Here is a 56,183-nt window from a genome sequence, read left to right as displayed (position 1 = left end):
GCCACCCTACGACGCGAGCCTGTCACCCGTTGGTGGCCCCACTATGTGGAAAAGGACTGGGGTGAAAGCGAGCAGGAAGCGATCTCCGGCGCACGGGGTGCCGGAGATCGCCGTCACACAGCTCGTTTCTTCAGTTTCCGACGCTCGCGTTCGGAGAGCCCGCCCCAAATACCGAACCGCTCGTCATGCGCGAGGGCGTACTCGAGGCACTCGTCCTTGACCTCGCAACCGAGGCAGATCCGCTTGGCTTCGCGGGTGGAGCCGCCCTTCTCCGGGAAGAACGCCTCCGGGTCCGTCTGCGCGCAGAGGGCCCGTTCCTGCCAGTCCTGCTCTTCCGCGGAGGCATCGTCGAAAAGCTCGGTGAGATCGCCCAGTTGCTGCTCCGGGACCTCACCCCAACCCACGACTTGCCCCCATTCCCTTCCATCTGCTTCCAACCGCACGTCCGCCTCCTCGCTGTCCACGCACTCCCCAGGCTGGCGGTGTTGAAACACCATCCGCCGCCCCCTTCCAGCGACGAATGACATCACTGTGATTACACCCGTGTAGTGCGGTCAGGTCAAGCGGAGTAGCGAGTTCGGGGGATACTTCGGCGCGGCCGCGCAAGGGGACACGCCGAGAACTTCACATCGGGCATACGGAAGACTGGTGGGGTGCAGAGATCAGCAGTGCGGCCAAGCCCGATCTTCCTCGGCATCCTCGCGGTCACCGTCCTGGGCGGTGCACTGGCGGCTTTCGGTGATGCGACCACGATTTCCAGCCAGAAGTACGACCCGCTGATCATCACCGGCGTGGTCCTGCTCGTGGCAGGCGGCTGGGTCGCGTCACTGTCGCTGCACGAGTTCGGGCACGCGATCGTGGCGTTCCGCGGCGGCGACCACAGCGTCGCCCACAAGGGTTACCTCTCCATGGACGTCCGGAAATACACGGATCCGGTGCTCTCCATCGTCCTGCCGTTGGTATTCCTCATCATCGGCGGCATCCCGCTGCCGGGTGGCGCGGTCTGGATCGAACACGGACGCCTGCGATCACGCGGGGTCCAGTCCTGGGTCTCCCTCGCCGGGCCGCTCAGCAACCTCGCCGTCGGCGTGCTGCTGACCCTCGTCGTCGCGCTCGTGCCGATGACGAACGGGCTCGTGATCGGACTCTCGTTCCTGGCGCTGCTTCAGATCGTCACGTTCATCCTGAACATCTTGCCGATTCCCGGCCTCGACGGCTGGGGCGCGATCGAGCCCTATCTCTCGCCCGGCGCGCGTGAGTTCGGTGCCAAGGCCCGGCCGTGGGCGCCGCTCGCGTTGTTCGCCGTGCTGTTCGCCGTCCCCGGAGCCAGCGGGGTGCTCTGGGATGTTTCTTACGCGCTCTTCGACACGGTCGGTGGCTTCTCGCTCGCGGCTCAATACGGGCAGGACGCGTTCATGTTCTGGAGGTGAGCGTCACTGGCCTTCGGGATGCTCGGTGAACCACGTGTGCGCCCGCTTCCAGACGCGTTTCAGTCCGGAGCGCTCGCCGAGGTAGTCGCCCGCCATGCCCACCACCGGCAGCTTGCCGAGCGCCCGGTGGATGAGACGGCCACGCGGCCGCTTCTCCAGTTCGTCGACGATGCCCAGCAGTCCCCGGCCGAGGCGCCACAGCGTGCCCGCGGCCGCCTTCAGGGTGACCTTGCCGTGCTTCTTCTTGGCATCGTCGAGTTCTTCGGTGAGCTTCGCCGCTTCGTCGTCTTCGGCGACCTTGTCGTGGTCGGCGTGCTTGCCCGCCGCGATCACCGGATCGATGTCGCGTTCGAAGAGCACCCACGCGATCAACCGGACCCGGGCGCCGACGTCGGTCACGCCGTACTCCCCCGCGATCGCGCACAGCAGGATCCCTTGGGACGCGGAGCCGAGCGCGTCCTGCACCGGCAGCCGGTCGGCGAGCGCGCCGCCGATCCCGGGGATCGCGGTGATCAGCGCGGTGACCCGGCCGACCCGGTTCACCCACCACTGGGTCCGCTGGTAGTTCGACATCTCCGCCCAGGCCGCGGTGCCGGGCACCTTGACCGACGTGATCCCGTCGAGGAGTTTGTCCTTCAGCTTGGGTTCGACGCCTTCCAGCGCGTCCTCACGACGGTCCCTGGCCTGCAGGCCGAACGGATCAGCGACCCGCAACGCGTCGACCATCGGACCGCAGGCGCGGACGAACGGCCGCAGCACCGCCACGACCTGGCGATCCGAAATCGCTTCACCCATCGTTACCTCCCTTGCCCGCCTTCGTCACCGTGCCAAGGCCTCCGCCCAGCGCCAGCGCGCCCGGCAGCGCGCCGCCGCCGATCAGCAGCAACGCCCGCCAGTCCTGTACCAGCACCAGATCACCTCCCGGGCCCGTCACGCCCATCCCGAGTACGACTAGTACCCAGACGAGCAGCGGAATCACCGAAAAGGACGGGCGGATCACTTTCGCGGTCGTCATGACGAGCAAGGGTGTGGTGAGCACGGCGAGCACCACGGTCAGCGGAATCGGCGCGTCCCCGAGTTTCGGGAGCACGATGCCGTCGAGCCGCAGCGGCAGGAAGAACAACTCGAGCAGCCCCAGCAGGAACGCGTCGAAGGACAACAGGACCAGCAGTCCACGCTGACTCGGCGTGAGCGGCTGGGGCGTGACCGTCACTTCGCGAGTCCTCCGAACAGATCGGCCGCGGCACCCTCGGCCGGCCCGTGCGCGAGCACGAAGTACTCGTTCGGCGTGATCGGCTGCGCGACGTCGTTGCTCAGCGCGAAGTGGTCCTCGGAGGCGGGCACGCTGACCTGGGTCTCGTGCGCCCGCAACGCGGCGGCCTTCGCCGGCAGGTGGGCGCGGACGTCGAGGACGGTCGTGATCGTCTCGTCCGGCGTCACCGGCAGTTCGCCGTCTTCGGGAACCTGGAACGGTGAGTGCCCGCGCAACGCCGCGAGCCCGGCCGCGACCGCGTCACGCGAAGAAACCGTATGGAACACCCGCTCGACCGACGCGGCCTTCGGCGCGGCGGCCATCGTGATCTCGTGCGCGCGAATGTGGTCGGGGTGCCCATAACCCCCGAAAGCGTCATAAGTGACCACGACCTGAGGACGGACGTCGTCGAGGATCTCGGCGAGCTGAGCCACCTGCTCCTCGACGTCGCCACCGGAGAAGGCGCGCGGATGGGCCGCGGACGGCGTGCCGGCCATCCCCGAGTCGCGCCAGCGGCCGATGCCGCCGAGATACCGGTGCCGGGTGACGCCGAGCGCGGCGCACGCCGACGCCAGTTCGCCCGCGCGATACCCGCCGAGCTGGTCGGAAGCCCACGAACCGAGCCCGGCGAGAGACGGCGGGATGATCTCGCCTTCCTCACCGAGGGTGCACGTGACCACGGTCACGTCGGCGCCTTCGGCCGCGTAACGGGCGATGGTGCCGCCGGTGGTGATGCTTTCGTCGTCCGGATGGGCGTGCACCAGTAGCAATTTGGCCTGAGCGGAGATCACGGCTTGAAGACTAATTCGAACACGGCGGGCATTCCTTTATAGGGTGTCGGGAACGGAAGCCACGAGCACCGACCTTAGTCGGGCGACTCTCGGTTATCCTCGCGCACGTCCGAGGCACTCTTTACCGCCGAGGACGCGTTGACACCGTCGCGGCCGATGCGCCGCGACCATATGTACCCCCACGAAGGGCATCTTGGTGAGCACTGAAGCAGCATCGTCGGACCTCGGCGGCGTGTCGGGTTCGGTTCTGTCCATCTCCGACCTGAGCGTCTCGTTCCCGACCGACGAAGGCGTTGTCGACGCCGTCAAGGGCATCGGGTTCGACGTCAAACCGGGTGAGATCGTCGCGGTGGTCGGCGAGTCCGGTTCCGGCAAGTCCGTGACCTCGATGTCGGTGCTCGGGTTGCTCCCGAAGACGAGCCGGATCGCGGGCGAGCTTCGCCTCGGCGACCGCAACCTGGCCGACCTCAAGGAGAAGGACCTCCAGAAGATCCGCGGGAACCAGATCGCGATGATCTTCCAGGAGCCGATGACCGCGCTCAACCCGGTCTACACCGTCGGCTGGCAGCTGCGTGAGGCGCTGCGCTCGCACCAGGACATCTCGAAGGAAGCCGCCGACAAGCGCGCCATCGAGCTGCTGGAGATGGTCGGCATCCCGAACCCGCCGCTGCGCTTCAAGCAGTACCCGCACCAGCTCTCCGGTGGTCTGCGTCAGCGCGTCGTCATCGCGATGGCGATCTCGTGCGACCCGAAGGTGATCATCGCCGACGAGCCGACCACGGCGCTCGACGTCACCGTGCAGGCGGAGATCCTCGGCCTGCTGCGCAAGCTGCGTGACACCCTCAACACCGCGATCGTGCTGATCACGCACGACATGGGTGTCGTCGCCGACCTCGCCGACCGCGTGGTCGTGATGTACCAGGGCAACATCGTCGAGCAGGCGCCGGTGCGCGACCTGTTCGCGTCGCCGCAGGTGGAGTACACCCGCAAGCTGCTCGCCGCCGTGCCCGTGCTGGGCCAGCGCCCCGAAGGCCGCCGTCTGCTCGACGACTCCGGCATCGACGCCGACAGCGACGAGGCTTCGAAGATCGCCGAGGACATCCGTCTCGAGGACAGTGAGCTCGAGGCCGTGATCGAAGCGGACGCCCCGGCGCTCGAAATCAAGAACCTCGTGCTGGAGTACCCGGGCCGCCGCGGCCAGGCGAAGAACCGCGCGGTGGACGACGTCTCGCTGAGCATCGCCAAGGGCGAGATCGTCGGCCTGGTCGGCGAATCCGGCTCCGGCAAGTCGACCGTCGGCCGCTGCGCGATCCGCCTGCTGACCCCGACCGAGGGCACCGTGTCGATCGCGGGCAAGGACATCACGAACATGTCCAACAAGGACCTGCGCCCGCTGCGCCGCTACTTCTCCATCGTGTTCCAGGACCCGGCATCCACGCTCGACCCGAAGATGACCATCGGCGAGTCGATCGCCGAGCCGATGGTGCTGCACAAGTTCCTGCAGGGCAAGGCACTGAACGAGCGCGTGACGTCCCTTTTGGACAAGGTCGAGCTCGGCGGCCACTACCGCAACCGGTACCCGCACGAGCTGTCCGGCGGCCAGCGCCAGCGCGTCGCCATCGCGCGGGCGCTCTCGCTCGACCCGGCGCTGCTGATCGCGGACGAGCCGACCTCGGCGCTGGACGTGTCGGTGCAGGCGCGCGTGCTGGACCTGTTCCTGGACCTGCAGCGCTCGCTGCAGTTCGCCTGCCTGTTCATCAGCCACGACCTCGCCGTCGTCGACCTGCTGGCCGACCGGGTCGCGGTGATGCAGCACGGCAAGCTGGTCGAGGTCGGCACGCGTGACCAGGTGCTGCACTCGCCGCGCGAGGACTACACGCGCCGTCTGCTCTCGGCCGCTCCGGTCGCGGACCCGGTGCTGCAGGCCGAGCGCCGCGCGGCCTGGCAGGCGGGCAAGCTCGCCCCGGTCGCCGACTAGCCTCTGGAAGTACGTGAAGGCCCCCTTCACTGCGTCTAGCGCAGTGAAGGGGGCCTTCACGTACTTGGGGCGATGTGTCACCCCAGCGCCCGACCGGAGACTTCACCCCGCGCGCCCTCTTTTGGGCCGGAGGCCCACGGAAACGCGATGAAGGGGCGCCTCCCCGCCCAACCTGAGGTTGAAGCGGGTCGGCGCCCCTTCGGCGCGTTCGCGTCAGCGCGCGGAGAAGATCAGGCCTTCATCCGGCGCTGCCGCGGGTCGAAAGCGTCCCGCAGACCGTCACCGATGAAGTTGATCGTCAGCGAGATCAGCACCAGCACGATGAACGGGCCGAAGAACAACGCCGGCCGGTTCTGCAGCTGCGAGTAGTTCTCGAGGATGACTCGGCCGAGCGAGGTGTCCGGCAGCTGCACCCCCAGCCCGATGAAGGACAGCGCCGCCTCGATCAGCACGGCCTGCGCGATCGCGAGGGTCGCGTTGACCGTGATGAGACCGACCATGTTCGGCACCAGGTGCTTGAACACGATGTGCATCGTCCCGGCGCCGGACGCGCGAGCGGCGTCCACGAATTCACGCTGGGACAGCGACATCGACTCGGCCCTGGCGATCCGCGCGATCGGCATCCAGCCGAAGGCGGCCAGCACGATCGCGACGATGTACCAGGTACCGCCGCCGAACACCTTCGCCAGGATCGCCGCGGCGGCGATCTGCGGCACGATCAGGAACAGGTCCGTCACGCGTGAGATCGCCGAATCGGTGAAGCCACGCAGGTATCCCGCCATGGCCCCGAAAATGGTGCCGATGGTGGTGGCGACGATTGACACGATGAGCGCGATCAGGAGCGAGTACTGGGTGCCGCGCAGGATCTGCGACACCATCTCCTTGCCGACCTGCGTCGTACCGAGCGGGTAATCCCCGCTGGGCTTGGCGAAGGACGGGAACGAGCTGTCCTCGTAGTCGTACGGCCAGAAGATCGGCATGATGATCACGGTCAGCACGAGCAACAGCAGGATCGCCGTGCAGACCATCGCCAGCTTGTGCCGCAGGAACTTGCGCAGGACCAGCTTGCCCTGGCTCCGGGGTTCGGGCAGGGCCTCTTCCGGAAGCTTGCCGTCGGCGGACGTCGAGCCTTCCGCCGCGATGAGGGAGTTCAAGTCAGCCAACGCGAATCCTCGGGTCCAGGATGCCGTACATCAGGTCGGCGATCAGGTTGGCGACGATGATGCTGCTGGCGATGAGCACCAGCCAGCCCATCATCACCTGTGTGTCGTTTTTGACGACGGCTTCGACGAGCAGCTTGCCCATGCCATTCCAGTTGAACACCGACTCGGTGATGATCGCGCCCGAGAGCACCGCACCGAAGTTGACGGAGAACAGGGTGGTCACCGGGATGAGCGCGTTCCGGAAGGCGTGCCGGAAGATGACCCGGCCGTTGGCGAGGCCCTTGGCACGCGCGGTCCGCACGTAGTCCGCGTTCAGCGTCTCCAGCATCGAAGCGCGCTGGAACCGGCTGTACGCGGCGAAGCTGATCGCCATGATGGACAGGGTCGGCAGCAGATACGCGCCGACGTAACTGGCGAGGAAACCGCCTGGCCCGTCGAAATTCAGTGATTCCGGACTCGTGGTGCGAATCCAGGGATTACCGAGCACATCGGACAGTCCCAGGTCCCGGACCCAGCCGTTGAACTGGATCGCGTAGCCCTTCAGCACGATGGCGACACAGAAGATCGGCATCGAGAACAGCAGGAAGGCCAGCGTGGTGGCGACGTAGTCGAGGATCGAGTACTGCTTGACCGCCGCGACCACACCGACGAGAACGCCGAGGATGAGCGCGAGGATCTCGGCTCCGACCACGAGCTTCAAGGTGACCTCGAACGCGGCCATCACCTTCGGGAACACCGGGGCCTGCGCGTTGCCCTGGGCGATGGAAACGCCCCAGTCGCCGGTGACGAAGTTGCCGAGCCACGAGAAGTACCGCGGAATGATGCCCTGGTCGAGCCCGAGCCGCGCGGCAGTCTCCGCGAGTACCTGCGGGTTCATGGCCGGGTTGCTCTTCAGCTCGGCGAGCGGGTCGCCGGTGCCGGCGACCATGATGAAACACAGAAAAGTCCCGACCAGCAGGACGGGAATCGATATCGCCAGACGGCGAAGAATGTAGATCACCAGGTTCAACGAACTGCTCCTCATCCGGGCCTGGTCGCCGAAGTGCTGGACCGTCGCCCGGTTGTCCACCGTAGTGGCGGTAACCCTACGGTCAACAGCTACTTCCGGCGGGTAGGGGGGCCCGGCTTGTGGCCGGGCCCCCGTACCACCAGGATCGCGTAAGCGAGTGGTGAAAAAGCGGGGCGGAGGCCCTACTTCTTCTGCTCCCACTCACCGGCGTTCCACAGGACACCGTTGTACGACTGCATGTACGTGCGGTCGATGCCCTTGAACGCCCACATGGACGGGGTCTGGAACAGCGGCAGGGTCGCGTACTCGTCCGCGATCGCCTGGTCCGCCTTCTGGTAGCTCTCCAGCTGAACGGCCTCGTCGGTGGCCTTCACGGCCGCCTCGAAGGACGAGTCGATCGTCGGGTTGGACAGCCCCTGGTAGTTCTGGCTGCTGTCGTCGACCCGGGTGATGTAGATCGACTTCTGCTCGGCCTTGAACGGAGCGGCGGACCAGCCGAAGAGCGCGGCGTCGTAGTCGCTGGCCGCGAGACGGCCACCCTTCAGGAAGTTCGCGTCCTGGTCGTCCGTGATCTCGATACCGGCGAGCTTGGCCTGCGAGATGATGATCTCGACGGTCTGCTGACGGCGGGCGTTCTGGTTGTGCGAGATCTTGAACGACGCGCGCTGGCCGTCCTTGGCGAAGATGCCGTCGGCACCCTTGGCCCAGCCGGCGTCGGTCAGCGTCTTGGCCGCGGCCTCGGCGCCCAGACCGGCCTTGCTGCTGTACAGGTCCTTGAAGCCCTGCTCGCCCGGCATGAACACGATGCTGTTCAGCGGGGTCGCGTCGGCCTGGACCTCCTTGAGCAGCTTGTCGGTGATCTCCTGGCGGTTGACCACCTCGAAGAACGCCTTGCGCAGGTTCTTGTCCTTGAACATGCGCTTGTAGTTGAGGTCGATGTGCTCGAAGGTCAGCTGCGAGGCCGAACCGTAGGTGACGCCCTGAGCGGAAAGGCTCTTCAGGGTGCCGGCGGCGGTGGCGTCGGGCTGGGTCGAAGCGGCGACGTCGATCTCACCGTTCTGCAGCGCGGTCGCCATGGCCTTGGTGTCCTCCATCGCCTTCACGACGATCTTGGAGGGGCCACCCTTGCCACCGATCCAGTTCGGGTTCTTCTCGAGCGTGACGGCCTTCTGGTTGGCGTCGAACGCGGTGATCTTGTACGGCCCCGAAGCCGGCATGTCCTCGGCCTTGAACTGCTTGAAGCCGTTGGTCCAGAAGTCACCCGCCGCCTTGAGCTGGGCCGAGTCGCTGGTCGGCGTCAGCTTGGTGATGTCGGGGACGTTCGCCTTCTTCTCGACGATGTGCGCGGGCATGATCGCGGTCGAGTTGAACAGACCCTTGTAGTCCAGGTACGGCTCGGTGTACTTGGTCTCGAAGGTCAGGTCGTCCTTGCAGGTCGCCTGGTTGATCAGCTGGTAGCCGGTCGTCGAAGCGGCGAGGAAGGCCTGCTTGCCGTCAGAGGTCTTGGCGGCACCGGAGTGCGACAGCCACGACAGGTACATGTCGTCGCAGTCGAACGCCTCGCCATCGGACCACTTCACGTTCGGCTTGATCTTGTAGACGACGGTCTGCGGCTCCTTGGAGGTGACCTCCCAGGAGTCGAACACGTCGTTGTTCAGCAGCACCTTGTTGTTGCCGTCGAGCACATCGGCACCGGCGAGCACGGCCGTCAGGATGTAGGTGTTGTACGACGTGTTGGTGTCGGGGGTGTCGTTGTTGTAGCCCGAGTACCCGTCGTCGATACCCACGGTGACGGTGCCCTCGTACCCCTTGAGGTCCGCGAGCTTGAAGTTTTCGCCGTTCTGCGCCTTGCCGATCGCCATGCTCTTGATGTCGGTCGACGACCCGTTCTGGTCGGAACTACCGCTGTCGCCACCGCTGCATGCGCTCAGCACAAGCGCGGAGGCCGCGACCAGCGACCAGGCGGAGACTGCCTTGGACTTCCTCATGAAGTGTGCCCTCCTAGCACTGGGTTCCTGAGATCGGAACAGGACCCCACACCGCTCCGGTGAGATGGCCCGGAGCCTATGACACGCCAAGCAACCTCATTTGGCGCACTGCGGGTGCACGCTAGAAAGGAAATGCACTAACAGTCACCAGTTACGGGGCGATCGTGACCAAAGGGTAACTTCCGGCCGACTTCGGGAAATATATTGGTTACCAGGAGGAATCAGTCCGCCACTCGAACGTGCCGGGAAAGGTCACCCTCCGGCGCGAACACGATCGCGAATCGGCTACTTCGGACCGCGGGTCCAGTTCACCGCCGACCCGAAAGGGCCCACCATAGGAGGACCAGCGGTTACTCCGGAAATACCAGAGCCGATGGCGAGTGTATCGGCCAGCTGGAACAACGGAATGGCCACATTCCGCCGCCACAATTCCGGTTCGAGGGTCGAAAGCGCGTCGGCGGCGGGTGTGGCGCCGGTCAGCGCGGCGTCGATCGTCGGCTGCAGGGCCGGGTCGCAGAAGCCGAGCGGGTTCCCCGGCACGACGGCCTTGGTCTTGTCGGCGAGCTGATCAGGCCTGCAGCCGAAGGTGGACGCCAGCACCGAAGCGACGTCCGCGCCGCCGGTGGCCTGGCCGATCACGGCGATGTCGATGCCGACGTTGCCCGCGCCCTCCGACGTCGTCTGCTGGACGCCGTTGAGCACCGGCATCGCCAGCAGCGTCGAGAACAGCTCCCTCGGCTGCGGCGCGATCGAGTTGACCTCGATCCCCGCGGCCACCAGTTGCGCCGTCAGCTCCTTGGCGATCGTCGCGTACGGCTCCTGCTTGGCGGGCGAGGCGACGACCAGCGAAAGGTTCTTCCCGTTCTTGCGCCAGGTCCCGGCTTCCTTGGCGTACCCGGCGGATTTGAGCAGTTCCTCGCCCTTGGCCGGATCGGGCGCCGACGGCGGGCCCGGCGCCGGGATCGTCGGCTGGAAACCGGTTCCCGACGGCACCCGGACCTGGGCGTCGGCACGGAGCTTGTCCGACGGGCCGCCGTCCGCGGTCTCGGTGATCAGCTTGCCGCGGTCGATCAGCGCGGTGACGCCTTCGCGCACCTTGGGATCCGACAGCGTCGAACTCACCGGCCGCAGGAGGATCTGCGCGACCGTCGGCCGGGCGACCGTGTGCAGCTGGACGGCGGAACCCAGCTCGCCGAGCCGTTTGAGGCCGGTGGCGCCGGTCCTGGTCATCACGAACTGGTCGTTGCCGCTGCGCAGCGCGGCCAGGGTGCCGTCCTGATCGGCCGCACGCAGCACGATCCGGTCCAGTGCGGAGGGTTTCTCCCAATAGCGCTCGTTGCGCTCCAGGATCACCTCTCCGCGCGCGGTGTCGAGGCTCTTGATCGAGTAGGGGCCGGCGACGGCCGGGAAGGTGGTCGCCAGCGCGCCCTGCCAGCCGTTCGGGGCGTCCTTGAGCAGATGGGCGGGCAGGAGGTTCGTGAACAGCGTCTGCCAGCCGGGGTAAGGCTTGCTGAAGGTGACCTCGACCCGCTTACCGCCTTCACGCGACTGGATGTCGGAGATCAACCGGTAGCCCGCGGCGCCGATCACGCCGGGCTGGTCGCGCATCGCCTCGCGGAGGTACGCGAAGTCCTCGGCGGCGATCGGCGCGCTGTCGGACCAGGAGGCGTCCGGCCGGATCGTGTACGCGACCGTGAACGGCTGCTGTGAGACGACCTCGGCGGACTTCATCAGGTTCTTGTCCAGCTCGACGGTGCCGTCGTCCTTCGGGCGGAACACCGACGGGAGCAGAAGCTGCGAGAGTGCCGACGTCACCTGGGAGGCGTCCGCGAGGTTATGCGGGTTGTAGCCGCCGAGAATGTCGTCGACACCCACTACGACCTGCGAGGGTGTCTTCGTGGTCGAGGAGCTCACTGGAGAGGCCGAGGAGCTGACCACGGGTGGGGGCGGGGTATTGCTGCAGGCGGCGAGGAGCACGGCCGCGCACGCCAGCATGGGCGCCGCTGTGGTCACTAACCGCACGCCTGAATCCTCCTGATTTGTCCCTCGCCATGCTGCCACGATGATCCGACCGCCGCTGCGAGATTCCCATATCGGCCCGGCCGTCGCCCGACCGGCTTGAGTACCACCCATCCGGTGGACGTGCGGGGGGCCCGCGAGGTTCCTGCTCAGGCCGTGGGAAAACGCTTAGCCGCGCGAAGGAGTCGGCCGTTAGCTTGCGGGGGTGACCAAACGCGCGCTCGTCCTCGTGATCGTGCTCATGTCCACGTTCACCTTCCCGCTGACCATCACGGGCGCCTCGGTCGCCCTGACCGACATCGCCGACGACCTCGGCGCGGGCCTCGCGGCGACCCAGTGGGTCGTCAACGGGTACAACGCCTGCTTCGCGAGCTTCCTGGTCTTCGCGGGCTCTCTGGCCGACGTACTGGGCAGACGCCGGATCTACGTGGCGGGCCTCGTGTTGTTCGTCGGCGGCGGGATCGCCTGCACCGTGGCGGGGAACATCGTCGTGCTCGACGTCGTCCGCCTGATCGCCGGGACGGGCGCGGCCGCCGCGGTGACCGGCGGGCTGGCGATCCTCACCGAAACCTTCCAGGGGGCGGCGAGGACGCGGGCGTTCGGCTTGGTCGGCACGGTGCTCGGGATCGGGCTGGCGTTCGGGCCGTCGATCGGCGGCCTGCTCGTCGATCTGCTGGGCTGGCGGGCCGTCTTCGGCGCACCGGCCGCCGTGGCCGCCCTCGTGCTGGCCCTGACGCCGTTTCTCCCGCGAGTTCCCGGAACCTCCGGGCGCCGGGTCGACTGGACGGGCGCCGCGCTCTTCACCGGCGCGATCATGCTGCTGATCTTCGGACTGGTCGAAGCAGGCGAACTCGGTTTCGGGCATCCGCTCGTCGTCGGCGCCCTCCTGCTGGCCGTCCTGCTCGCTGCGGTGTTCCCGTTCGTGGAGCGGCGGCGTGCCGATCCGCTGTTCGACCTCTCCTTGCTGGCCAACCGCGGCTTCACGTCGCTCGCCGTCGCGGCGGGCGCGCTGGTGACCATCCTGGTGCCGTTGCTGGTCTATCTGCCGTCGTACCTGATCGAGGTCGTCGGGCTCGGCGCCGGGGAGGCCGGGCTGTGGCTGCTGATGCTCACCGCGCCGACCGTGCTGTTCCCGACCGTGGGTGCCGCGCTGGCGCGACGGCTGCCGTCGTCGTGGTTCGTCGCGGGCGCGGTGGCCGTGAGCGGGGCGGGCGCCTTTCTGCTGATGACCATGAACGCCTCGTCCGGGGTGCTCTCGTTGCTCGTCCCCCTCGTTCTGGTCGGGGCAGGCACAGGATTGACGATGGGATTGCTGGACGGTTTGGCAATCGGTTCCGTCGGCCCGGAACATTCCGGAACGGCGGCCGGAATGTTCACCACCGCGCGATTGGCGACGGAAACGATCGCGATCGCGGTTGTCGGTGCCGTTCTCGCGTCGATTACCGGAGGGAAGCTCTCCGGCGAGGCCTATACCGACGCATTTCGGATCATTTGTTTCGCGCTGGGTTGTGTCGGCGTTCTCGGCACGGTGTCCGCGGCCGTCCTCTCGCCGCGACGGGAAGCCGTTCCGGTGTTGTGAACGCCGTCCTAAAAGGAGCGGAAGAAATCGGCGGGAAAAACGATTCTTCACATTAAGAGCCCGGATGACTACTTAGAGTTACGTCGTTGAGTAGCCGAACGCCGAAGGGGCGCCCCCTCACGCTGAGTGAGGAGACGCCCCTTCGGTGCGTTTACGGCGGTGCGGGTCAGCCGCGGTTCTTGTTGCGGTTGCGCTCCTTGGCGCGCTGGTTGACGTCCAGCGTGACCTTGCGGATCCGGACGACGTCCGGCGCGACCTCGACGCATTCGTCGACGGAGCAGAACTCCAGCGCCTCTTCCAGGCCCATCTTGCGCGGGCGGGCCAGCGTCTCCATCACGTCGGCGGAGGACTGACGCATGTTGGTCAGCTTCTTCTCCTTGGTGATGTTGATGTCGAGGTCCTCGGCGCGCGGGTTCTCGCCGACGACCATGCCCTCGTACACCTCGGCGCCCGGCTCGACGAAGAAGGTGCCGCGGTCGGCCAGCTGGATCATCGCGTACGCGGTGATGGGGCCGGAGCGGTCGGCGACCAAGGAACCGGAGTGACGGGTGCGGATCTCGCCCGCCCACGGGAAGTAGCCCTCGAACACGTGGTTCGCGATACCGGTGCCGCGGGTCTCGGTGAGGAAGTCGGTGCGGAAACCGATCAGGCCGCGCGCCGGGAGGACGTAGTCGAGCTTGATCCGGCCCGAGCCGTGCCCGCCCATGTGCTCCATGCGGCCCTTGCGAGCGGCCAGAAGCTGCGTGATGCCGCCGAGGTGCTCTTCCGGGGCGTCGATCGACAGGCGCTCGAACGGCTCGTGCAGCTTGCCGTCGATCATCCGGGTGACCACCTGTGGCTTGCCGACGGTCAGCTCGAAACCTTCACGGCGCATCTGCTCGACGAGGATCGCCAGCGCCAGCTCGCCACGGCCCTGGACCTCCCAGGTGTCGGGACGCTCGGTCGGCAGCACCTTGATGCTGACGTTACCGATCAGCTCCTGGTCCAGCCGGGCCTTGACCAGCCGCGCGGTGACCTTGTCGCCACCGCTGCGGCCCGCCAGCGGCGAGGTGTTGACACCGATGGTCATCGAGATCGCGGGCTCGTCGACCGCGATCCGGGGCAGCGCCTCGGGGTTCTCGACGTCGGCCAGCGTGTCGCCGATGGTGATCTCGGGGATACCGGCGATGGCGACCAGCTCGCCCGCGCTGGCCTCGGTCGCCGGGACGCGGGTGAGCGCCTCGGTGACCAGCAGCTCGGAGATGCGGACGTTCTGGATGGTGCCGTCCTCGCGCATCCAGGCCACGGTCTGGCCCTTGCGCAGGTTGCCGGAGTGGATGCGGATCAGCGCGATCCGGCCGAGGAAGTTCGACGCGTCGAGGTTGGTGACCAGTGCGCGCAGCGGGCCTTCCTTGTCCGCGAAGGGCGGCGGCACGTGGCGCATCAGGGTCTCGAACAGCGGGTCGAGGTTCTCGCTCTCGGGCACCGCGCCGTCGGCGGGCTGCTCGAGGCTCGCCTTGCCGGCCCGCGCGGAAGCGAACACGACCGGCAGGTCGAGGATCGCGTCGAGGTCGGCGTCCTCGATGTCACCGGCGAGGTCGAGGAGCAGGTCGTGGGTCTCCTCGACGACCTCGGAGATCCGGGCGTCGGGGCGGTCGGTCTTGTTGACCACGAGGATCACCGGCAGACCGGCTTCGAGGGTCTTGCGCAGCACGAATCGGGTCTGCGGAAGCGGGCCCTCGCTGGCGTCCACGAGCAGGACGACGCCGTCGACCATGGCGAGGCCGCGTTCGACCTCACCGCCGAAGTCGGCGTGGCCGGGGGTGTCGATGACGTTGATCGTCACCGGACCGCTCTCGGTCTCGCGGTGGATGGAGGTGTTCTTCGCGAGAATGGTGATGCCCTTTTCCCGCTCGAGCTCTCCGGAGTCCATCACGCGGTCGACGAGTTCGGCACGCTCCTCGAAGGCCCCGGACTGCCGGAGCATCGCGTCGACGAGGGTCGTCTTGCCATGGTCGACGTGTGCGACGATGGCGACGTTGCGCAGGTCGGGCCGTGTCTTGCCGGAAAGGCGGCCGGCATCGACTGCGGTGGCGCTGGCTGCGGGCACGCGAGGGCTCCAAAGGTTTCAAGTTCGGGTGTGGTGCCCGCGCCGCCTCGAAGGCTTACTCACGCGATCGAGTAACGTCGGCCGACTTTGGCCATACGCGGACCACACCAGGGTACCTGTAGCCGAACTGTGAGCACCCCCACGCCCCAAGATCGGTTAGCCTCACCTAACGTGAGAGGGCGTGGCGGGCGCCGCCGACGGAGTCCGACGAGGAGCGCGAGTGGGCAAGAAGCTACCTGACGACCCGCACAAGCTCGTCCGCAAGTGGATGAAGGCGGGCAAGGTCAAGAAGAAATGCTGCCGATCCAAATCGCGGTGCGGCAAATGTCCCGTTCTCGCACTGAAAAAGGCGAAGACGAAGATCGCGAAAGCGGCTTGACCGGGGCGCCGTGAAAGATCTTCAGCGCACCACCGCCTCGTTGACCGCCCGCAGTTCCGGAGCGGTACGGGTCGGCGAAAACTCGATCACCTCGTAGGCGGCCATATGCTTGATCGAGAAGGGGTCGGTCGCGAGGATCGCGTCCAGCTTTCCCCTGGTCATGGGCCTGGTGATGATGACGCCGCCGATGCGCGGATTGCGCCTGCCGGAGGCGAGGAAATTCCCGCGCTCGTACTGCTTGGTCAGCCAGTCGGCGTGATCAGGGAGCACGTAGTCGATTTCTTCGATGGGTGCGGTGTAGGTCAGCAGTACGACATACATGAGATGAAGGTAGACCCGGATCTCCAATGTGACAGCCGTACTGCCCCGGCCGATATGAAGTGTTGACGCGACGTGCCCGGAATGAGTGACTCACCCTTTATTTCACTCCGCGTGTAGTCCTCTGCTTGCGGTGGTTCGACGTCGAACCACCGCAAGCAGAGGACTACACGCGAGGGTTGCGCTAGCATCGTCGGCATGCGCGCGCAGAACGCCCAGTGGTGGCCGCCCTCCGGCGGCCCCGTAGTCCTGCGCTGAACCAGACGAGCGCACCACCAGGCCGCCCCACCGGGCGGCCTTTTTCGTGCCCGGACCCTGGGGCGGCCCGAATCCGGAAGGAAGAAGGCAGATGATCAGGTTGTCCGGGATCACCCCGTCCGGCCACGTCCACATCGGGAACCACCTGGGGGCCATCCGGCGCTGGGCGGACGAGGGCGGGCCGGACGACCTGTACTTCGTCTCCGACCTGCACGCCATGACGACATCGCACAACCCGGCGAAACTGCGCTCGATGGCGTCCGAGCAGCTCGCCGTGCTGATCGCGGCCGGGATCGAACCGGACCGGGTGTTCGTGCAATCGGATATCGCGCGCGAACTGGGCGCGCTCAACTGGGTCCTCGAATGCACCTGCAACTACGGCGAGGCCGCCAGGATGATCCAGTTCAAGGAGAAGTCGAAGGGCCGCGCCGGTGTCCGGCTGTCCCTGCTGACCTATCCGGTGCTGATGGCGGCGGACATCCTCCTGCAGGGCGCGGACGAGGTCCCGGTCGGCGAGGACCAGCGGCAGCACGTCGAACTGGCCAGAACGCTGGCGAAGCGGTTCAACTCCACCTACGGCGAGGTGTTCACCATGCCGAAGGCGGTGCTGCCGCCCACCGGGGCGCGGATCATGGACCTCTCCGTGCCGACGCGGAAGATGTCGAAATCGACGAGGGAAGAGGCCGGGGTCGTCTTCGTGCTCGACGAGGCCGACCAGGTCAGGCGGAAGGTGAAACGCGCGGTGACCGACGGCGGGTCGAAGCCGGTCTACGCGCCGGAAACCCGGCCGGGGATGGCGAACCTGCTGGACATCCTCGCGGCCTGCGTCAAGGAGAAGCCCGACGTCCTCGCCGATCAGTACGCCTCCTACGGCCAGGTGAAGGAGGCCGTCGCGGAAGCGCTGATCGAGGAACTGCGGCCGGTCCGGGAACGCGCGCTGGCACTGCTCGCCGACCCCGGTGAGCTGGAGCGGGTCCGCAAGGCGGGTGCCGTCCGGGCGGCGGAACGGGGCGAGCACCGGCTCCAGTCCGCGCTGCGGCTCATCGGCGCCGGCTGAAGAGGTCCGTGAAGGCCTCCTTGGAGGACCTGTATTTGTTTACCCACTGGTGTGGAGCTTGTGCGGGTGGCCGGTGTGGCCGGGTGGGGAAGATCGGGGACGTTGAGTGTCCCGGATCTTCCGTTGATCAAGGTGCGAGACCGGGGCGACGACCACCACCCTCGTCCAGGTCAGAAGTAAGTCCGTGAAGGCCTCCTTGAGGGACTCAGAGTCCCTCAAGGAGGCCTTCACGGACCTTCGAGCAAGGCGTGCAGCGCGGGCAACAGGATCCGGTCGGCAGGCAGCCAGTCCAGAGCGTCGAGGTCGCGCGCGGACACCCACCGGACGTCCTTGTGCTCCACCGCCCGCGGCTCGTCCCCCGCCGAGACCAGCGAAGCCGCGTAGATCCGCAGCACCTTCCCGCCCGGCAACGGGACGTCGTCGCCGACCCGGCCCCCGACCGTCACCGCGACGTCGAGCTCCTCCAGGCATTCGCGCGCCAAGGCGGCCTCGTCGCCTTCGCCGTCCTCGACCCGTCCGCCCGGCAGTTCCCACTGCCCGGCGTGGTCGGCGGGCCAAGCCCGCTGCTGTGCCAGCACCTGTCCGTTCCGCACGATGGCGGCACCCACGATCACCACGCGGCACACCCTAGTGCGGCCGCGCCGCCTGCCAGACGATCTGGAAGCGCGCTCCGCCATCGGGTGATTCGCTGACGCGCACCCGGCCGCCACGCCGCCGGACGGCCTCCGCGACCATCGCCAGCCCCAGGCCGGTGCCACCGGAGGACCGCGCCCGCGAATCGGAAACGCGATAGAACCGGTCGAAGACCCGCTCCCGGTGTTCCGGCTCGATACCCGGCCCGTCGTCGTCGACCACCACCCGCACGGTGGAGCGCGCCGCGAGCACCGACACCACGATCTCCCCGCGCGCGTACCGGCGGGCGTTGCGCAGCAGGTTGCTCAGCACCAGTTCGACCTCGGCGTGCGTGGCCAGCGCCCACGCGGTCCCGACGGTTCCGGTGACCCGGATCTCCGGCGCGTCCGGAGACGACCGCGCCAGCCGCGCGACCACCGCCCGGACCTCGCTCACCAGCTCGACCGGTTCCGCGGGCGGGACCTCCCCCGCGTCCGACCTCGCCAGCGTCAGCAATCCGTCGAGGAGCGAGGAAAGGCGTTCCGCTTCCTCGAGGATGTCCGACAGCGTCTCCTGGGCGAGGTCGGGATCGGGGTTGGTGACGGCGACCTCGGCCTGCACGCGGATCGACGCGACCGGCGACCGCAGTTCGTGCGCCGCGTCCCCGGTGAATCGCCGCAGCCGTCCGGCGCTCTCTTCCTGCCGGGCCAGCAGCGCGTTGAACTCCTCGGCCAGCGCGCGGAGTTCGTCGTGCGAATCCGGCAGCGGCAGCCGCGCACCAGGTGGGAGCGCCCGCACCGACCCCCGCATCCGGGCCACCGGCCGCAGTGCGAACCGCACCAGCAGCCACGTCGCGATCCCCGCGCCCACCGCGCCGACGGACGCGACCACGAACAGCCAGATACCGCCTGAATGCACCGCGGTCGCGAAACCGACCAGTCCCGCCCCCGCGACGACGAGCCGTTGCTGCCCGTCGGGCGCGGTGACCACGGTCCCGGCCCACCGCCAGCTGTGCTCGCCGCCGGTCGTGATCGATTCCCCCGCTTTCAGCGCGCGGACCTCGGTGGGATCCAGATTCGCGGGCGGCAGGCCGTCCACCGGTCCGCCCCCGGTGTCGAGGACGCGGACGGTGACCGCCGATCCCGACGGCGTCCTGCCCGCGGCGACGTCGGCGGTCGCGGTCGTCAGCTGGGCGCCGAGTTCGTCGTCGACCGAGCCGATGAGCAGCGGCTTGAGATTGTCACCGGCGACCGCCGCCAGCCCGAGCAGGAAACCGAGCGTGACCGCGGCCGCGAGCAGGGTGATCCGGACCTGGAGCGATCGGCGGCGCCACCATGACGGCGAGCCGATCACCCCTGGCCCGCCGGGGCGATGACCTCGTCGAGCTGCGGGTCGGAGGCCAGGTAGCCGTGCCCGCGCACGGTCCGGACCAGGGCTCCGGCGCCGACGGCGTCGAGCTTGCGGCGCACGTAACCGACGTAGACCTCGACGACGTTGCGGGTCGCGGCCTGCTCGTCACCCCAGACCGCGCGGAGCAGTTCGTCCTTGGTCACCACCGTGCCCGCCCGGCCCGCCAGCACTTCGAGCAGCGCGAACTCGCGGGGGCTGAACGCGACCTCGACACCGTCGTAGCGGACCTGCCGCAGGTTCCGGTCGACTTCGAGCGCGCCGATCCGCAGCGGCCCGCGCGTCGCGTCCGGCGACGTCCGCCGCAGCACCGCGCGCACCTGCGCGACCAGGACGACGAACGAGAACGGTTTCACGAGGTATCCGTCGGCGCCGAGGTCGAGGCCGTCGGCCTGGTCGACCTCGCCGTCCTTCGCGGAGATCATCAGCACCGGCGTGGTGACGCCGACCGCGCGCAGCCGTTCGAGCACGCGGTAGCCGGAAAGCCCCGGAAGCATGATGTCGAGCAGGACGACGTCGAAGGAGCCCGTCTGCGCGAGCCGCAGGCCACTCGGCCCGTCCCCCGCCGTGACCACGTCCATGTCCTCGGCGCGCAGTCCGCGCTGCAACGCCTTACGCACGCCGGGCTCGTCGTCGACCACCAGTACTCGAGGTTTCACGTCACTCATCATTCACGGTTTCACCAGGCCACGCGCGACCTCTCAGCGCCATCTCAGCTCCGGCGGCGGAGTCTGAGTGGTATCTCAGCGTTTCCGGGGAAGCGTTGTCGCCAAGACCCGAGCACACTCGGGGTTCGGGGAAACAGGGAGAGACAGCATGGATCCGAAGAGGAAGGCCATCACCGCGGCGGTGGTGGGGACGGCTCTGGGCGTCGGCGGGCTCGCCGTCGTCGCGATGCCGGCCACCGCGGGCGACGCGCCCGTCTTGCCGCAGATCAGTGCCGAAGAGCTGGTGCAGTCGACGCTCAACGCGAAACCGTCGGCGTTCGACGGGAAGGTCAAGGTCGATAACGACCTCGGCCTGCCGCGGGTCGGCAACACGCTGCCCGGCGCGGCGGCGCTCAGCATCGACTCGGCACAGGTCTCGACCGATGGCGCGGGCAAGAGCAAGATGTCGCTCACCGAGGGCTCCAGCCAGCAGACCATCGTCAGGAACGGTGAGACGGTCTGGGAGTACAACTCCAAGGACAACTCCGCCACCAAGATCACCATCCCGCCGGAACTGGCCAAGGAGCACAAGAACAAGACCGACGGCCAGTCGGTCGACCCGGCCACGGTGGCGTCGGAACTGCTCGGCAAGGTGCGGGAGAGCAGCACGATCGCCGTCGACGGGACGTCGTCGGTCGCCAACCGCGCCGCGTACGAACTGGTGCTGACGCCGAAGCCGACCGAGCGGACGCTCCTGCGCGAGATCCGGGTCGCGATCGACGAGCAGACGCGGATGCCGCTGCGCGTGACGGTGCTGGCCAACGGCACCTCCTCGCCGGCTTTCGAGGCTTCGTTCAGCGAGATCAACTTCGCGAACCAGCCCGCGTCGAACTTCGAGTTCACCCCGCCGAAGGGCGCGAAGGTGACCGAGAAGACCGCCGAGGTCGACCCGAAGGACCGTGAGCTGGCCGAGCAGGCGAAGAGCGACGTCAAGGTCGTCGGCGACGGCTGGGACACCGCGATCACCGGCAAGATCCCGGCCGACGCGCTGGCGAAGGCCGGAACCGCGAAGGACGGCGAAGGCAACCAGGTCGACCCGAAGGCGCTGCTTTCGCGGTTCGCCAAGCCGGTCAGCGGCGCGTGGGGCAGCGGCTGGCTGGTGACCACCAAGGTCGGCACCGGCGTGCTGACCGACGACGGCCGCTACGCCGTCGGCGCGGTGCCGGAGCAGGTCCTCTTCGAGGCATTGGCCGCGAAGTGACCACCACTTTCGAAGCCGGGGCGGACGTCTCCAAGGAGGCGTCCGCTCCGGCGGTACCCATGGCGGCCCGCACCAGGGGCCTGCGCAAGGTCTACGGCCGCACGGTGGCCGTGGACCACGTCGACCTCGACGTTCCCGAAGGCGCCGTGCTGGGGATGCTCGGCCCCAACGGTTCGGGCAAGACGACGACCATCCGGATGCTGCTCGGTCTGGTACGCCCGACCGAGGGCGAGGTCGAACTCTTCGGCAAGCGGATGCCCGACGAGGCGGCGCACGCGCTGCCCGACGTCGGCGCGCTGGTCGAAGGGCCGGGCTTCCATCCCTTTCTTTCCGGGCGGGAGAACCTGCTGCGCGTGGCCGCGGCAGAGCCGAGGCTGGCGTCGGCCGGGATCCCCGGCGCCGTCGACGCGGCGCTCGAGCGGGTCGGTCTGACCGCCGCCTCGAACCGGCGGTACAAGGGTTATTCGCTGGGCATGAAACAGCGCATGGGGCTGGCGAGCGCCCTGCTCGTGCCGCGGCGGATGGTCGTGCTCGACGAGCCGACCAACGGCCTCGACCCGGCCGGGACCAGGGAGATCCGCCGGATCATCGGCGAACTGCAGGCCGACGGCGTCACCGTCGTGGTGTCGTCGCATCTGCTGGCCGAGGTCGAAGCGACCTGCACGCATGTCGCTGTGCTCCAGACGGGGAACGTGATCGCCCAGGGCGAGCTCACCGAACTGCTGGAGTCGGGGAACGCGGCGTTGCTGGTACGGACGCCGGACGCCGAACTCGCGGTGGAAACGTTGCGGGAGAACAGGATCGGCAGCAGGCTCACCCCGGACGGCGTCCGCGTGGACCTCACCGCCGCCGAAGCCCCCGACGTACTGCGGCATCTGGTGACGGCCGGGGTGGCGGTGCACGAGGCGGCACGGGCGCGGACCGGGCTCGAGGATCTGTTCGCCAGGCTGACCCAGCCCGAGTCCACTGTGGACACTGAGGGGGAGTCGTGACCCACGCTCTGGCCGCGGCACCCGCGGCACGGACCGGCCGGGACAGTGTCGGCCTGCTCCGGTTGTATCGCGCCGAACTGCGCTGGATCTTCCGGCGGCCCCGCACACTGGCCGTACTGGGACTGCTCGCGCTGATCCCGGTGATCATCGGCGTCGCGCTGACGTTCGTCGACGCTTCGGAAACGAGCGGTGGACAGGACGGCGCGTTGCTCGCCTCCGCGGTCAGCAACGGTTTCATCCTCCCGGTCGCGGCGCTCACCATGACGCTGGCGTTGCTGCTCCCGCTCGCTTCGGCGATGGCCGGGGCGGACGCGATCGCCGGTGAAGCGGCGCACGGGACCTTGCGGGGCTGGCTGGTCGCCCCGGTCGGCCGCGGCAGGCTGCTCGCGATCAAGGCGTTCGGCGTCGCGACGGTTTCGACGATCGCCGTGCTGGCCATGACGTTCACCGGTTTCGTCACCGGGCTCGTCATCAGCGGTGCCGATTCGATGTTCACCCTCACCGGCTCGACACTGAGCGTCTGGGACGCGCTGGGCCGCATCCTGCTCGTGGCGGCGTGGGTGATCCTGCAGCTGTGGGCGGTCGGCGCGGTCGCGCTCGCGATCTCGTCGTTCACCGAACACCCGATGCTGGTCGTCGCCTCGGTGCTGGCCGGGACGATCGTGTTCACCATCCTCGGGGTGCTGGACGCGGTTTCGTGGCTGCATCCGTTCCTGCTCAACGAGAACTGGGCCCAGGCACCGGCTTCGGTGCTGATGGACCCGGTGGACACCGCGATGCTCGGTGAAGGCGCGCTGCGTGCCGCCTGCTACATCGCCATCGGGCTCTCGATCGCCTACGCGCGCCTCACGACGCGAGACGGATGACCGGAGAGCGGCTCGCACGGTCGTGAGTGGCGCTTCGGGTTCTAGTGATCCGTAAGGCAAATCGGCCGCCTGCTGCCCATGTCGCGAAAGCCCCTTTCGGGACACCACACGTCCCGAAAGGGGCTTTCGCGACATGGCAGGAACACCGCCTCCCCAGCATCGAAGCGTGATGTCCTGAAGGACACGCCACACTTGAGTTACCTCTCAATAACCCGAATCACCACTCACGACCCACCCGCGGTCAGCGACAGAAGACCGCCGTCGCCATGGCGACCACCGCTTCGGTCGGCGGGTCCTGTTCGTACGGATTGAGGGACAGGGTCAGCGACTTGCCCTTCCCGTCGGTGAACGCGACGGTGACGTAGCCGATCAGCTGTCCCGTGTGCCCCCACACCGGCTTCGGGCCGGCCGCGCAGGGAATCGCGAACTCCTGCAGTCCCAGGCCGTAGCGGAACAGCGGAACCGCTTCCCTCATCCGCAGCATCTCCGCAAGGCTCGCCTGGCTCGTCAGCCGTCCCTTGAGCAGGGCGGTGACGAACGTGGTCAGATCGCGCGTGGTGGAGACCATCTCCCCGGCGGCCCAGTCCAGTGACGGGTCCATGTCGGTGGCGTCCACGATGGACGGAGGGGTCGTGGGCAGCGTTTCGTAACCGCGGGCGTGCGGGGTGGGCAGCGAGGGACGGTGCCCCGGCACGCTGGTGTGCGTGAGGTGGAGCGGACGCAGGATCCGCCGCGCGACCTCCTCGCCGTACGGGCGCCCGGTCAGCTTCTCGACCAGCAGCCCGGCGACGACGTAGTTGGTGTTCGAGTAATGCCAGGATTCGCCAGGACGCTCGAAGTCCGGGCCTTTCGCGAACGCCACCTTCAGCAGTTGCGAAGGCGTGTAGTCGTCGAAGCGGGCATCGGCTCGCCAGCGGTTGGTCGAGTAACCCGGTTCGCTCATGTAGTCGTGCAGGCCGCTCGTGTGCTGCAGGACGTGCCGGACCGTGACGGGGCGGCCGTCGGGCACGACACCCGGCAGGTGGCGCTCGATCGGATCGTCGAGTGCCAGTCGTCCCTCGTCGGTCAGCTGCAGGAGGACCGTGGCCGCGAAGGTCTTGGTGACACTGCCGATCCGGAAATGACCGTCGGCGGCGGCCGGTGTCGCCGATGCCAGGTCACGCACGCCCACCGCGTCCGACCACTGGCCGCCGCCGTTCCGGACGTGGATCAGCCCGGCGGTGATGTCGCGGCCAGCGACGAGAGCGGTGAGCCGGTCGTGCAACTCGGCGGCCGGGATGTCCGGCGCGACCGGGGCGGCGGCCGGGCCGACGGCGAGAACGAGGGACAAGATCGTCTTCAGGAGCATGTCGTCGACGCTAGGGCGGGCGAGCCCGCCGGTCCCTGGGGAAACCCACAGGGTTCAGCCCGGATTACCGCATTCAGAGGACTGATCGCGGGAGCCGGGCGACGCCGTCCGGGTCCAGAGCGAGCCGGACGGTGTCGCCGGGACGCAGGTCCGCCGTCACCGGCGCGACGGCGTCCACAGTGGACAGATCGCCGCCGGGCGCGACCACGAGGCGGACGTGTTCCCGCCGGTGCACCACCGCCGTGACCTCGCCCTCGACCCCGCTTTCCGAAACGCGCAGGCCATGTGGCCGCAGCCCCAGCCGCACCGCGCCGTCCTCGGCGTCGGGAAGCGTGACGTCACCGAGGACCGTCCGCACCGTGCCGCCGGACGCCTCGCCGTCGACGAAGGTCGTCACGCCGAGGAACCGCGCCACCCCCTCGTCCACCGGCTGCCGCCAGACCCGGCGCACCGCGCCTTCCTGCCGGATCTCACCGTCGTCGAGGACGGCGACCCGGTCGGCGAGCGTGAACGCCTCTTCTTGATCGTGCGTGACCAGCAGCGCGGTGATCTTGCTGCGCCTCAGCAACGCCGCGAGGTCGATCGCGAGCTGCTCCCGCAGTCCGGCGTCCAAACCGGACAGGGGCTCGTCCAGCAGCAGCAACCGCGGTTCCGGCGCCAGCGCGCGGGCCAGCGCCACCCGCTGCGCCTGTCCGCCGGACAGCTCGGTCACCCGCCGTCGCTCGTATCCGCTCAGCCCGACCAGTTCCAGCAGGGCACGGACCCGCTCGGCGTGCTCGGCGCGCGGCACGTCGTGCATCCGCAGGCCGAACGCGATGTTGGAGGCCACGTCCTTGTGCGGGAACAGCTGCCCGTCCTGGAACACCAGCCCGAACTCCCGCCGGTGCACCGGCACCCCGGCGAGATCCTCGCCGTCCCAGCGCACGGTGCCCGAGGTCAGCGGTTCCAGCCCGGTGATGGCCCGCAGCAGCGTCGACTTCCCCGAACCGGACGGGCCGAGCAGGGCGAGCACCTCGCCGTCGGCGATGTCCAGCCCGGCGTCCTTCACCGCGGGGAAAGATCCATAGTGGACGGTCAGATCCCGTACCGACAGCGACACTAGAACTCCCCTACCGAATTCTGCCCGCGGACCGCGCCGAACCGGTCGATCAGCACCACCGCCGCCACGGTCACGATCATGAGCAGCGCGCAGGCCGCGTAGGCCATCTGGTTGTTCAGCTCACCCGGCCGCGAGATGAGCGTCGCGACGGCGACCGGCAACGTCGGCGCGTCCGGCCTGGCCAGGAAACTCGTCGCGCCGAATTCGCCGAGCGCGACCACGTAACCGAATCCCGCCGCCGCGACCAGCGAACGCGCGGTCAGCGGGAGGTCGATCTCGCGCCAGACCCGGCCGGGACTCGCGCCGAGCGTCGAGGCGGCCTGCCGCAGCCGGACGTCGACCGAACGCAGCACCGGCAGCACCATCCGCACGATCAGCGGGATGATCACCAAGGCCTGGGCGAGCGGGACCAGCAGCGGCGACGTCCGCAGATCGCCGGGAAGCGCGTCGAGCGTGACGAGATAGCCGAAACCGACGGTCACCGCGGACACGCCCAGCGGCAGCATCAACGCCGCGTCCATCGTCTCGCCCATCCCCCGCGCCAGCCTGCCCGGCGTGCGCCGCAGGGCCACCAGCACGACCGAGGCCAGCACCCCGACGATCATCGCGAGCATCGTCGCGTCGAACGCCGTCCGCAGCGACATCGACGCCGCGTCCCAGCCCGAAACCTGGAGCGCGCCACGGGACCCGCGGCCACCGAGCGCTTCGTACCCTGCCAGGCTCCAACCATCCGAAGTGGACACTGACTCGACGAGCAGCGCCACGATCGGCGTCATGAGCAAGGCGATCACCGCCAGTCCCGCCCCGGCGGCCCACCACTCGCCACCGCGGGGACGGCGGACGGTCTCGCTCCGGGAGCGCAGCCGCACCGCGTTCTCGCGGCGCCGCCTGGCCAGCGCGCCCACCACGAGCGCGGCGACGACCGCGGCGAACTGCACCAGCGACAGCGCGGCCGCGCCGGAAAGGTCGAGCAGTTCGACCGTGCGCAGGTAGATCTCCGTCTCCAGCGTCCGGAATTTCGACCCGCCGAGAATGAGCACGACCCCGAAACTGGTGGCGCAGAACAGGAACACGACAGCCGCGGCCGACGCGACGGCAGGCGCGAGCGCGGGCAGCGTCACCGTGCGGAACGCGCGCCACGGCGACGCTCCGAGTGCCCGCGCCGCGTCCACGGTGCGCGGGTCGAAATGGCTCCACAGTCCGGAAACCGTGCGCGCGACGACGGCGACGTTGAAGAAGGCGTTGGCCAGCACCAGCGGCAGCAGTCCGCCGTCCGGCCAGAGCGCGCGGAACGCCAGGCCGACGACGACCGTCGGCAGTACGAACGGCACCAGTACCAGCGTCCGGACCAGCGAGACCCCCGGCAGCCGCACACGGGCGAGCAGGAACGCCACCGGCAGACCCGCGAGCACCGCGACGACCGTCGAGGCGCCGGCACTGGCGAGGGTGAACCCCGCGAGCTTCCAGGTCAGCGGGTCACCGATGGCCGCGCCGACCCCGCCGGAACCGAAACCGCGGCCGACGATCGCCGCGACCGGCCAGGCGAAGAAGACCACGAGGAAGCCGAGCGGCAGCACGGCGAGTGCGACCAGCCCGGCTCCGCGGGAAGTCAGCGCAGGAGTCTTCAGCCCTCGAAGAGAGTGCGCCACTGGGCGATCCACTGCTCACGCCCGGCTTGGATCTTGGCCGGTTCGAGCGTCTTCGGCTCCTGCGGCAGCGGCGCGGCCTGCGCCCAGCCCTGCGGGAGTTCGACGCCCTGGCGTGCCGGGTAGACGTACATGTTGCTCGCCACGGTCACCTGGAACTGCTGGGACAGCAGGAAGTCCACGACCTTGCGGGCCTTCTCGGCCTGCTTGCCGCCCGCCAGCACACCCGCGTACTCGACCTGGCGGTAGCAGGTGTCCAGCAGCGCCTTCGTGCGCGGCTTGCCGTCTTCGCCGAGCTCGGCGGCGGGCGACGACGCGTAGGAGACGACGATCGGCCGCGGCCCCTTGCCGGAGGAACCGGAGAATTCCTTGGTGTAGGCCTCTTCCCAGCCACTGACCGTCTTGAGCCCGTTGGCCTTCAGCTGGGTCCAGTACCCCTGCCAGCCCTGGTCGCCGAACTGAGCGATGGTGCCGAGCAGGAACGCCAGGCCAGGCGACGACGTCGCGGGGCTCTCGGCGACCATCAGGTCCTTGTACTTGGCGTCGGCGAGATCCGCGAACGACTTCGGCTCGGGGATGCCCTTGTCCGCGAAGTAGCGGGTGTCGACGTTCACGCAGACGTCGCCGAGATCGACCGCGGAGAGCCGGTGCTCGGGGTCGATGGAGTACCGCTGCGGGCCGCGATCGGCTTCCGGGCTGGTGTACTGCTCGAAAACGCCCTCGGCGAGCGCGCGGGAGGCGAACGTCGAGTCGATGCCGTATGCGACGTCCCCGATCGGGTTCGCCTTGGTCAGCACCAATTTGTTGGTCAGCGCGCCCGCGTCACCCTGCTTGAGCACGGAGATCTTGATCCCGGACTGCCGCTCGAACGCGTCAAGGACCTCCTGCGGGGCGAGCCACGAATCATGCGTCACGAGCGTGACCGTCGTCGGTCCCTGCGGGCCTTCCCCGGAGTTCCCGGAGAGTGAGCAGCCCGCGACGAGGGCGGCCACCGTGCCAGCCGCAACGAACGTGCGGAGGGCGCGTTTCATCTAGCCTCCTGCGTTTTCATGGGGGACCCGTGGCAAACGTGCAGCGTAGCCGACGGCGTACCACCATGGAGTCATGGCGGAAATCTTGAACGACACGCAGGCCGACGAAGCCGTGACGAAGCTCTCCGGCTGGACCCGCGACGGCGTCACCATCGAGCGGACGGCGGAGCTGCCGAGCTTCCCGAAGGCCATCGAAGCGGTGGACAAGGTGGCCGAACTGGCGGAGGCGGCCGACCACCATCCCGACATCGACATCCGCTGGCGGACGGTGACCTTCCGGCTCAGCACCCACTCCGCCGGAGGACTGACGGAGAAGGACTTCTCGCTTGCGTCGCAGATCGACCGGGTACTCGACACGGTGTGACGTCCGCGACGATCACGCCACGTCGCCGCTTCTCGGACGTCCTTCCAGTAGGAACAACGAGAAAGGACGAGTGATGACGCAAGCGATCGTGGTGGGGTTCTCGGCATTCGGCACGATGGTGGCGGCCGCGGCCGGAGTGCTCTGGTACACGGCGCGAGGACGGCATCACCAGCACGACCAGTGATCTTGATCACAGCGCCCCGCCGAAGGTAACGCGGAGCCTGATCAACGCGCTGTTCACGGCGGACCTGTCGCTTCTCTCCCCCGGGGAACCGCCGTGAACAACAACGCCTCCATCACCGCCGCCCAGCGCGCTTGGGTGACCGCCTTCGCCACCGCGATCACGCTGCTGACGATCATCGTGCTGGGTCTTCTCGGCTAGCTTTTATCCCGAGTACGACTCACGGGCGGCGACAAGCTCCGGAAGGTGCTTCGCCGCCCACTCGCGGCACGCCTCGATCGGCTCGAACAACGTCCGGCCGAGCGAGGTGAGCTCGTACTCCACCCGTGGCGGCGTCTCGTCGTACGCCGTCCGCGTGATCATGCCGTCGCGCTCCAAGGCCCTCAGGGTTTCGGTGAGGACCTTCGCCGTGACCCCTTTGAGGGGCACTCGCAGTTCGGAGAACCTGCGCGGTCCTTCTTCCAGGCACAGCACGACCAGCCCCGCCCATTTGTCGCCGATCCGGAACGGGGTCAGGTTCGAGGGGCAACCGGGCGCGAACATGTCGGGACTCAACGGCTTCACCCGTCCGAAGTTACCCTCGCCCACTCCGCCAGTTCGACCGCCGCGTCCTGGTAGGTGCGCGAGCCGGTGGACATCGCGATCACCAGGTCGTACGCGTCGTCTTCCGGCGCGTCGAGATCGTGGCCGTTGAGCCCGTAGAAGACGAACGTCGCCATCCAGGAAAGCCGCTTGTTGCCGTCGATGAGCGGATGGTTGCGCACGACCGACTCCAGCAGGACCGCCGCCTTTTCGTGCAGCGTCGGATACGCGTCCCGGCCCATCAACGAAGCCTGCGGCCGGTGCGCGGCGGAGTCGAGCAGGCCGAGATCCCGGATCTTGGGCACACGGAGGTCTTCCGCGAGCGCTAGGAGGTCTTCGACGGTGAGATACTCGATCACTGGGCGAGACGGTCGAGCAGCGCGGCATAGCGCTCTCGGCCGTCCCTGGAGAGCGCGCGAACGCGGTCGTCACGGACCCGGCGCGAGGCGGCCTCGGTGATGGCGCGAACGGTCGCCTCGTGCTTGCTCACGCCGTCGGCCTCGGCCAGCAAGGCGAGAGCGCGCTCCTGCTCGTCGTTCAACCTCAGGGTCATGGCCATGAGGTCGATGATACCACTCTGGTAGCACGCCTCGGCGCGTATTTTGCTTGGGTGAGCGTCGAGACCCTCGGATACTCCGAACACCGACAGGTGTGGCACCGCTTCTACACGGACTTCGCCTTCCGGCCCAGCACGGACCGGTTCCAGTGGCCCGGGATCAGCGAGCCGTCGGGTTCGGTGACCTGGAGCCTGACCGCCCTCGACGACGACCCGGAGTACCTGCGGCTGGACCGGCTGGTTTCCGTGGTCCGGCGGGGCCTGACCGCCTGCGCCGACGAGCTGTACGCGCTCGATTGGCACCACGACGCGTACCGGTTCCCGACCGCCGCGCGAGACTGGCCGCTCAGCCCGTTCCCGGACGGCGACTACTACATCTACCTCACGCCGGACTTCCGGCTCGGCACGTTCGGACATCCGTGGGAGTACACGCTCTGCGTGTTCGGAGAAGCTCTGGTGACGGCGATTTCGGCGGAACTCACCGAGGTCCTCGGCGAACCTCTACGCAGGGCCGCGTAGGCCCGATCGCCGCTTCCGGGCCGACGCCCTTCGCCGGGCACTCGCGTGCGGCGTCGTCGCCGTCTCGCGGGCATACCGCCGGGAAGCCGTGAGCTAATCGGAAAAAGGGGACGATCGGAGGTTGCTCTCCGGGCCGCGCGTCTCTTAGCTACTCGAACGAAGGTTTTCCGAGAAGTGAGGGGTGTTCCATGGCAGGTCTGCGCAGGCGTGAGGTGCTCGCGGGCGCGGTGGCACTGGCGGGCGCGGCGACGATCGGGCTGAACCCCGGCACCGCCGCAGCGGCCACGCAGCAGCGTCCGGGCGCGCAGTTCCCGCCGTCGCTGGACTTCGGCGACTATCCCGTGGTCGCGCGGGTCCGGTCGCGGCGGGCGCTGGAGCATCTGCGGGTGCTCAGCGACCGGATCGGCCCCCGTATCGCCGGCACCGAAGGCGAACTGCGTGCCAAGGACTACATCGCGAAGGTGCTGCGCGATCTGCGCTACCAGGTCACGGTGCAGCCGTTCCCGATCGCCGACAAGTTCCTCGGTGCCCTGTCGGTCGGAGGTGACAGCTGGCAGACCGGCTCGTCGCCGCAGGGCGCGCAGGACGTCACGCGCGAAGCGGTCGTCGTCGACGCCGGAGACGGGAACACCCTGCCCGACGACCTGACCGGCAAGATCGTGCTGATCGCGGCGGTGGCGAACAAGGCGGACGCCTACCTGACGGCCGCGCAGCGCGGTGCGGTCGCCGTCCTGCTCGGCCGGGTCGGCGCCGACCCGGCACGCAAGCTGTCCGCGTTCTCCCCGACGCTCGCCACCCCGGTCACCATCCCGGTGCTCGGACTGGCCCAGGTCCAGGTGGAGCGCCTGCGTGAACGGCTCGCCAAGGGGTCGGTGACGGTGAAGGCGTCGGCCGTCCATCACAAGAACCTGACTTCGCACAACATCATCGCCGAGCGCCCGGCCACGTTCCCCGGCAAGGACGACGGCGTGGTCATGGTGACCGCGCACTACGACAGCGTTCCCGGCTCCCCCGGCGCGAACGACGACGGCAGCGGCACCGTGCTGTGCCTCGAACTCGCGCGCGTGCTGCGGTATCTGCCGACGAACAAGACACTGCGGTTCGCGCTGTGGGGCTCGGAGGAGTACGGGCTGATCGGTTCGCGGCACTACGTCTCGCAGCTGTCCGACCCGGAGGCGAAGCGGATCGCGGGCTGCTTCCAGAACGACATGGTCGCCACCAGCTGGGACCCGGCGATCACCTACTGGCTGCTTTCGGTCGACGGTGCGGACAACGCCACGACCGCGGCCGTCAACGCCGCCGCCAAGCGGCTCGGGTACGACCCGCAGGTCAAGGGCCCGGTCGCGCGCGGTTCGAGCGACCACGTGCCGTTCTTCGAGCGCGGGATCGCGTCGGGCAACTTCAGCTGGCGCGGCGAGTCCGGTCCGGCGCTGCTGGAGCCGACCTATCACACGCCGGAAGACACCATCAAGGACAACGTTTCCCTTGAGCGGCTGCAGGTCTCGCTGGAGCTGATCGGGTCGGCGGCGTACAGCCTGCTGCGGAAGTAATTAGGTCTCGTGCGGCTCGGTCGCTGAGTGTCCCCAATGCCTCATTGGGGACACTCAGCGTCTCAAATGCGGCATTGGGAACCTTTCAGATCCCTACCGCAACCTGAATTGTCCAGGGAGCTCGACGAGCGGGTCATCATCGCCGGCGAGTGCCCACTTGCGCCCGTCGATCTCGAAAGAGGGCAAGTCCTCACCCTGATCGACCAGCGGGGCGACCCGCGCACTTACCCACTCTCCCCGCACAGGGACCGGCAAAGCGAGCCTGCGCGCGATATCAGGGTCTGCCTCCAGGTGTCCGAGGACGAGAATGCCCTCTTTTCGAAGGTATTCCCGAGCACCGCGCACCCGCGTGTCGCCGTTCTCCGTCATCGCGACAGTGGAGACCGCGACGAGATCGATCGTCGTGCGCTGGACACGTCGAAACAGCTCGTTGACGCGTTCTTGGGCCTTCTTCGGGGCGAAGATCGCGGCTGTGTCCCCGTCAGGCAGATGTGCCAGCAGGTTCGGCGGCAGTGCGGCATCCCGGAACAGCCACCGGATGGCCGACCTTCCCGCTTTCGACAACCCTCGTCGGTGATCGCGGTTCATGGCCGCGGAGAGCAGGGGCGGCTCGGGTCGGATCAGGCCGACGCTCCAGGTCGACTCGTTGTCGTTCGCACTGACCAGCAAGCAGGGGCGGCCCACGGCCTGCGGGGGGATCATCCATGCACCGCGCATCGAGAACAGACAGTCGAAGTCGATCCCGTCGAGCCTGAAGTCCAACAGAGAGCCGTCGCCGAAGCCGAACTCCTTGCGCAGTTCGATTTCCACTCGCGATCCCATTGCCGTCTTGTCGACCTTCGACAACTGATCCCAGCGAAACCGGCCAGTGTGCTGTCCGTCCAGCTGCAGATCGAAAGAACGCCGCAATGTCGCGCTGAATCTGCCACCATCCGGATCGAGTCGGCGAAGGGCGCGTTCCATCGCATCGATGGCTTTCCCCTCGTCGACATCGCGTTGCGGGGATTCGACCTTCGGCGGACTGGTCGAAGGCCGCGGTTCGACCGGCGGCTGCTGGGCGTCCCTGAGCGCCTGCGCTAACTCGTCCCGTTCCTTTCTCGCGGTGAGAAGCGCCTCTTCGAGGACAGCGAGGACAGCCGGGCCCGGCCGCACGGTCTCACCGACGTCCCTAGTGGTCAGGGCCCGAGCAAGCTCGATCCTGCTGTCGGCCAGCCTCTGCTCGGCCTCGGCTCGCAGCTTCCGTTCCTCCAACAGCTCGTCTTTCCTTGTGTCGAGCTGTCGTCGCACGCGTGCAAGCTTTTCCTGGAGCTCCGAGACCTCGCTGCGCAGCGAATCCACCAGGGCAGGAACCGGATTGCCTCGTGCCTTGGCGAGAAGATCTCTGATCTGCTGATGCACCGCCTCGACCTCGTCCGACGGAGTGCAGTTCGCGACGATGGCGTTGATCAATGAGGAGTCTCCGGCCAGATCGGCTCCATTGAGCCTTCTTTGCACCGTCGCATGACTGGGAATTCCCCTGTCTTGGAACTGCTCGACGGTGAAGGAGGCACACAGGGCACGCACGGACATCCCGGAACGTGCGAGTTGAGCCCTCAGCAGCGCGGCCACCTCGTTGATCTCGGCCGAGTGACCACTGGGGATACGGCGCGGCCGTCCAGCCCTGACCATCCAACCCCTTGTCTCACAGAGATCGTGATTGTCTCACAAGTCTTTGAGACAACCCTATATCAAGGCTACTTCATGGGCCAGGCTGAAATCCCGACCAGAAAGCAGGCCCATGCCCCGACCCGCAAAACACCGGAATCCCCGGGTAGCCGATCTGTTCGCGCTGCTCATCGTCGCAGCTACCGGGATCATGCTGATCATGCTCGGCGTTCAAGCCGAAGCGCTCGCCACCGTGACCGCTGCCCTCGCAAGCCTCTACACCGCTTGGCGGGGAGGCCCCCGTAACCCCGACCAAGAGAAGAGTTGACACCGGTCTTCCAAGGCGCCCGAACGTGCAGGAAGCCTGTGTGCTTCCTGCACGTTCACACCTTCTCGACCTTTAGACGTCGAAGCGGAACTTCACCGGATTCGTCGCTGGGCAACCTCTGCCTCCACGCGGCTCACTCTGGCAGGCTCCCCGGGCATGAACGGTGTGCTGACCAGTGTGGTCGCGATATCCGGAACCTTGGCCGGCTCGACCCTCACCTACCTGCTCGGGTTGCTGAATACGCGACGAACAGAGCGAGCGGCTCGTGATGAGCGGCTTCGGCAGGAACGAATCACCGCATACGTGGCCTTCGCCGAAGCCATGACCGAACTGCGGCAAGCCGTGATCGCGAAGTGGTTCCTCAAACAGCGGGGAGCACCGGAGGAGGACGCGCGGGCCGCGCACACGGAATCGGACAAGCGCGGAGCGGCGGCCGATCACGCACGCCTCAGGATCCAAATGCTCACCGACGAGTCCGAGCTCCTCCGACTCGTCGACGCGACCCTCGAACCGATCGAGGCCTTGCACCGAGCACCGGATCTCGCCGCCCTGAAACAGCACGAAGAACAGAGCCAGGAAACCCTGTCGGCCTTCATCCGCACCGCCGGCAGGCAGGTCCGGTACCTCCCCTAGCATCCGGCTCGACGTCTGCGGGGAGTCGTCCTCGTACGCGCCAGCCGTTTCGTGGCCCAGCCCAGTGCCCGTCCCGCTTCTTCGGGACTAGACGTTGAAGCGGAACTCCACCACGTCGCCGTCCGACATGACGTAGTCCTTGCCCTCCATGCGCACCTTGCCCGCGGACCGGGCGGCGGCCATGGAGCCGTTGGCGATCAGGTCGTCGTACGAGACGACCTCGGCCTTGATGAAGCCGCGCTCGAAGTCGGTGTGGATGACACCGGCGGCCTGCGGGGCCGTCGCGCCCTTCGGGATCGTCCAGGCGCGCGATTCCTTCGGCCCGGCGGTCAGGTAGGTCTGCAGGCCGAGGGTGTGGAAACCGGCGCGCGCGAGCGAGTAGAGGCCAGGCTCGTGCTGGCCGACGGACTCCAGCAGTTCGCGCACGGACTCTTCGTCGTCCAGTTCGAGCAGCTCGGACTCGACCTTGGCGTCGAGGAACACCGCGTCGGCGGGGGCGACCATCTTGGCCAGCTCTTCGCGGCGCGACTCGTCGGTCAGGATGCCTTCGTCGGCGTTGAAGACGTAGAGGAACGGCTTCGTGGTGAGCAGGCTGAGCTCGCGCAGCGCCTCGAAGTCGACCTCTTTCTGCGCCTGGAACAGGGTCCGGCCCGAGTCGAGGATCTCCTTGGCCTTGACCGCGTTGTCGAGGGCGGGTTTGGCTTCCTTCTTGGTCCGCGCCTCCTTCTCGAGCCGGTGCAGCGCCTTGTCGAGCGTCTGCAGGTCGGCGAGGATCAGCTCGGTGTTGATCGTCTCGATGTCGCTCGCCGGGTCGATCCGGTCGTCGACGTGGATCACGTCCGGGTCGTCGAAGACGCGGACGACCTGGCAGATCGCGTTGGCCTCGCGGATGTTCGCGAGGAACTTGTTGCCGAGCCCCGCTCCCTCGGACGCGCCCTTCACGATGCCCGCGATGTCCACAAAGGACACGACGGCCGGGACGGTCCGCTCGGAGCCGAAGACCTTGGCGAGCTCGTCCAGCCGCGGGTCCGGCAGCGGCACGACACCGACGTTGGGCTCGATCGTCGCGAACGGGTAGTTCGCGGCGAGCACGTCGTTGCGGGTCAGCGCGTTGAACAGGGTGGACTTGCCGACGTTGGGCAGGCCGACGATACCGAGGGTGAGACTCACGGGCCAGAAGTCTACGTGCCGCCCGCCGCCGCTCCCGGTGCCGGTCGCCGAGGCCTGGATCGCCGTGTCGGATTTCCGCCAGCCGAGCCCTCGACCTGGTGGCACGATCGACGTCATGACCGAGCAGACGCTGGCCGAGCGGGCCGTGTGGCGCGACACCGAGCGGTGTTACCGCGCCGTCGCCGCCCGTGATTCCCGCTTCGACGGACAGTTCATCATGGCCGTGCGCACCACCGGGATCTACTGCCGCCCGTCGTGCCCCGCGTCGACGCCGAAACCGCAGAACGTCCGCTTCTATCCGACGTCGGCCGCCGCGCAGTCCAACGGCTTCCGTGCCTGCCGCCGTTGCCTGCCCGACGCCGTCCCCGGCTCCCCCGACTGGGACATCCGGGCCGACCTCGCGGCGCGGGCGATGCGGCTCATCTCGGACGGGACCGTCGAACGCGACGGCGTCCCGGGGCTCGCGCGGCGGCTCGGCTATTCCGAACGCCAGCTCGGGCGCGTCCTCACCGCGGAACTCGGTGCCGGACCGCTCGCGCTGGCCAGGGCGCACCGGGCGCATTCGGCCCGGCTGCTGATCGAGATGTCCGCGCTCCCGCTGACCGACGTCGCGTTCGCGGCGGGCTTCTCCAGCGTCCGCCAGTTCAACGAGACGATCCGCGAGGTGTTCGCGACGACGCCTTCGCAGCTTCGGGCCGCGAGCCTGCGGCGTGGACGCCGTAAGACCGACGAAACGCCGACCGGGACCCGGCTGAGTCTGCGGCTGCCGTTCCGGAAACCGTTCGACTCCGGCGGCGTCCTGAACCTCCTGGCCGACCGGGCCGTCCCCGGTGTCGAGCACGTGACGCGCGACGATGCCGGAGTGACCGGCTATGCCCGCACGCTGCGGCTCGCACACGGCACCGGCGTGGCGCGGCTGACGACGAAGGACGATCACGTCCTCTGCGACCTGCGGCTCACCGACCTGCGCGATCTGAGCAGCGCGGTGGCCAGGATGCGGCGGCTGTTCGATCTCGACGCCGACCCCGAGGCGGTCACGCGGGTCCTCAGTGCCGACCCGGCGCTCGCGCCGCTGGTCGAGGCGATCCCGGGAATCCGGGTGCCCGGCGCGGTCGACGGGGACGAACTCGTGCTGCGCGCGATGCTGTCCCCGGCCGACGCGGCGTCACTCGCCGACGCCCTCGGCGAGCGTGTGCCCAGCTGCGACGAGTCACTGGAGGGGGTGACCACGGTGTTCCCGACGGCCGCGCAAGTCGCCGAACACGGTCCTGAGCGAGTGGCCGCGGTGGCCCGCGCGCTGGCGGACGACGTTTCGGTCCACGTCGGCCGTGACCCGATGGAGTTACGGGCGCAGCTGCTCGACCTGCCCGGAATCGGGCCTCGGACCGCGGACTACGTCCTGATGCGCGTACTGGGCGCGCCGGACGTCCTCTTGACCGGTGACCCCGCGCTGCGCCGAGGGGCGGCAGCACTGGGCATCGCCGACGACGAAAAGACGCTGGCCGAACGCGGACGGGCCTGGCAGCCCTGGTCCTCGTACGCCGGCATGTACCTGCTGCGCGCCGAAAAGGGAGAATGATGAGCATCGCGTACTGGTCCACAATGGACACGAAGATCGGCCCCTTCACCACTGTGGTGGCGGAAGACGGCGCCGTGCTCGCCTCGGGCTGGACCGGCGACGTCACCGAGCTGACGCCGCTGATCTCGCCGTCGCTCGCACCCGGCGAAGTGAAGCAGCGGCGGGATCTGGGGCCGGTGAGCACCGCGATCCGCCGCTACCACGATGGCGAACTGGACGCTGTCGCCGACATCGAGGTGAGGCAGCGGTCCGGCGCTTTCCGTGAGCACGCCTGGGAAATTCTGCGGAAAGTCCCCGCGGGTGAGCCGGTGAGCTATGCGGAATACGCGGCGCTGGCGGGGAATCCATCGGCGGTGCGAGCGGCCGCTTCGGCGTGCGCGAAGAATGCGGCGGCACTGTTCGTGCCCTGCCATCGGGTGGTGCGAACCGGCGGTGCGGTGGGCAACTTCCGGTGGGGTATTCCGGCGAAGCAGTGGCTGTTGACCCACGAAGCCGCCTGAGCCCCGCAGCACGCGAGGCAGCGATCAAGCGGCGTGGATCTCCACCGAAGAGCCCGTACGCGCCTTCCGCACCCGCAGGCGGGTCGGGATCCGTTGCCGCAGTTCCTCGACGTGCGAGACCAGCCCGACCACGCGCCCACCGGCGCGAAGCTCGTCGAGGATGTTCATGACGATGTCGAGCGTTTCGGCGTCCAGGGTGCCGAAGCCCTCGTCGATGAACAAGGTGTCCAGCAGCGCGCCACCGGTTTCGGCGGCGACGACGTCGGCGAGCCCCAGCGCCAGCGAGAGGGACGCGAGGAACGACTCGCCGCCGGACAGCGTCTTCGCGGGCCGGACGGTGCCGGAGTAGTCGTCGAGCACGTCGAGACCGAGCCCGCCGCGGGTGCCCCTGGCGCCGGCCGCGTCCGAGTGCACGAAGGAGTAGCGGCCCTGGCTCATCGTCCGCAGGCGGTGGGTCGCGGCGACCGCGACCTCCTCCAGCCGGGCGGCGAGGACGTACGAGCGCAGCGACATCTTCCGCGCGTTCTGCCCGCGTCCGTTGACCACCTCGGCCAGCGCCTTCAGTTCGAGGTACCGCTCTTCGACCGGTGCCAGTTCCGCCATCACCGAAGCCATCCGCTCGGACAGCTTGGTCAGATCCGTGTGCCGGGCCGTGGCCGTCCGCAGCGCGACGAAGGCCTGTTCGGCCTCGCCCCGGGTGTCCCGCGCCGCTTCCTCGGAGGCGGCGACGTCGATCTCGTCCTCCGGCGAGATACCGAAGAGCTCCGGTTCGGCGAGGGCCTGCCGTTCGGCCTTCTCCATCGCCTTGGCGTCGGCGAGGCTGGTCTCCAGTTTCGTGATCTGTTCTTCCGGCCGCGCCGCGGCACGCATCTCGTCGAGATCCGCGAAGCCCTTGGCGTGCAACGCTTCCTTGACCAGTTTCGCTTGCTCGTCGCGGCGCTCCCGGGCACCGGCGACGCCGATCCGCGCTTCGGCGAGCGCGTCGAGCCGGCTCGCGAAGCCGAGCAAGTGTCGCCGTCGCGTGGCGACGTCGGCGAACTCGCCGCGCGCGTTTTCCAGCCGTCGTTCCCGTTCGGCCAGCCGTTCCGTGAGACCTCGGACCTCGGTCGAGACCTCGACCACCCGCCGCTCGGCCACCCCGCGCTGGTCGGTCAGCCGCTCGATCTTCTTTTCCAATTCGAGGAGCCGTGTCTCCAGTTCCGGCTTGCGACGCGCCTTTCCGGTCAGCGACGCGACCAGTTCCCGTGCCTCGCCGAGGACGGGCCGCAATGTTTCCGCGGTGTGCTCACCCAGCCGTTCGACCAGGACCGTCAGCCGGTTTTCGGCTTCCAGCAACGCGGCTTTCGCCTTCTCGCGCCGACCGTCGGCCTGCTGCTCCGCGAGTTCGGCGCGACGTTCGTCTTCGGGATCGACCAGTCCGCCGGTGTGCTTGGCGGGCGCCGGATGCTCGGTCGCGCCACAGACCGGGCAGTTCTCGCCCGCGTGCAGCCCGGCGGCGAGCTCGGCCGCCATCCCGTCGAGACGGCGCTCGCGAAGATCCAGGCGGTGCTGACGGGCCCGCTGATGGACGTCCACGGCTTCGCTGACCGTCGTACGCGCTCGCTCGACGGCTTGCCGTGCGTTCGGCAGCTCGTCGGCGTCGCGGACCAGCGCGGTCAGCTCGTCGACACGGGTGCGCGCACCGTCGAGTTTCGCTTCGGCTTCGGCGGCCGCTGCCACCTCCGCGCGCAGTGCCGTCACCTTCTCCGGCGCGGAATCGAGCTCGGCGGCGAAGTCCTCGGCCTGTTTCTTCGCCTTTTCCGCGGCCGCGTTCAGCTGCTCCCGGCGAACCAGATCCTGTTGCTGCTGCTCGCTTTCCGCCACGAGCTCGGCGAGCGCCCCGGCTTCCTCGCGCAACCCGCCGGCACGTTCGCGAAGTTCGACGGCGGAACTGTCCGCGGCGTCAGGGACTTCACGGGCCCGGAGGGCTTCCGTGGCCTCGGCCTCCGCGAGCTGCTCCAGCCTGCGCTCGAGGAGATCGGCCTCCGCGACCACCCCGGCCGCACGATGGGCCGCCTCGACCTCTTCCGCCCACTCCGCGCGCTGACCCGCCTGCTCGGTGATCGCCGCGAGGCGCGTGTACGCGGTCCGCACCCGGCGGATGCGTTCGGCGGTGGACCGGTTCTCCTGCCAGATCGCTTCGGCGGTCTTGGCCGCCGTCCTCGCCTTGGCTTCCCGTTCCCGCGTCTCGGCGACGCGTTGCGCCGACTCGGCGAGGACGGCGTCGATCCACTCGGCCTGTCCCTCTTCGGGCGCTTCCTGCTGGGCGACCTGTGCGAACCGCGCGATCCACTCCCGCAACGACTGCTGCCGCTCCTGCAGATCCCGGCCGCGTTCGGCGCGCAGGTTCGCGAACCAGTCTTCGACGTCCGAGAACCGCTCGGTGCCGAACAGCCGCTCCAGCAACTCCTCCCGTTCGGCCGTGTTCGCGCGCAGGAACCGCGCGAATTCGCCCTGCGGGAGCAACACCACCTGGAAGAACTGCTCGTGCGTCATGCCGATCAGCCGCTCGACCGTGCGCGCGACCTCGTCGATACGGGTGATGCCCTCGGCGACGTGGCCGGCAGGCACCGTCCCGACCCAGTTCAGCACCGCCTTCGCCTGCTGGACGGTCATCCCCTCGCCGCGCCGCTTCGGCCGCTGGTACTCGGGGTTGCGCGCGATCCGCATCCGCTGGCCCTGCACGGTCAGTTCGAGGACGACCTCGGTGACCTGGTCGGGCTCGGCGAGATCGCAGCGCAGCCGCTTGACCTCGCCGCGAGCGCCGGGGACCGTGCCGAACAACGCGAACGCGATGGCGTCGAGCAGGGTCGTCTTCCCCGCGCCGGTGTCACCGTGCAGCAGGAACAGGCCGTCGGCGCCGAGCGCGTCGAAGTCCACCACCTCACGGCCCGCGTACGGGCCGAAAGCGGCGACCTCCAACCGGTGCAACCTCATACTTCGCGCTCCCTGCCCGCGGCGCCGAGAGCGGCCAGCACGAGGCGCTCCTCGCTCTCCGACGGCGCCGAGCCGCGGCAGTCTTCGAGGAAGCTACGGGTGATCTCGACGTCGGATCGTCCTCGGACGGCTTCGGCGTACTTCAGCACCGCGCCGTCGTGCCCGCCTTCCGGCTGCCAGTCCATGTGCACGGCGTAGGGAAACCTCTCACGCAGTTTGCGCATGGCGTCGATCGGGCGGACCCGGTCGGTGACCGTGAAGGAGAGGAAATGCTCGGTGAGGCCGTCGTGTCCGGGATCCGACAGGAGGTCCGCCAGCTCCCCCCGGAGCATCGCGAGCTGCCGTGGAACCGGCAGTTCATGGCGCCGGACCTCGGCGAGGCCTTCCGCGTCGAGGTCGACGAGCCATACCGATTTCCGTTGGCGTGTCTCGGAAAACGAGTACGCCAGCGGACTGCCCGAGTAACGCAGGTGCTCGGCGAGGGTCTGCGGCCCGTGCAGATGGCCGAGCGCGACGTAATCGACGCCGTCGAACACCGAACCCGGCACCTGCTCGACGCCGCCGACCGCGATGGTCCGCTCGGATTCGGTCGGCTCGCCGCCGGTGACGAAGGCGTGCGCGAGCACCACGGACCGCGTGCCGGACGGCCGCGCGGCGAGATCCGCCCGGATCCGCCGCATCGCCTCGGTGAGGACGCCGGTGTGGCCACGGGCCTCCGGCACGCCGAGAGCGTGGCGCGCGGGCTCCGGTTCGAGGTACGGAATGCCGTAGAGGGCGACTTCGCCGTGTTCGTCGGGCAGCAGCACCGGCTCGGCGAGGCCGTCGATCGTGGCGCGCAGGTACAGCCCGCCCGCCGCGGCGAATTCGGCGAAGGCGCCCAGCCGCGGCGCGGAGTCGTGGTTGCCCGGCGTCATCACCAGCTTGACCCCGGCCTGACGGAGCCTGCCCAGCGCGGTGGTGGCCACGCGGACAGCCTCCGCCGAGGGCACCGCGCGGTCGTAGATGTCCCCGGACACGAGCACGACGTCGACCGACTCGGCGATCACGAGATCGGCGAGGTGGCCGAGCACGGCTTCCTGTTCGGCGAGCAGATCGGCGCCGTGGAAGGTACGGCCGATATGCCAGTCGGACGTGTGCAGGAGCTTCACGCAGCCCAAGGTAGGGCCGCGCACCGGCCGGAGAGCGGAGGCGCGCCCTTGGCGGCGGTGCGCTTTCCGACACGCCGGGGACGGCGCAGGTCAGATACGGAGCGCGACCGTGCCGCTCCGGTTTTGTCGGTGGGTTCCGCCATGATGTCCTCCGACTCGTGTCGGAGGGGAGGTACCGGTGGGGACGGTGATCACCACCGCGGCCGTCGTGCTCGCGTTGCTGCTGCTCGTGGCCGTCGCGCTGCTGTGGCGGCTGTACAACGACGGCATGCGGCGGGCGGACGCGGCGGCGAAACTGGTCGCCGCCGAACGGTCGAAGCTGGATCAGCAGCAGCTCGCGTTGCGCCGGTACGAAGTGGCGTTCGCCTCGATCAGCGGCCGTGGTGAGCTGGGCGAACAGGTGCTGCTGGAGACCGCCCGCGCGCTCGGGCTCCGTGAGGAACTGCACTTCACGCTGCAAACGGACCTGGCGGGCGGCGGCGCGGCGAAACCGGACATGGTGCTGCGGGTGGGCGGCGGCCGGACGGTGCCGGTCGACGCGAAGGCGAGCATGGCCTGCTGGGCCGAAGCGGTCGAGACCGACGACCCCGAAGAACGGCTGGACGCGTTGCGCGTCCACGTCCGGCAACTGCGGTCACGGGCGGCCGAACTGGCGGGTAAGGGCTACCAGCGCTGGGCCGACGCGATCTACGGGACGATCATGTTCGTCCCCTCCGACGCCGCCGTGGTCGCCGCGCTGGACACCGATCCGGAGCTGCTGCGCTGGATGCTGGACAGGCGGGTCTTCCTCTGCGGGCCGACCGGGTTCGCCGTTCTGGCGTCCGCCGCGCTGTTCGCCGCGACCGAGCGGGCGCTGGTCGAGGACGTCGAGCAGGTCCGCGCCGGCGCCGCGGCCGCGCACCGGGCCGCGGGCAACGCGGTCGACGCGCTGAACCTGTCGAGCACCCATCTGCAGCGCTTCATCTCGGCACGGCGGCGGGAGCTGGAGGCGCTCGAGAGTTTCCGGAGCACGGTCTCCCCGCTGACGGACGCGGCGGGCAGCCCGGCGCAGGTGCCCCTCATCAGGAAGGCGGACGAACTCCCCACCTCGTGAGCGACCTTCACTACCTGCGGTTTCCGGAACCGGAGGCTCCGTTTCGGCTCACGTGACAACCTTGTCGCACCCTCACGCGTACTACCTCCAGGAAGAGCCCGGGCAGTCCGTCCGGGTGGTCCGGAATGACCACTACCAGGCGATAGACATACCGCCTGTTGGCGGTATGTCCGCAGCTTGGATATACGGTGGGGCCTGTGACCGCGATTCGCGATCGCCAGAGCGATCCTGATGCCGACGACGTTCCCGTTGCCTGGGACGAGCGTCCGCTCGTCGGCGCCAGGCGTGGGCTGCCCTGGTGGGCGGCCGTCCTGGTGGGCTTCGGGCTCGCCATTCTTGGCGCCTTCGTCGACATGATGATGCAGAAGGACCTGGGCCTACTGTTCAAGGCGTGCTACGCGCTCGGCGCGGTGGCCGCCGTGGTGGCCGTGCAGCGCCGCGGGCTGTTCGGCCCGATGGTGCAGCCGCCCCTGGTCCTCGCCGTGACCGTCCCGGGGGTCATCCTCCTGACCTCGGACGGCAGCAAGGGCACCGACCTGCTGTCCAGAGCCGTCGACGTCGGCGGCCCGCTGATCAACGGCTTCCCGACGATGGCCATCACCACCGGCGTCACCCTGGCGATCGGCGTCTTCCGGATCTACCGCGAACGCGATCCCGACGCCCCCGTGAAGCTGAAGTCCACCGCGAAGCCGGAACGTCGTGACGAGGGCAAACCCCCGGCCAAGCCCGCCGCCGCGGGCCGTGGCCGTCCGGCCTCCCGTACCGGCCAGACCCCGCCCCCGCCGTCGCGCCGTGGTGCGCCGCGGGACGACGCGCCGCCGCGCCGCCGTCCTGTCGACGACGAACGCCGTCCTCGCCGCGACGCCGAGCCCGGCGCCCGTAAACCCCCGCCCCCGGGACGTCAGCCCAGGCGGCCACGGCCTCCCGAAGGCGGCGAACCCCGTCGCCGCGACCCGCGTACCGACGGCACTCCCGGTGCCCCGCGCCGCCGTCCGCCGCGTGCGGACGATCCGCGCCGCGGTGGCCAGCCGCCTCGCCGCCCGTGGGACGACGAGCGGTGAAGCAAGGGACCTTTGCTCTCGCCTGAGCCTCTGACCAGGAAAAAGGGCCGTCCGAGAACTCCTCGGGCGGCCCTTTTTCGCGTAGCAGGCGTCAGGCTTTCGCGGCCTTACGCAGCTCGTGCGGCAGCGCGAACGCGATCTTCTCGTTCGCCGTGGTGACCTCGTCGACGTTGTCCCAGCCGCGCTCGGCCAGCCATGCCAGCAGGTCCATGACCAGCACCTCCGGCACCGAAGCGCCGCTGGTGACGCCGACGGTCTCGACACCTTCGAGCCACGCTTCGTCGACCTCGTGCGCGAAGTCGACCAGGTGCGACGCGCGCGCCCCAGCCTTCAGTGCGACCTCGACCAGCCGCTTCGAGTTGGACGAGTTCGTCGAGCCGACCACCAGCACCAGGTCGCACTCGGCGGCCATCGCCTTGACCGCGACCTGGCGGTTCGTGGTGGCGTAGCAGATGTCGTCGCTGGGCGGGTCGGCCAAGCCCGGGAACCTGTCCCGCAACTGGTCGACGCGCTCCATGGTCTCGTCAACCGAAAGGGTGGTCTGTGAAAGCCAGATGACCTTCGAGGGATCGCGGATCTCGACCTTGTCGACGTCCTCGGCGGTGTCGACCAGCTGCACCTTGTCGGGAGCTTCGCCGGCAGTGCCCTCGACCTCTTCGTGGCCTTCGTGACCGATCAGCAGGATGTCGTAGTCGTCCTTCGCGAACCGGTTGACCTCCTTGTGGACCTTCGTCACGAGAGGACAGGTCGCGTCGATGGTCCGCAGATTGCGCTCGGCCGCCTCGGCGTGCACCGCGGGCGAGACGCCGTGCGCGGAGAACACCACCAGCTCGCCTTCCGGCACCTCGGAGGTCTCGTCGACGAAGATCACCCCGCGTTCGCGCAGGGTCTCCACGACGTGCCGGTTGTGCACGATCTCCTTGCGCACGTACACCGGCGCCCCGTAGAGCTCGAGTGCCTTTTCGACCGCGATGACCGCGCGGTCGACACCGGCGCAGTAGCCGCGAGGCTTCGCGAGCAGGACACGTTTGCCACCTGCCGGCACACCGGACTCGGTGATCGTCGGACTGCCGGCGGGCGTGATTCCGGGACTCGCAGAACTCATGCCCCCAGGGTACGGGCTGCCTCCGGGGCACCTCGCACTCACGTTCAGGTGACCTGCGAACCCCTCGAAAGTATGTGCGTGGCGTCACGTCCGGTGAGCCGACCCACTCGTTCGGTTGGGCAGGATGGACCAGATACGGCAGGCTAGACGTATGAAGCCTCTCCCGCTCCCCCTCCGGGTCGCCGCGGGCCTCGCCGTCACCACCGCCGAGCGGGTTCGCGAACTTCCCAAGCAGCTCACCGGGCTCCCCGTCACGGTGGTCAGCCAGGTGCTCCAGTTCTCCATGCGCGTGCAGCAGCACGTCACCGAACTCGCGATCAAGGGTGACGACGCGCTCTCGGGCCTTCACCCGGTCGAAGACACCCCCAGCTGGGCCACCTTCGACGAAGACCTCCCGCCCGAGGTGAACGAGCGTCGCTACGAACGCGACTCGTGCGTGATCCCGCTGCGTGAGGAGGCCGAGGTCCCCGAGCCGCGTGCCGAGACGAACGGGCACCTCCGCGATCTCGAACAGCTCACCGAAGACCCGTGGGCCGAGGAGGAGCGCGCGCTCGCCGAGGACCACGCCGACGGCGAGTTCGACAGCGCGAAGGCGCCCGTGACCTCCGGCCCTGCCGGGCTGACCGACTACGACACGCTCACCCTGCCGCAGCTGCGGGCCCGGCTGCGGCGGTTCGACCTGGCGCAGCTGGAGGAGCTGCTGACCTACGAACGCGCGAACGCCGACAGGCCGTCGTTCGTCGGCATGCTCGCGCGCCGCATCGGAAACGTGAAGAAGGCCGACGGCGACGGCGCGGAAGGCCAGTGAGCGCCGAACCCACCACGGCGGCGGCGGGTCCGTCCACCACCGCGGAGAACCCGTGGCCGGTCCGCACGGTCGCCCGCAAGGTCGGCGAGTGGATCAACCGGCTCGGCGCGGTCTGGGTGGAAGGCCAGGTCACGCAGATCTCGGCCCGGCAAGGCACCAACACCGCCTTCCTGACGCTGCGCGACCCGTCCGCGGACGTCTCGATGTCGGTGACCTGCCCGATGGGTCTGCTGCGCACGATCGAACCGCCGCTGCGCGAGGGCGCGAGCGTCGTGGTGCACGCGAAGCCGACGTTCTTCATGAACCGCGGTTCGCTGAGCCTGCGCGCCAACGAGATCCGCGCGGTCGGCATCGGTGAACTGCTCGCGCGGATCGAACGGCTGCGGCGGCTGCTGGCCGCCGAGGGCCTGTTCGCGCCGGAACGCAAACGCAAGATCCCGTTCCTGCCCAAGGGAATCGGGCTGATCACCGGACGCGCGTCGGCCGCCGAACGCGACGTGCTGGTGAACGCGCAGGCCCGCTGGCCGCATGTCGCGTTCAAGGTGATCAACACCGCCGTGCAGGGGTCGCTCGCCGTTCCGCAGATCCTCCAGGCATTGTCCAAACTGGACCGTGATCCGGACATCGACGTCATCGTGATCGCGCGCGGTGGCGGCAGCGTGGAAGACCTCCTGCCGTTCTCCGACGAGGCGCTGTGCCGCGCGGTCTCCGCGGCCGGGACCCCGGTGGTCAGCGCCATCGGGCACGAGCCGGACACCCCGCTGCTCGACCACGTCGCCGACCTCCGCTGCTCGACGCCGACCGACGCCAGCAAGCGGATCGTGCCCGACGTCCGCGAGGAGACCCAGCGGGTCCACCAGATGCGCGACCGCGGCCGCCGCGCCCTGCACGGCTGGGTGGACACCCAGGTCAGGCTGCTGACCCAGATGCGCAGCCGTCCCGTGCTCGCCGATCCGCTCGGCCCGATCCAGCGGCGGTCCGACGACATCGAAATCCACCGCGAACGCGGACGCCGCGCGATGCTCACCCTGCTCGCCAAGGACCAGGCGGAGATCGCCAGTGCCCGCGCGCGGCTGACCGCGCTCGGCCCGGCGGCGACCCTCGAACGCGGCTACGCGGTGGTTCAGTACACCGACGCCGAAGGCAACCTCCAGGTACTCCGGTCCGTCTCCGAAGTCGCGGACGGCGCGAAACTGCGCGTCCGGGTGGTCGATGGCGCGATCGGCGCCGTCGTCTCGGATGGACCGGAGGAGGAGCGTTGACGGCGAGTTTCCTGCCTTTGACCGTCGACGCCGCGAAGCGTGCCGACGCCCCCGAGGTGCTGCGTCACGCGATCCTGACCGACCGCGCGGCCGCCGAATGCTGGACGGTCTTGCTGGCGGGCTGTGAGCTCTCGACCAAGCGGGATCTCGACGCCCAGCTGCGCAGGCTGTCGGAAGCCACGGCCGAGCACGTCGGTACCCGATGGTGGTTCGCGGACGGGGCAGGGCACCGCAAACGGGTGGCGCGAGCCCAGGAGAACCTCGTGGCGGCGATCGCGGAGGGTGACGGCCAGGAGTTCGCTCTCGCCTTCGTGGGTTACGACAACGCCATGGCCGGCGCGGTAGTGTGCGCGGGTATCGGCAAGCACCGACGTCCGGTAGAAGGAAGCACAGCGTGAGCAAACCCGGTGGCGAGACCGCCGAACTCGGCTACGAGCAGGCCCGCGACAGGCTGGTCGAGGTCGTCCGCGAGCTCGAAGCGGGCGGGCTGTCCCTGGAGCAGTCGCTCGCCCTGTGGGAGAAGGGCGAGCAGCTGGCGAAGGTCTGCGAACACCACCTCGAGGGCGCGCGCGAGCGGATCGAGGCCGCGCTGTCGTCCGTGGAGGAGGAGACCGGCGACGGTCAGTGACGTTCACCATGCTCTCCGAGTCGCCGATGCACGGCGGGTATCTGAGAGACTGGGACCCCGCCGAGTTCCCTGACCCGGGAGGCCTCATGCCCACCCCCACCTCGTCCGCCGGCTCTTCTCGACGCCCTGAAGCGCCTGACCGCAACCTCGCGATGGAGCTGGTCCGCGTGACCGAAGCCGCCGCGATGGCCGCGGGCCGCTGGGTGGGGCGCGGGGACAAGATCGGCGGGGACGGCGCCGCCGTGGACGCGATGCGCCAGCTCGTCTCGACCGTTTCGATGCGTGGTGTGGTCGTCATCGGCGAGGGCGAGAAGGACGAAGCGCCGATGCTGTTCAACGGGGAAGAGGTCGGCAACGGCGACGGGCCGGACTGCGACGTCGCGGTCGACCCGGTCGACGGGACGACCCTGATGGCCAAGGGCATGCCGAACGCGCTGGCCGTGCTCGCGGTCGCCGAACGCGGCGCGATGTTCGACCCGTCCGCGGTCTTCTACATGGAGAAGCTCGCCGTCGGCCCGGACGCCGCGGGCAAGGTCGACCTGGCCGCCCCGGTCGCGGAGAACATCCGCCGGGTCGCGAAGGCCAAGAACTCCAGCGTTTCCGACGTCACCGTGTGCATCCTCGACCGGCCGCGTCACGACCGGCTGATCAAGGAGGTCCGCGACGCGGGTGCCCGGATCCGCTTCATCTCCGACGGCGACGTCGCCGGCGCGATCGCCGCGGCCCGGCCGACCACCGGCGTCGACATGCTGCTCGGCATCGGCGGCACCCCCGAAGGCATCATCGCGGCCTGCGCGATGAAGTGCCTCGGCGGCGAACTGCAGGGCCGTCTGTGGCCGAAGGACGACGCCGAACGTGAGAAGGCACTGGCCGCGGGCCACGACCTCGACCGCGTACTCGGCAACGACGACCTCGTCCGCGGCGACAACGTGTTCTTCTGCGCCACCGGCGTCACCGACGGCGACCTGCTGCGCGGCGTGCACTACCGCGCGGGCGGCGCGACGACCCAGTCGATCGTGATGCGGTCGAAGTCCGGCACGGTCCGGATGATCGACGGCTACCACCGGCTGACCAAGCTTCGCTCGTATTCGTCGGTCAACTTCGACGGCCACCTCGACGATTCGCTGGACGACGACGTCGTTCCCCCGCTCCCCTAAGGAGAATCCGTGCTGAAGCGCGTGCTCGTGGTCCTGCTGACGGCGATGGTCTTGACGCCGGTCGGGCAGGCCACGGGTGCGGGCGACCTCGTCGGCGGCAGAGAGGCCGACGAGCCGTATTCGTTCATCGTGTCCCTGCATTCGGCCTCCGGTAAGGCTTTCTGCGCCGGTGCGCTGATCACGGCGGACTGGCTGGTGACGGCGGGGCACTGCGTCGAGGGCAAGAACCCGGCGAATCTGAGCGCGCGGATCGGAAGCAACGACAACACCACGGGCGGCGAAAGCGCGAAACCCGCCGAGATCATCGTGAACCCCGCGTTCAACCCGGCGCCCGAACACGCGGGCGGCGACCTCGCGCTGGTGCGGCTGGCCGCCCCGGTGAAGTCGGTCCCGATCGCGATCGGGACGGCCGTGGCGCCGGAGACGCCGACGCGGCTGCTCGGCTGGGGCCAGACCTGCCCGACTTCGGGCTGCGGCAAGGGCACGGCGAAGCTGCAGCAACTGGACACGAAGATCGTCGAAGGCGTGCGCTGCACCGCGAAATTCGACGGTGCCGTCGAGTTGTGCACCGACAATCCCGGCGGGAAATCGGGTTCGTGCTACGGCGATTCCGGTGGACCGGAGATCGCCAAGGTCGACGAGAAGTGGGTTCTGCTGGGCGCGATCAGCCGTCCGGGGAACGCCGACCCGGTCTGCGCGACTTCGCCGTCGATCGCGACCTCGGTGGTGGCTTACGCGCAGTGGATCGCGGAGAAGATCACGCCTCCGGCTCCGCCCGCCCCGCCTGCTTAACGCGCTACTCCGCGTTACTGGAGTGACCGGGGAACAGATGCGCGTCCGGGTCCAGCATCACCGCGATGTTGTTGACCGCCGTCGCCGCCTCGCCGAAGCCGGTCGCGATCAGCTTGACCTTCCCCGGATACGCCGCGACGTCGCCCGCCGCGTAGACCCGCTCCCGCGGGGTCGCCATGGTCGAGTCGACGGCGATCGCGCGATGGTCGATCCGCAGTCCCCAGCTTTCGATCGGCCCCAGATCCGCGGTGAAACCGAGCGCGGCGACCACCGAATCGGCGGGCAGCACCTCGGGTTCGGCGTCTTTGACCTGGACCTGCACCTCCGCCAGCGCGCCGTCGCGGTCGAGGAACCGGGTGACTTCGGCGTCGGTGATGATCCGCACGCCGAGTTCCCGCACCTGCCGCACGATCGATTCGGCCGCACGGAACTTCGCGCGCCGGTGCACGAGGGTGACGCTCGCGGCGACCGGGTGCAGGGCGAGCACCCAGTCGAAAGCCGAGTCCCCGCCGCCGACGACGACCACATGCTGGCCTGCGTGCGCCTGCAGCGAGGGCACGAAATGCACCATGCCGCGGCCGAGCCAGCCGTCCCCGGCGGGCAGCGGACGCGGGGTGAACTCCCCGATCCCGGCGGTGATCAGCACCGCCCCGGCGCGCAGGACCTGTCCGCCGTCGAGCGTGATGGTGATGCCGCCTTCGACACTTTCGAGTTTCTCCGCCTTGCGTCCGAGCAGATACGTGGGCTTCCACGGAGCGACCTGATCGAGCAGGCCCTGCACCAGATCCCGGCCCCGGATCTCCGCGAAGCCGCCGACGTCGTAGATCATCTTTTCGGGGTACATCGCGGTGACCTGCCCGCCCGCCTCCGGCAGTGAATCCACGACGGCCATCGAAAGGCCGCGGAATCCCGCGTAGTAGGCGGCGAACAAACCCGTCGGACCTGCCCCGATGATGACAAGGTCGTACGACGTTTCCCCAGCGGACTCGCTCATTCGGCACTCTCCCCGGCCGGTGGTGGGCGGCGTGATCGAGAACACAATCGATCCTAGCCCTCGCGTGCCGAAAGACACGGAGCGCGCCAGGTGTGACTGCGCGAAACTTGAGGCATGGCTGAACAGGAATACCGGATCGAACACGACACCATGGGCGAGGTGCGCGTCCCCGTCGACGCCCTCTACCGCGCGCAGACGCAGCGCGCCGTCGAGAACTTCCCGATCTCCGGCCGTGGCCTGGAGCGGGCGCAGATCCGCGCGCTCGGCCTGCTGAAGGCCGCGGCCGCGCGGGTCAACGCGAAACTCGGCGTGCTGGACGCCGACGTCGCCGAGGCCATCGCGAAGGCCGCCGACGAGGTCGCCGAGGGCGAGCACGACGCGCATTTCCCGATCGACGTGTTCCAGACCGGTTCCGGGACCTCGTCGAACATGAACGCCAACGAGGTCATCGCGACGCTCGCGTCGCGGGCGCTCGGCCGCGACGTGCACCCGAACGACCACGTCAACGCGTCGCAGTCCTCGAACGACACCTTCCCGACGACGATCCACGTCGCCGCGACGGAAGCCGTGCTGTCCGACGTCATCCCGGCGCTGGAGTACCTGGCCGCCGCGATCGAGACGCGAGCGGCCGAGTGGGCGGACATCGTGAAGTCCGGCCGTACGCACCTGATGGACGCCGTGCCGATCACCCTCGGGCAGGAAGCCGGCGCGTGGGCGTCGCAGGTCCGGTTCGGTGTCGAGCGGCTGCGTTCCGGTCTGCCGCGGCTCGGTGAACTGCCGATCGGCGGCACCGCGGTCGGTTCCGGGCTGAACGCGCCGGAAGGTTTCGGCGCCGCGGTTTCGCAGGAACTGGCTTCGGTCACCGGCCTCCCGCTGACCGAGGCGCGCGACCACTTCGAGGCGCAGGCGACGCAGGACAGCGTCGTCGAGACGTCCGGTCATCTGCGCACGGTCGCGGTGTCCCTGAACAAGATCGCGAACGACCTGCGCTGGCTGGGTTCCGGCCCGCGCACCGGACTCGCCGAACTCGCGCTGCCCGATCTGCAGCCGGGCTCCTCGATCATGCCGGGCAAGGTGAACCCGGTGATCCCGGAGGCGACACTGCAGGTGGTCGCCCAGGTGATCGGGAACGACGCGGCGGTCGCCTTCGCCGGCGCGGCGGGCAACTTCCAGCTCAACGTGAACCTGCCGGTGATCGCGCGCAACGTGCTCGAATCGGCGCGGCTGCTCGCCGCGGTTTCGCGACTGCTGGCGGACAAGGTGTTCGCGGGGGTGACGGTGAACGCCGACCGCGCGCGGGAGTACGCCGAGGGTTCGCCGTCGATCGTGACGCCGCTCAACAAATACATCGGCTACGAAGAGGCGGCCGCGATCGCGAAGCAGGCCCTCAAGGAACTGAAGACGATCCGCGAGGTCGTGATCGAACGCGGTCACGTCGCCGACGGCAAGCTCACCGAAGCCCAACTGGACGAAGCACTCGACGTGCTCCGCATGGCGCGCGGCGGCCGTTAAGCGCCGAGGGCGACCACAGCCGCATGAAGCGGTGAGGCGAGCGAGGCCGCCAACCCGCCGGGAGGCGGCGGCTCGGTGAAAAGGTGCAGCCATGTCAGTACCGGGCCGAGCAGCATCGCGTGCACGAGCGCCGGATCGGGCCGTCGAGGGAGTTCGCCTCTCTCGACGGCCCGATCCAGCATCAAGACCAGATATCCGCGTTCGCGCCCGAGGAAGACCTCGCCGAACCGTGCTTCCAGCACGGGATCCGCCCGGACGTCGGCGAGCAGCGACGGCAGCGCCCGCCGCAGTTCCGGACCGTCCAAAGAGGACTGGATCACCTCGAGGACCGCCGCCACGTCACCCCGCAGCGAACCGGTGTCCTCCGGCGGCGCCAAGTCCGCCGAATGGATCACCGCGGTGAACACGAGTTCCGCCTTCGAGCGCCACCGCCGGTACACGGCGGCCTTGCCGACCCCGGCCCGCGCCGCGACCGCGTCGATCGTGCAGCGCTGGTAACCGGTTTCGGCCAGCAACGCCCGCACCGCGTCGCGGACCGCGTCGTCGATTCCTTCTTCTCTCGGCCTGCCCCGAACCATGCACCCCAGTTTACGAGACTGCCGGTTCCATATATCGTCCGGGGATGACCTGGACCAGAACCTCCCGCGAAATCCTGCCCTGCTCACCGGCCTCACTTTGGGCGCCGTTGGCCGACTTCACCCGGTGGCCAGCTTGGGATCCCGACCTCGTCAGCATCGAACTCCACGGGCCAACCGAGGTGGGAACGACCGGATTCCTCGTACCGAACGGATTCCGCGGCCGCTTGCACTCACGGTTCGCTGACCCGTTCACGATCACCTCTCTGGCCCAGCACCGCGAGATCGCCTTCTGCCAGCCGATCCCCTTGGGCACCATGGCGCTCGAACTGAGCCTGACCGCGGTCGACGGTGGGACGGAGTTCGTCCAGAAGGTCACCTTCGACGGGCCGCTGCGCTCGGTCATGGTCGCGATCATCGGCGGCGACCTCGTGAAGCACTTCGACGTCAAATGCGCCAGGCTCGTCGAGCTTGCGACGGCGCAGGCCGATCACGACGCCTGAGGACACCAGCGCGACCCCGAACACCTGGGAGAAACGGAAATCCTGCATACCGAGCAGGAGCGAGACGGCGAGCCCGGAGACCGGCATCAGCCCGACCAGCACCCCGGCCCGGTCCGCTCCCAGCGCGGAAACCGCCGAGTACCAAAGAAGAAACGCGATCGCGGTGACGACGACCGTCAGGTAGCCGAGCGCGATCAGTTCACGCCCGTCCGGCCACACCCAGGCGCCGGACGGGTCGGCGATCGTGCCGACGACAGCACCGCCGATACCCGCGGCGAAACAACCCCAGGTCGCGGTCGCCAACGGCCCGAGCCTCTCGAGCACGCCGACGGCGAGCAGCGTGAACAGCGCTTCACACACCATCGCCAGCGCCGCGAGCACCAATCCTTGCCAGCGCGCCGCGCCACCGCCGGACAGGACGGCGATCCCGAGCCCGGCGAGCACCGCCCCGGTCACCGGCGCCCAGGACGGCCGTTTCCCTTTGGCCAGCGGACCGGCGAGCGCGAGCACGAGCGGTGTGCCGCCGAGGAACGCCGCGACCAGGCCGGGTTCGGCGTAGCGCTGCGCGAACAGCAGGCAAGCCTGGAACCCGATCATCCCGGTCGCCGCGAGGGCGAGCAGCGCGGGCACGTCACGCGCGCCGGGCAACGGCAACGGGCGCCCGCTCAGCCGCGCCCACGCCAGCAGGATGACTCCCGCCAGCGCGTAGCGCAGCGCCTGCCCGGTGATCACCGGGTAGCCGTCGAGCATTCCCGTCACCGGCACGGACGCGCCGACGACCAGCACCCCCAGTACGCCGATCGTCACACTTCTTCGCTCGCTGTCCATGCCCTCACGATGTCCCCTCTTTGGACCGAAGGACAGGGCCAGATCGTGTCCGAGTGAAAGGACCATAAATCGACGCAACCGGACCGGGTCCGGTTTCCGTCTCCGCGGTATGCGCCTGGGGATCGTTTTCGTGTCGTTGTTCGCACTGGTGGCCGCTTGCGGCGGCGCGCCGCCACCACCGTCGGACCCGGGAACGTTGGTCCTGCGCGCCAAGACCTATGTCGGCATGCCGAGTCCGAAACCCGCGCTGCTCCCCGAATTCAGCCTCTACGGCGGTGGGCGGCTGCTCGTTCCCGGCGAACCCGAAGGAGCTCTCCAGACAGTCCGTGAGAAGCGTCTGGGCGATCGAGCGGTGCGAAGTGTCTACAACGCGGCTTACGGTGCCGACCTCGACCGCGACGAATACGTCCCGAACGACGACGCGATCGACGGATATCTGCTCGTTTTCACGCTCTACGGCGGACACCAGGTCCGCGCTTCCACGCCACGAAGCGGTTCCGGCGGCAGACTGGGGGAACTCGCCGATTTCCAGGACGAGCTGACCGAGGTCGCGAAGGAGGCCGAGGGCGTCCCCGCGACTTACCGGCCGAGCCGGATGGCCGCCATCGGCTGGGCGGCCGACCAGCATCCCGAAAACCCCGATGTGCGGCCATGGCCCTTCGCGCCCTTCGCCGACATCCAGCATGTCGACGGCGGCCTCTGCGTCGTCCTCGAAGGAGAAGCCGCGCGCCAGGCCGAGAACCTGGCGAGGTCCGCCGCCCACGGGACCAGGTGGAGGACGGCGGAGACGACCTGGCTCGTCGTCTTCCGGCCGCTCCTTCCCGACGAGACGTCCTGCGCGGATCTGGTCGTGCCGCCGCAGGGCTGAGCCGTCCCTGGGACTGGCAGGACCAGGCACATACCCGACCGCGTCGGGGATACTCGTGGACATGACCGACACGGCCGAACTGGGCGATTTCCTCAAGGCGCGCCGAGCCGCGCTGGACCCGGCGGACCTGGGTTTGCCGACAGGGTTCAACCAGCGGCGCGTCGCCGGGCTGCGGCGCGAGGAGCTGGCGCAGCTGGCCGGGATCAGCGTCGACTACTACACGCGGCTCGAACAGGGCCGGGCGCGCAACGTCTCCGATTCGGTCCTCGAATCGCTGAGCCGGGCGCTGCGGCTGCACCGCGACGAGGAGACCTACCTCCGCAACCTGGCCGCCCCCAAACGCAAACGCGTCGCGCGGCCGCGGGCGCAGCGCGTCCGGCCGGAACTGCAGACGATGCTGAACGCCATCCACTCACCCGCGTTCGTCTTCGGCCGCTATCTGGACGTGCTGGCCTGGAATTCGCTCGGCGGGGCGCTGTCGTTCGACTTTGCCGCCTGCGCTCCCGGCGAGCGCAACATCCCGAAGATGTTCTTCCTCGACGAGAACGCGCGGGAAATGCATCCGGAATGGGAGACCGTCGCCAAGGAGGTCGTGGCGAATCTGCGATCCGAGAGCGGTAAATATCCGGACGACCCCTATCTCGCGCAGCTGGTCGGCGAGCTCTCCCTCGGCAGCGAGGAATTCCGGAAACTGTGGGCGAAGCACACCGTGCGAGAGAAGGCGCACGCGTGGAAGGCGATGATCAACCCGATCGTGGGTGAACTCCGGTTGCGCTACGAGACGCTGCGGTTGCCCGACGATCCGGACCAGGCTCTGGTGATCTACACCGCCGAGCCCGGTTCCGACAGCGAGCGGGCACTCAGCCTGCTCGCCAGCTGGGTCGCGGATCCCGCACACGCCTGAGCGCCCGTGGGTCCGGCCGGTCCGTGAAGGCCTCCTTCCCTACCGTCAGGTCAGGGTCCCGGCAAAGTCGAGGTAGAGCTTGATCAACGGAAGATCAGGGACACTCAACGTCCCTGATCTTCCGTTGATCAAGGGCGAGCCGAG

At 68.7% G+C, this 56,183-nt stretch carries 54 protein-coding genes and 1 pseudogene; 27 read left to right on the top strand and 28 right to left on the bottom strand.

Going from position 1 to position 56,183, the window contains the following annotated elements:
• Window positions 1-113: 113 nt before the first annotated feature.
• Entirely contained in the window at window positions 114-497 is a 384-nt protein-coding gene (locus ACZ7KI_RS06680; RefSeq protein ID WP_007028952.1) for a WhiB family transcriptional regulator, read from the bottom strand.
• A 171-nt stretch (window positions 498-668) separates the two neighbouring features.
• Here ACZ7KI_RS06680 and ACZ7KI_RS06675 point away from each other — a divergent pair, with 171 nt between their 5' ends.
• Entirely contained in the window at window positions 669-1,430 is a 762-nt protein-coding gene (locus tag ACZ7KI_RS06675) for a site-2 protease family protein (protein ID WP_470272413.1), read from the top strand.
• A 3-nt stretch (window positions 1,431-1,433) separates the two neighbouring features.
• On the opposite strand, the gene ACZ7KI_RS06670 is transcribed toward ACZ7KI_RS06675, so the two are convergent.
• Genes ACZ7KI_RS06670 through mshB form a run of 3 tightly spaced genes read right to left on the bottom strand, consistent with a single transcriptional unit; the run spans window position 1,434 to window position 3,473 of the window.
• The gene (locus tag ACZ7KI_RS06670; RefSeq protein ID WP_470272219.1) at window positions 1,434-2,225 is read right to left on the bottom strand and encodes a hypothetical protein; all 792 of its coding nucleotides are present in this window, start codon (window positions 2,223-2,225) and stop codon (window positions 1,434-1,436) included.
• Entirely contained in the window at window positions 2,218-2,643 is a 426-nt protein-coding gene (locus ACZ7KI_RS06665; RefSeq protein WP_470272218.1) for a hypothetical protein, read from the bottom strand. The genes ACZ7KI_RS06670 and ACZ7KI_RS06665 overlap by 8 nt, the downstream gene beginning before the upstream one ends.
• Complete coding sequence (mshB, locus tag ACZ7KI_RS06660; protein ID WP_470272217.1) at window positions 2,640-3,473, bottom strand: N-acetyl-1-D-myo-inositol-2-amino-2-deoxy-alpha-D-glucopyranoside deacetylase; 834 nt, start codon at window positions 3,471-3,473, stop codon at window positions 2,640-2,642. Before mshB ends, ACZ7KI_RS06665 begins: the two co-directional genes overlap by 4 nt.
• 196 nt (window positions 3,474-3,669) lie before the next feature.
• On the opposite strand from mshB, the gene ACZ7KI_RS06655 reads away from it, so the two are divergent.
• Window positions 3,670-5,451: an ABC transporter ATP-binding protein gene (locus ACZ7KI_RS06655; RefSeq protein WP_470272216.1), complete on the top strand. Its 1,782-nt coding sequence runs from the start codon at window positions 3,670-3,672 to the stop codon at window positions 5,449-5,451.
• Window positions 5,452-5,681: 230 nt separating this feature from the next.
• On the opposite strand, the gene ACZ7KI_RS06650 is transcribed toward ACZ7KI_RS06655, so the two are convergent.
• From ACZ7KI_RS06650 to ACZ7KI_RS06635, 4 genes are all read right to left on the bottom strand, one after another.
• The gene (locus ACZ7KI_RS06650) at window positions 5,682-6,605 is read right to left on the bottom strand and encodes an ABC transporter permease (RefSeq protein ID WP_465503938.1); all 924 of its coding nucleotides are present in this window, start codon (window positions 6,603-6,605) and stop codon (window positions 5,682-5,684) included.
• Between the two features lies 1 nt (window position 6,606).
• On the bottom strand, window positions 6,607-7,623 hold the full coding sequence (locus tag ACZ7KI_RS06645) for an ABC transporter permease (protein ID WP_465503781.1): 1,017 nt from the start codon (window positions 7,621-7,623) through the stop codon (window positions 6,607-6,609).
• 182 nt (window positions 7,624-7,805) lie between these two features.
• Window positions 7,806-9,611, bottom strand: coding sequence for an ABC transporter family substrate-binding protein (locus tag ACZ7KI_RS06640; RefSeq protein WP_470272215.1), 1,806 nt, complete (start codon window positions 9,609-9,611; stop codon window positions 7,806-7,808).
• Between the two features lie 285 nt (window positions 9,612-9,896).
• Window positions 9,897-11,606, bottom strand: a complete 1,710-nt coding sequence (locus ACZ7KI_RS06635) for an ABC transporter family substrate-binding protein (RefSeq protein ID WP_470272412.1) — start codon at window positions 11,604-11,606, stop codon at window positions 9,897-9,899.
• 229 nt (window positions 11,607-11,835) lie between these two features.
• Here ACZ7KI_RS06635 and ACZ7KI_RS06630 point away from each other — a divergent pair, with 229 nt between their 5' ends.
• Complete coding sequence (locus ACZ7KI_RS06630) at window positions 11,836-13,209, top strand: MFS transporter (protein WP_470272214.1); 1,374 nt, start codon at window positions 11,836-11,838, stop codon at window positions 13,207-13,209.
• A 166-nt stretch (window positions 13,210-13,375) separates the two neighbouring features.
• Here ACZ7KI_RS06630 and typA read toward each other — a convergent pair whose 3' ends face one another.
• A complete protein-coding gene (gene typA / locus ACZ7KI_RS06625; protein WP_470272213.1) occupies window positions 13,376-15,298 on the bottom strand; it encodes a translational GTPase TypA in 1,923 nt (640 codons plus the stop codon).
• 220 nt (window positions 15,299-15,518) lie between these two features.
• Here typA and ACZ7KI_RS06620 point away from each other — a divergent pair, with 220 nt between their 5' ends.
• A complete protein-coding gene (locus tag ACZ7KI_RS06620) occupies window positions 15,519-15,677 on the top strand; it encodes a hypothetical protein (RefSeq protein WP_465503777.1) in 159 nt (52 codons plus the stop codon).
• Between the two features lie 21 nt (window positions 15,678-15,698).
• Here the strand turns inward: ACZ7KI_RS06620 and ACZ7KI_RS06615 are convergent, their stop codons facing one another.
• Window positions 15,699-15,998: a YciI family protein gene (locus ACZ7KI_RS06615; RefSeq protein WP_470272212.1), complete on the bottom strand. Its 300-nt coding sequence runs from the start codon at window positions 15,996-15,998 to the stop codon at window positions 15,699-15,701.
• Window positions 15,999-16,344: 346 nt separating this feature from the next.
• Here ACZ7KI_RS06615 and trpS point away from each other — a divergent pair, with 346 nt between their 5' ends.
• Window positions 16,345-17,310, top strand: coding sequence for a tryptophan--tRNA ligase (trpS, locus tag ACZ7KI_RS06610; RefSeq protein WP_470272211.1), 966 nt, complete (start codon window positions 16,345-16,347; stop codon window positions 17,308-17,310).
• Between the two features lie 227 nt (window positions 17,311-17,537).
• On the opposite strand, the gene ACZ7KI_RS06605 is transcribed toward trpS, so the two are convergent.
• The 3 genes from ACZ7KI_RS06605 to ACZ7KI_RS06595 are packed head-to-tail and all read right to left on the bottom strand — an operon-like array spanning window position 17,538 to window position 20,000.
• The gene (locus ACZ7KI_RS06605; protein ID WP_470272210.1) at window positions 17,538-17,927 is read right to left on the bottom strand and encodes a (deoxy)nucleoside triphosphate pyrophosphohydrolase; all 390 of its coding nucleotides are present in this window, start codon (window positions 17,925-17,927) and stop codon (window positions 17,538-17,540) included.
• 10 nt (window positions 17,928-17,937) lie between these two features.
• Entirely contained in the window at window positions 17,938-19,275 is a 1,338-nt protein-coding gene (locus ACZ7KI_RS06600) for a sensor histidine kinase (protein ID WP_470272209.1), read from the bottom strand.
• Complete coding sequence (locus ACZ7KI_RS06595) at window positions 19,272-20,000, bottom strand: response regulator transcription factor (protein ID WP_470272208.1); 729 nt, start codon at window positions 19,998-20,000, stop codon at window positions 19,272-19,274. The genes ACZ7KI_RS06600 and ACZ7KI_RS06595 overlap by 4 nt, the downstream gene beginning before the upstream one ends.
• A 145-nt stretch (window positions 20,001-20,145) precedes the next feature.
• On the opposite strand from ACZ7KI_RS06595, the gene ACZ7KI_RS06590 reads away from it, so the two are divergent.
• Genes ACZ7KI_RS06590 through ACZ7KI_RS06580 form a run of 3 tightly spaced genes read left to right on the top strand, consistent with a single transcriptional unit; the run spans window position 20,146 to window position 23,095 of the window.
• The gene (locus ACZ7KI_RS06590; RefSeq protein ID WP_470272207.1) at window positions 20,146-21,237 is read left to right on the top strand and encodes a LolA family protein; all 1,092 of its coding nucleotides are present in this window, start codon (window positions 20,146-20,148) and stop codon (window positions 21,235-21,237) included.
• Window positions 21,234-22,229 carry an ABC transporter ATP-binding protein gene (locus tag ACZ7KI_RS06585; RefSeq protein WP_470272206.1) on the top strand — a complete coding sequence of 332 codons (996 nt, stop codon included), beginning with the start codon at window positions 21,234-21,236 and terminating at the stop codon, window positions 22,227-22,229. The genes ACZ7KI_RS06590 and ACZ7KI_RS06585 overlap by 4 nt, the downstream gene beginning before the upstream one ends.
• Window positions 22,226-23,095, top strand: a complete 870-nt coding sequence (locus tag ACZ7KI_RS06580) for an ABC transporter permease (RefSeq protein ID WP_470272205.1) — start codon at window positions 22,226-22,228, stop codon at window positions 23,093-23,095. Before ACZ7KI_RS06585 ends, ACZ7KI_RS06580 begins: the two co-directional genes overlap by 4 nt.
• 241 nt (window positions 23,096-23,336) lie before the next feature.
• On the opposite strand, the gene ACZ7KI_RS06575 is transcribed toward ACZ7KI_RS06580, so the two are convergent.
• The 4 genes from ACZ7KI_RS06575 to ACZ7KI_RS06560 all read right to left on the bottom strand — a co-directional run bounded on the left by ACZ7KI_RS06575 (window position 23,337) and on the right by ACZ7KI_RS06560 (window position 28,219).
• Window positions 23,337-24,443, bottom strand: coding sequence for a serine hydrolase domain-containing protein (locus ACZ7KI_RS06575; RefSeq protein WP_470272204.1), 1,107 nt, complete (start codon window positions 24,441-24,443; stop codon window positions 23,337-23,339).
• Window positions 24,444-24,516: 73 nt separating this feature from the next.
• Complete coding sequence (locus ACZ7KI_RS06570; protein ID WP_470272203.1) at window positions 24,517-25,542, bottom strand: ABC transporter ATP-binding protein; 1,026 nt, start codon at window positions 25,540-25,542, stop codon at window positions 24,517-24,519.
• Window positions 25,542-27,191 carry an ABC transporter permease gene (locus ACZ7KI_RS06565; RefSeq protein ID WP_470272202.1) on the bottom strand — a complete coding sequence of 550 codons (1,650 nt, stop codon included), beginning with the start codon at window positions 27,189-27,191 and terminating at the stop codon, window positions 25,542-25,544. Before ACZ7KI_RS06565 ends, ACZ7KI_RS06570 begins: the two co-directional genes overlap by 1 nt.
• Window positions 27,167-28,219 (bottom strand): thiamine ABC transporter substrate-binding protein, encoded by a 1,053-nt coding sequence (locus ACZ7KI_RS06560; RefSeq protein WP_470272201.1) that lies wholly within the window; start codon window positions 28,217-28,219, stop codon window positions 27,167-27,169. The genes ACZ7KI_RS06565 and ACZ7KI_RS06560 overlap by 25 nt, the downstream gene beginning before the upstream one ends.
• A 73-nt stretch (window positions 28,220-28,292) precedes the next feature.
• On the opposite strand from ACZ7KI_RS06560, the gene ACZ7KI_RS06555 reads away from it, so the two are divergent.
• Window positions 28,293-28,583: a 4a-hydroxytetrahydrobiopterin dehydratase gene (locus ACZ7KI_RS06555; RefSeq protein ID WP_470272200.1), complete on the top strand. Its 291-nt coding sequence runs from the start codon at window positions 28,293-28,295 to the stop codon at window positions 28,581-28,583.
• A gap of 385 nt (window positions 28,584-28,968) precedes the next feature.
• Here ACZ7KI_RS06555 and ACZ7KI_RS06550 read toward each other — a convergent pair whose 3' ends face one another.
• Genes ACZ7KI_RS06550 through ACZ7KI_RS06540 form a run of 3 tightly spaced genes read right to left on the bottom strand, consistent with a single transcriptional unit; the run spans window position 28,969 to window position 29,905 of the window.
• Window positions 28,969-29,307, bottom strand: a complete 339-nt coding sequence (locus ACZ7KI_RS06550; protein ID WP_470272411.1) for a winged helix-turn-helix transcriptional regulator — start codon at window positions 29,305-29,307, stop codon at window positions 28,969-28,971.
• Between the two features lie 17 nt (window positions 29,308-29,324).
• Entirely contained in the window at window positions 29,325-29,705 is a 381-nt protein-coding gene (locus ACZ7KI_RS06545; RefSeq protein WP_470272199.1) for a type II toxin-antitoxin system death-on-curing family toxin, read from the bottom strand.
• Window positions 29,702-29,905 carry a CopG family transcriptional regulator gene (locus ACZ7KI_RS06540; protein WP_470272198.1) on the bottom strand — a complete coding sequence of 68 codons (204 nt, stop codon included), beginning with the start codon at window positions 29,903-29,905 and terminating at the stop codon, window positions 29,702-29,704. Before ACZ7KI_RS06540 ends, ACZ7KI_RS06545 begins: the two co-directional genes overlap by 4 nt.
• A 51-nt stretch (window positions 29,906-29,956) precedes the next feature.
• On the opposite strand from ACZ7KI_RS06540, the gene ACZ7KI_RS06535 reads away from it, so the two are divergent.
• Together ACZ7KI_RS06535 and ACZ7KI_RS06530 are read left to right on the top strand one after the other, a co-directional pair.
• A complete protein-coding gene (locus ACZ7KI_RS06535) occupies window positions 29,957-30,421 on the top strand; it encodes a DUF2716 domain-containing protein (protein ID WP_470272197.1) in 465 nt (154 codons plus the stop codon).
• A 188-nt stretch (window positions 30,422-30,609) separates the two neighbouring features.
• Window positions 30,610-31,971 (top strand): M20/M25/M40 family metallo-hydrolase, encoded by a 1,362-nt coding sequence (locus tag ACZ7KI_RS06530; RefSeq protein ID WP_470272196.1) that lies wholly within the window; start codon window positions 30,610-30,612, stop codon window positions 31,969-31,971.
• 93 nt (window positions 31,972-32,064) lie between these two features.
• Here ACZ7KI_RS06530 and ACZ7KI_RS06525 read toward each other — a convergent pair whose 3' ends face one another.
• Window positions 32,065-33,579 carry a NaeI family type II restriction endonuclease gene (locus ACZ7KI_RS06525; protein ID WP_470272195.1) on the bottom strand — a complete coding sequence of 505 codons (1,515 nt, stop codon included), beginning with the start codon at window positions 33,577-33,579 and terminating at the stop codon, window positions 32,065-32,067.
• 169 nt (window positions 33,580-33,748) lie between these two features.
• Here ACZ7KI_RS06525 and ACZ7KI_RS06520 point away from each other — a divergent pair, with 169 nt between their 5' ends.
• Window positions 33,749-33,943: a hypothetical protein gene (locus ACZ7KI_RS06520; protein ID WP_470272194.1), complete on the top strand. Its 195-nt coding sequence runs from the start codon at window positions 33,749-33,751 to the stop codon at window positions 33,941-33,943.
• A 156-nt stretch (window positions 33,944-34,099) separates the two neighbouring features.
• Complete coding sequence (locus tag ACZ7KI_RS06515) at window positions 34,100-34,576, top strand: hypothetical protein (RefSeq protein WP_470272193.1); 477 nt, start codon at window positions 34,100-34,102, stop codon at window positions 34,574-34,576.
• An 87-nt stretch (window positions 34,577-34,663) separates the two neighbouring features.
• Here ACZ7KI_RS06515 and ychF read toward each other — a convergent pair whose 3' ends face one another.
• Window positions 34,664-35,746, bottom strand: a complete 1,083-nt coding sequence (gene ychF / locus ACZ7KI_RS06510) for a redox-regulated ATPase YchF (RefSeq protein WP_470272410.1) — start codon at window positions 35,744-35,746, stop codon at window positions 34,664-34,666.
• A 115-nt stretch (window positions 35,747-35,861) separates the two neighbouring features.
• Here ychF and ACZ7KI_RS06505 point away from each other — a divergent pair, with 115 nt between their 5' ends.
• On the top strand, window positions 35,862-37,325 hold the full coding sequence (locus ACZ7KI_RS06505; protein ID WP_470272192.1) for a DNA-3-methyladenine glycosylase 2 family protein: 1,464 nt from the start codon (window positions 35,862-35,864) through the stop codon (window positions 37,323-37,325).
• The gene (locus ACZ7KI_RS06500; RefSeq protein ID WP_470272191.1) at window positions 37,325-37,825 is read left to right on the top strand and encodes a methylated-DNA--[protein]-cysteine S-methyltransferase; all 501 of its coding nucleotides are present in this window, start codon (window positions 37,325-37,327) and stop codon (window positions 37,823-37,825) included. The genes ACZ7KI_RS06505 and ACZ7KI_RS06500 overlap by 1 nt, the downstream gene beginning before the upstream one ends.
• Before the next feature lie 24 nt (window positions 37,826-37,849).
• Here the strand turns inward: ACZ7KI_RS06500 and ACZ7KI_RS06495 are convergent, their stop codons facing one another.
• A complete protein-coding gene (locus ACZ7KI_RS06495; RefSeq protein ID WP_470272190.1) occupies window positions 37,850-40,801 on the bottom strand; it encodes an AAA family ATPase in 2,952 nt (983 codons plus the stop codon).
• Window positions 40,798-41,949, bottom strand: a complete 1,152-nt coding sequence (locus ACZ7KI_RS06490; protein WP_470272189.1) for an exonuclease SbcCD subunit D — start codon at window positions 41,947-41,949, stop codon at window positions 40,798-40,800. The genes ACZ7KI_RS06495 and ACZ7KI_RS06490 overlap by 4 nt, the downstream gene beginning before the upstream one ends.
• 178 nt (window positions 41,950-42,127) lie before the next feature.
• On the opposite strand from ACZ7KI_RS06490, the gene rmuC reads away from it, so the two are divergent.
• Entirely contained in the window at window positions 42,128-43,042 is a 915-nt protein-coding gene (rmuC, locus tag ACZ7KI_RS06485; RefSeq protein WP_470272188.1) for a DNA recombination protein RmuC, read from the top strand.
• Between the two features lie 197 nt (window positions 43,043-43,239).
• Window positions 43,240-44,103, top strand: a complete 864-nt coding sequence (locus tag ACZ7KI_RS06480; RefSeq protein WP_470272187.1) for a DUF6542 domain-containing protein — start codon at window positions 43,240-43,242, stop codon at window positions 44,101-44,103.
• 91 nt (window positions 44,104-44,194) lie between these two features.
• Here the strand turns inward: ACZ7KI_RS06480 and ACZ7KI_RS06475 are convergent, their stop codons facing one another.
• Window positions 44,195-45,208: a 4-hydroxy-3-methylbut-2-enyl diphosphate reductase gene (locus ACZ7KI_RS06475; RefSeq protein WP_470216396.1), complete on the bottom strand. Its 1,014-nt coding sequence runs from the start codon at window positions 45,206-45,208 to the stop codon at window positions 44,195-44,197.
• Between the two features lie 151 nt (window positions 45,209-45,359).
• Between ACZ7KI_RS06475 and ACZ7KI_RS06470 the strand changes: the two genes are divergently transcribed.
• The 6 genes from ACZ7KI_RS06470 (at window position 45,360) to ACZ7KI_RS06445 (ending at window position 49,855) form a co-directional block, all read left to right on the top strand.
• Window positions 45,360-46,016, top strand: coding sequence for a lipid droplet-associated protein (locus ACZ7KI_RS06470; protein WP_470272186.1), 657 nt, complete (start codon window positions 45,360-45,362; stop codon window positions 46,014-46,016).
• Entirely contained in the window at window positions 46,013-47,278 is a 1,266-nt protein-coding gene (gene xseA / locus ACZ7KI_RS06465; RefSeq protein ID WP_470272185.1) for an exodeoxyribonuclease VII large subunit, read from the top strand. The genes ACZ7KI_RS06470 and xseA overlap by 4 nt, the downstream gene beginning before the upstream one ends.
• Window positions 47,275-47,676: a hypothetical protein gene (locus tag ACZ7KI_RS06460; protein WP_470272184.1), complete on the top strand. Its 402-nt coding sequence runs from the start codon at window positions 47,275-47,277 to the stop codon at window positions 47,674-47,676. Before xseA ends, ACZ7KI_RS06460 begins: the two co-directional genes overlap by 4 nt.
• Entirely contained in the window at window positions 47,673-47,906 is a 234-nt protein-coding gene (locus ACZ7KI_RS06455; protein ID WP_037306508.1) for an exodeoxyribonuclease VII small subunit, read from the top strand. The genes ACZ7KI_RS06460 and ACZ7KI_RS06455 overlap by 4 nt, the downstream gene beginning before the upstream one ends.
• Before the next feature lie 86 nt (window positions 47,907-47,992).
• On the top strand, window positions 47,993-49,063 hold the full coding sequence (glpX, locus tag ACZ7KI_RS06450) for a class II fructose-bisphosphatase (RefSeq protein ID WP_470272183.1): 1,071 nt from the start codon (window positions 47,993-47,995) through the stop codon (window positions 49,061-49,063).
• Between the two features lie 9 nt (window positions 49,064-49,072).
• A complete protein-coding gene (locus ACZ7KI_RS06445) occupies window positions 49,073-49,855 on the top strand; it encodes a S1 family peptidase (protein ID WP_470272182.1) in 783 nt (260 codons plus the stop codon).
• A gap of 4 nt (window positions 49,856-49,859) precedes the next feature.
• On the opposite strand, the gene ACZ7KI_RS06440 is transcribed toward ACZ7KI_RS06445, so the two are convergent.
• On the bottom strand, window positions 49,860-50,849 hold the full coding sequence (locus tag ACZ7KI_RS06440; RefSeq protein ID WP_470272181.1) for an NAD(P)/FAD-dependent oxidoreductase: 990 nt from the start codon (window positions 50,847-50,849) through the stop codon (window positions 49,860-49,862).
• A gap of 114 nt (window positions 50,850-50,963) precedes the next feature.
• Between ACZ7KI_RS06440 and ACZ7KI_RS06435 the strand changes: the two genes are divergently transcribed.
• Window positions 50,964-52,361, top strand: coding sequence for a class II fumarate hydratase (locus ACZ7KI_RS06435; RefSeq protein WP_470272180.1), 1,398 nt, complete (start codon window positions 50,964-50,966; stop codon window positions 52,359-52,361).
• Here ACZ7KI_RS06435 and ACZ7KI_RS06430 read toward each other — a convergent pair.
• Complete coding sequence (locus tag ACZ7KI_RS06430) at window positions 52,358-52,939, bottom strand: TetR/AcrR family transcriptional regulator (protein WP_470272179.1); 582 nt, start codon at window positions 52,937-52,939, stop codon at window positions 52,358-52,360. The two genes, ACZ7KI_RS06435 and ACZ7KI_RS06430, sit on opposite strands and share 4 nt — an antisense overlap.
• Window positions 52,940-52,983: 44 nt before the next feature.
• Between ACZ7KI_RS06430 and ACZ7KI_RS06425 the strand changes: the two genes are divergently transcribed.
• On the top strand, window positions 52,984-53,439 hold the full coding sequence (locus tag ACZ7KI_RS06425) for an SRPBCC family protein (protein WP_470272178.1): 456 nt from the start codon (window positions 52,984-52,986) through the stop codon (window positions 53,437-53,439).
• Here the strand turns inward: ACZ7KI_RS06425 and ACZ7KI_RS06420 are convergent.
• Window positions 53,437-54,267, bottom strand: a pseudogene (locus ACZ7KI_RS06420) (DMT family transporter); the annotation flags it as partial. The gene ACZ7KI_RS06425 and the pseudogene ACZ7KI_RS06420 overlap by 3 nt on opposite strands.
• Window positions 54,268-54,397: 130 nt before the next feature.
• Here ACZ7KI_RS06420 and ACZ7KI_RS06415 point away from each other — a divergent pair.
• On the top strand, window positions 54,398-55,135 hold the full coding sequence (locus ACZ7KI_RS06415) for a hypothetical protein (protein WP_470272177.1): 738 nt from the start codon (window positions 54,398-54,400) through the stop codon (window positions 55,133-55,135).
• Between the two features lie 61 nt (window positions 55,136-55,196).
• Window positions 55,197-56,039, top strand: a complete 843-nt coding sequence (locus ACZ7KI_RS06410) for a helix-turn-helix transcriptional regulator (protein WP_470272176.1) — start codon at window positions 55,197-55,199, stop codon at window positions 56,037-56,039.
• Window positions 56,040-56,183 lie beyond the last annotated feature (144 nt).

This window comes from Amycolatopsis sp. NPDC039088, from assembly GCF_055598845.1.
Note: the sequence above shows the minus strand (reverse complement) of the source record. Positions and strands in the feature narration are given on the sequence as shown.

Excerpts from the sequence above, each read along its gene's own strand:
- ACZ7KI_RS06680 (WP_007028952.1), bottom strand. The coding sequence starts at position 497 with ATGGTGTTTCAACACCGCCAGCCTGGGGAGTGCGTGGACAGCGAGGAG.
- ACZ7KI_RS06670 (WP_470272219.1), bottom strand. The coding sequence starts at position 2,225 with ATGGGTGAAGCGATTTCGGATCGCCAGGTCGTGGCGGTGCTGCGGCCG.
- ACZ7KI_RS06640 (WP_470272215.1), bottom strand. The coding sequence starts at position 9,611 with ATGAGGAAGTCCAAGGCAGTCTCCGCCTGGTCGCTGGTCGCGGCCTCC.
- ACZ7KI_RS06635 (WP_470272412.1), bottom strand. The coding sequence starts at position 11,606 with ATGCTGGCGTGCGCGGCCGTGCTCCTCGCCGCCTGCAGCAATACCCCG.
- ACZ7KI_RS06615 (WP_470272212.1), bottom strand. The coding sequence starts at position 15,998 with ATGTATGTCGTACTGCTGACCTACACCGCACCCATCGAAGAAATCGAC.
- trpS (WP_470272211.1), top strand. The coding sequence starts at position 16,345 with ATGATCAGGTTGTCCGGGATCACCCCGTCCGGCCACGTCCACATCGGG.
- ACZ7KI_RS06595 (WP_470272208.1), bottom strand. The coding sequence starts at position 20,000 with ATGATGAGTGACGTGAAACCTCGAGTACTGGTGGTCGACGACGAGCCC.
- ACZ7KI_RS06590 (WP_470272207.1), top strand. The coding sequence starts at position 20,146 with ATGGATCCGAAGAGGAAGGCCATCACCGCGGCGGTGGTGGGGACGGCT.
- ACZ7KI_RS06575 (WP_470272204.1), bottom strand. The coding sequence starts at position 24,443 with ATGCTCCTGAAGACGATCTTGTCCCTCGTTCTCGCCGTCGGCCCGGCC.
- ACZ7KI_RS06560 (WP_470272201.1), bottom strand. The coding sequence starts at position 28,219 with ATGAAACGCGCCCTCCGCACGTTCGTTGCGGCTGGCACGGTGGCCGCC.
- ACZ7KI_RS06555 (WP_470272200.1), top strand. The coding sequence starts at position 28,293 with ATGGCGGAAATCTTGAACGACACGCAGGCCGACGAAGCCGTGACGAAG.
- ACZ7KI_RS06550 (WP_470272411.1), bottom strand. The coding sequence starts at position 29,307 with ATGTTCGCGCCCGGTTGCCCCTCGAACCTGACCCCGTTCCGGATCGGC.
- ACZ7KI_RS06540 (WP_470272198.1), bottom strand. The coding sequence starts at position 29,905 with ATGGCCATGACCCTGAGGTTGAACGACGAGCAGGAGCGCGCTCTCGCC.
- ACZ7KI_RS06530 (WP_470272196.1), top strand. The coding sequence starts at position 30,610 with ATGGCAGGTCTGCGCAGGCGTGAGGTGCTCGCGGGCGCGGTGGCACTG.
- ACZ7KI_RS06520 (WP_470272194.1), top strand. The coding sequence starts at position 33,749 with ATGCCCCGACCCGCAAAACACCGGAATCCCCGGGTAGCCGATCTGTTC.
- ACZ7KI_RS06515 (WP_470272193.1), top strand. The coding sequence starts at position 34,100 with ATGAACGGTGTGCTGACCAGTGTGGTCGCGATATCCGGAACCTTGGCC.
- ACZ7KI_RS06505 (WP_470272192.1), top strand. The coding sequence starts at position 35,862 with ATGACCGAGCAGACGCTGGCCGAGCGGGCCGTGTGGCGCGACACCGAG.
- ACZ7KI_RS06500 (WP_470272191.1), top strand. The coding sequence starts at position 37,325 with ATGAGCATCGCGTACTGGTCCACAATGGACACGAAGATCGGCCCCTTC.
- ACZ7KI_RS06495 (WP_470272190.1), bottom strand. The coding sequence starts at position 40,801 with ATGAGGTTGCACCGGTTGGAGGTCGCCGCTTTCGGCCCGTACGCGGGC.
- ACZ7KI_RS06475 (WP_470216396.1), bottom strand. The coding sequence starts at position 45,208 with ATGAGTTCTGCGAGTCCCGGAATCACGCCCGCCGGCAGTCCGACGATC.
- ACZ7KI_RS06470 (WP_470272186.1), top strand. The coding sequence starts at position 45,360 with ATGAAGCCTCTCCCGCTCCCCCTCCGGGTCGCCGCGGGCCTCGCCGTC.
- glpX (WP_470272183.1), top strand. The coding sequence starts at position 47,993 with ATGCCCACCCCCACCTCGTCCGCCGGCTCTTCTCGACGCCCTGAAGCG.
- ACZ7KI_RS06440 (WP_470272181.1), bottom strand. The coding sequence starts at position 50,849 with ATGAGCGAGTCCGCTGGGGAAACGTCGTACGACCTTGTCATCATCGGG.
- ACZ7KI_RS06435 (WP_470272180.1), top strand. The coding sequence starts at position 50,964 with ATGGCTGAACAGGAATACCGGATCGAACACGACACCATGGGCGAGGTG.
- ACZ7KI_RS06430 (WP_470272179.1), bottom strand. The coding sequence starts at position 52,939 with ATGGTTCGGGGCAGGCCGAGAGAAGAAGGAATCGACGACGCGGTCCGC.
- ACZ7KI_RS06425 (WP_470272178.1), top strand. The coding sequence starts at position 52,984 with ATGACCTGGACCAGAACCTCCCGCGAAATCCTGCCCTGCTCACCGGCC.
- ACZ7KI_RS06410 (WP_470272176.1), top strand. The coding sequence starts at position 55,197 with ATGACCGACACGGCCGAACTGGGCGATTTCCTCAAGGCGCGCCGAGCC.